Source organism: Castellaniella sp. (genome assembly GCF_049673105.1).
Classification (GTDB): Bacteria; Pseudomonadota; Gammaproteobacteria; order Burkholderiales; family Burkholderiaceae_B; genus Castellaniella.
The window spans coordinates 1-54,269 of sequence record NZ_JBATXG010000023.1 but is presented as its reverse complement, the minus strand read 5'-3'; the positions used below and the strand labels follow the sequence as shown (position 1 = coordinate 54,269).

Here is a 54,269-nt window from a genome sequence, read left to right as displayed (position 1 = left end):
GCTCCAGGAACAGCCGCTGCTGCGGGTCCATCAACTCCGCCTCGCGCGGGCTGATGCCGAATACCGCAAGAACACCTATGATGCAGCGACTGATACCGCCACGGTCTCCGATCGCCGCGCCCAGGCCATTGTGCAGACGGCTTCTTACTACGACAAACTGTTTGGCGACGACCAGTCCTTGCGTGAAAGCCGGATCAGCTTTGCCATGAAGGAAGCCACGCTGCCCACCGCGGAAGCCCGGGCCCGTTTGGCGAATTTCTTTTTCTGGACTTCCTGGGCCGCCGCCACCGAGCGGCCGGGCATGACGGCCACGTATACCAACAACTGGCCGCATGAGCCCCTGATCGACAACGTCCCGACGGCGGAAAACATCATCTGGTCGGTCGTCAGTGTGATCCTTCTGATCGCCGGTATCGGTCTGCTGGTCTGGGCCTGGGCCTTCACGCGCAAGGAAGAAGAAGAGCCCGCCGCTCCGGCGCGCGATCCGATTCTGGGCATGGCGCTGACGTCTTCGCAGCTTGCACTGGGCAAGTACCTGTTCCTGGTGGTTGCGCTGTTCGTCACTCAGATCTTCATCGGCGGCTTTACGGCGCACTACACGGTGGAAGGTCAGACTTTCTATGGCGTCAACGTATCTGAATGGCTGCCGTATTCGCTGGTGCGTACCTGGCACATCCAGGCGGCGCTGTTCTGGATTGCCACGGGTTTTCTGGCCGCCGGCCTGTTCCTGGTCCCGATCCTGAACGGCGGCAAGGATCCGAAATTCCAGAAACTGGGCGTCGACGTCCTGTTCTGGGCGCTGATCCTGGTCGTGGTGGGTTCGTTCACGGGCAACTTTGCAGCCATTGCCCACCTGATGCCCCAAAGCTGGAACTTCTGGCTGGGTCACCAAGGCTATGAATATGTCGAACTGGGCCGCCTGTGGCAAATCGGCAAATTCCTGGGGATCGTGTTCTGGCTGTTCCTGATGCTGCGCGGTATCGTGCCGGCACTGCGTCAAAAAGGCGACAAGAACCTGCTGGCCCTGTTCAGCGCCTCGGTGATCTGCATCGGCTTGTTCTACGGCGCGGGTCTGGCCTACGGTGAAAAGACCCACATCACCATCATGGAATACTGGCGCTGGTGGGTGGTTCACCTGTGGGTCGAAGGCTTCTTCGAAGTGTTCGCCACTGCGGCGCTGGCCTTCATCTTCTGCACCATGGGCCTCGTGTCCAAGAAGGGCGCGACCTCGGCCAGCCTGGCTGCCGCCGTGCTGTTCATGCTGGGTGGCACGCCGGGCACCATGCACCACCTGTACTTCTCGGGTACCACGACGCCTATCATGGCCATCGGCGCTTCTTTCAGCGCCCTGGAAGTCGTGCCCCTGGTCGTGCTGGGTTATGAGGCCTGGGAAAACTGGCGCCTGAAGTCGCGCGCGCCCTGGGTGGAAAATCTGCATTGGCCGCTGAAGTTCTTCGTCGCCGTCGCCTTCTGGAATATGTTCGGCGCGGGGGTGTTTGGCTTCATGGTCAATCCGCCGGTCGCGCTGTACTACATCCAGGGCCTGAACACGACCGCCGTGCACGCGCACGCCGCCCTGTTCGGGGTCTATGGCTTCCTGGCGCTGGGCTTCTCGCTGTTCGTGCTGCGCTACCTGCGGCCGAACATGCAGTTCAACCACAGCCTGATGAACACTTCGTTCTGGTGCATGAACATCGGTCTGGTGATGATGATCGTACTCAGCCTGTTGCCCGTCGGTCTGATGCAGTTCCATGCCAGCATCAGCGTGGGAACTTGGTGGGCTCGCAGCGAAGCCTTCATGCAGCAGGACATCCTGCAGACCTTGCGCTGGATGCGCACCTTCGGTGACGTGGTCTTCATCGTCGGCGGTCTGGGTGTCATGTGGCAGGTCGTCACGGCGCTGTTCGGCTCTAAGTCGGCCTCGACCGCCGGCGCCGATCTGGCGGCACAGCGCACCTGATCGCTTCTGTCTTGCAGTAGGGGCGCCCGACACGGGCCCCCGATCAAACCCGTCTCGAAAGAGACGGGTTTTTTTTGCCGCCGGGCCGCCCCAAGGCAAAAACACCCCCTTGGGGGGCAGCAAGCAGCCGTCAAGCTGCGCGGCGTGGGGGCATTTTTGCGGCGATGGCTTATGCTGTCGCCGTTGTCATATTTACGTAGGAGCCCTTCATGCTGATGGTTTTGTCGCCGGCGAAAAAGCTGGACTATGACTCTCCGGTCCGCACCACGCAGCACACCCTGCCGGTCTTTCCCGCCGATACGCGTGAATTGGTGGGGGTGATGCAGACCCTGTCAGCCGGCGATCTGGCTGATCTGATGAGCCTGTCCGATGCGCTGGCCCGCCTGAATGCCGACCGCTATGCCGCCTGGATCGACGCCCCGGATGTCGGGCATGCCCGGCAGGCTGCGCTGGCGTTCAATGGCGACGTCTACGAAGGCCTGCGGGCGGCGGAACTGTCCGACGCGCGCCTGGACTGGGCGCAACACCATCTGGCGATTCTCAGTGGTCTGTATGGCGTGTTGCGGCCTTTGGATCTGATCCAGCCCCATCGTCTGGAAATGGGGACCCGGCTGACCACGGCGCGGGGACGATCCCTGTACGAGTTCTGGGGCGCCCGGATCGCGCAGGAACTGAATCATCGTCTGGATGCCTTGCCGGGCGAGCGGGTGTTGCTGAACCTGGCATCGCAGGAATATTTCAAGTCCGTGGACCGGAAAGTGCTGCAGGCCAGAGTGGTGGAATGCGTCTTCGAGGACGAGAAAAACGGCGTCTGGAAGGTCATCAGCTTTCATGCGAAGCGGGCGCGGGGTCTGATGGCGCGGTACGTCATCGATCATGGCGTCAATCGGGTAGCCGGACTGCAGAAATTCGCAGTGGGCGGCTATGCGTATGCCGCCGAGGCGTCGGCGGCGGATCGACTGGTGTTCCGGCGGGCGGCCTGACGGCTTTGTCTTCCCGCCGCGCGGCGGCATCAGGGATAACCTAGTCAGGGATAACCTAGGTTGCCTGCATCTGCAGGAGTGTCTACTCTGCCCATAATTATGAATTATTAATTTCCAGAGACGACGCGGGAGACCCCGATGGCGGCGAGAATCATCCAGAAGATTCTTTACCAGGAAGTGGCGGATCGCCTCAGAGGCATGATCCAGGCAGGAGAGCTGCAGGCGGGGGCCTGGATCGACGAGGTTCATCTGACCGCCGTGCTGGGCATTTCCCGCACCCCTTTGCGAGAAGCTCTGAAAGTGCTGGTGGCCGAAGGTCTGCTGCGTCTGGAACCGCGCCGGGGATGCTTCGTCAATGAACTGTCTGCCCGCGATCTGGAGAACATCTTTCCTTTGATGGCGTTGCTGGAAGGGCGTTGCGCCTACGAGGCCGCCAGCAAGGTGACGCAGGCCGATCTGCAGCGGCTCGAACCGCTGCACCGCGACCTGCAGCACTTTGCCGAACAGGGGTCCATCGATGACTATTACGCCGCCAATGCCCGCATTCACGAGGCCATTCAGGCCCTGGCGGATAATGCCTGGCTGTCGGACCTGATCGACAATCTGCGCCAGGTGCTCAGCCTGTCGCGTCATCGCAGCCTCAGTTATCCGGGGCGTGTGCGGGAATCCTGCGCGGAACACCTGGCGATCTTCGCGGCGCTGAAGGCCCGGGACCCCGAGGGCGCGGATGCCGTCACGCGCAAGCATCTCATGCGTCAGCTCGACGCCTTGCGGGCGTTGACCCGGCAGGATCATCCGGTCGCCTCGACCACTGATGCAGTGCCTGATCCCGCTTTGTCAGGAGAATCGGCATGATGCCAGACACCGAGACGCCGTCCCGCGGGGCCGGCTTGCTGGATCGTCTCAGCCGCTGGCTGGATCGGGATCACCTGCCGGACCCGGCGGCCGTGCGCTCGCTCTACGAGGCGGCGCTCACGGACAGCGCGGCGAATCGCCTGGCGCGGCAATGGGCCGACCGTTATTTGGCAGCCGACGCAGAAGAACGCCGCTGCCTGCTGGCCGGCTTGGTGCATGCGGGCATCGGGCTGGAAGCAGAATCCGATCACAGCAGCCGGCTGTTTCGCCGTCTGTATGCCGAAAGCGATCGGCTGGTGTTGATGGTCGAATTGCGGGCGGACATGCTGCGCTGGCGCAATCAGGTGGCGGGCCTGTCGGCCCTGGAACAGGTGCTGGCGGTGCAGTTGTCGAATTGGTTTGACGTGGGCATGCTGGAACTGCGTCACATCAATTGGGATTCGCCGGCTTCTCTGCTGGAAAAGCTGATCCGCTACGAGGCCGTGCATGCCATCCGGTCCTGGGAGGACATGCGCCGCCGCGTGGCCGCCGACCGTCGCTGCTATGCGTTTTTCCATCCACGGATGAATGACGTGCCGCTGATCTTCGTCGAAGTGGCCCTGACCGAAGACATGGCCGCCGACGTGCAGGCGCTGATTGATCCAGGCCGTCCCCTGGCGGATCTGGGCAAGGCCCGTTGGGCGATCTTCTATTCCATTTCCAACACGCAAAGAGGCCTGCGCGGGATCAGTTTCGGCAATTTTCTGCTCAAGCGCGTGATTGAAGAACTCCTGTCGGAATTGCCCAAGCTGAAGTCGTTTGCGACCTTGTCGCCCATGCCGGGGTTTGCCGACTGGCTTGGCAAACGCGGTGGCGACGAGATTCAGGAATATCTCAGCGACAAGGCCGAGCGGCAGGCGGCTGCCCAGGACCCTGGGGCGGGCGCCGCCTGGGTCGATCGCTTGCGCGGCGGCGTTGCCGAACCGGGGCCGGAATCCACGCGCCGCACGGGCCTGCGCTTGGCGGCGCATTACCTGCAGCAGTTACGTGGTGCAGACCCATTGGACCCGGTCGCGCGTTTTCATTTGGGCAACGGCGCGCGGATCGAGCGTGTGAACTGGGCGGCGGACCGTTCAGCCAAGGGTGTCGAACAGTCTTGCGGCCTGATGGTGAACTATTTATACGAGCCCGATCAACTGGATGAAAACCGGGCCCGCCTGGCGGCAGGCAAACCCAGAACGTCACGGAGCGTGCAATGGCTGTAGCGGGGGATGCGCACAGGGCGGGCGGCATCCGGGTGCAGCGCGAGGCCCCTGTCGCCACCGTGTGGCTGGATCATCCTGGGCGGATGAATGCCATCACCTCGTCCATGTGGCGGGAATTGGCGCGGGTGTTCGCGGCGCTGTCGGCGGATGCCGATCTGCGCTGCGTCGTCGTCCGAGGGGCGGGCGGGCACTTTGCCGCCGGCGCCGATATTCGGGAATTTCCTCGCGTGCGCGCCGATCTGGATCAGGTGCAGGCCTATCACCGGCAAATCATCGCCCCGGCCTTGCAGGCGATCTCACAGTGCATCCATCCGGTGCTGGCCGTCATCGAAGGCGTCTGCGTCGGCGGCGGGCTGGAAATCGCCAGCGTGTGCGATCTGCGGGTGGCGACGCGCGACGCGCGATTCGGCGCGCCGATCAACCGTCTGGGGTTTCCGATGGCGCCCGATGAAATGCGGGGGCTGCTGGCGTTGGCGGGGCGGGCCGTCACCCTGGAAATCCTGCTGGAAGGACGGGTGTTCGATGCCCAGGAAGCCTTGTCCAAAGGCCTGCTGACCCGTGTCGTCGAGGTCGCCGATCTGCAGACCGAGCAGGCCGCCACCGTGGCGCGTCTGTGTGCGGGCGCCCCTCTGGCGGCGCGCGGGAACAAACGGATAGCGGCGCGCTTGAGCACCGACAGCCAGCCCCTGACGCCGGCGGAATGGCAGGCGTGTTTCAGCTATGCCTGCGGGCCTGATCATCAAGAAGGGGTGCAGGCCTTTCTGGACGGGCGCCCCCCGGTTTTCAAAGGAGAATGAACTTGGAATCCAATGCCAACCTCTATGTGATCCTGCAGTCGGGCTTTCCGGCGGACCGTCAGGCGGTGGCGCTTGAGACGCCGGAGCGCACCTACAGTTGGCAGGATATCGACGCCTTGAGCGGCCAGATGGCCAACCTGCTGCGCTCGCTGGGGGCGCCCGCCGGTTCCCGGGTGGCGGTCCAGGTGGACAAGTCGCCGGAGGCCCTGATGCTGTATCTGGCGACCTTGCGCGCCGGCCTGGTCTATCTGCCGCTCAATACCGCCTACCACGAGGCCGAAGTCGGCTATTTCCTGGAAGACGCCGAACCGGCGGTCGTCATCTGTTCGGACAGCGCCCGTGACTGGTGTGAACCCCTGGCGCGCAGCAAAGGGGCCGCCCATGTCTTTACCTTGAACGCCGATGGGCAGGGCAGCCTGACGCAGGCCGCCGTCGGCCAGGCTGCCGAATTCGAGACGACGCGCAGCGCGCCCGATGATCTGGCGGCGATCTTGTATACGTCAGGCACCACGGGACGCAGCAAGGGAGCCATGCTCACCCATGCCAATCTGGCGTCCAACGCCCTGACGCTGAAAGCGTACTGGGGCTGGCGGTCCGACGATGTGCTGTTGCACATGCTGCCGATCTTTCACGTGCATGGCCTGTTTGTCGCGTCTCACGGCGCGCTGCTGGCGGGGGCCCGCATGATCTGGTTGCCCAGGCTGGATGTCGATCAGGCCTTGCACTATCTGCCGCGCTGCACCTTGATGATGGGGGTGCCGACGTATTACGTGCGCTTGCTGGCGGATGCCCGCTTCAACCGCGATGTCTGCCGCCACATGCGTCTGTTCATTTCGGGGTCCGCGCCCTTGCTGGTCGATACGTTTTGGGAATTCCAGGTGCGCAGCGGCATGCCCATCCTGGAGCGTTACGGCATGAGCGAGACCGGCATGATCACCTCCAACCCCTACGATCCGGCGCGTGGCGAGCGTTTGCCGGGGACGGTCGGGCCGGCCTTGCCGGGGATCGCCGTGCGAGTGGTCGACGATGACGATCAGCCTCTGGGCGCAGGCGATCCGGGGCATGTCCAGGTGCGCGGTCCCAATGTATTTGCGGGCTATTGGCGCATGCCGGAAAAGACGCGCCAGGAATTTACGTCCGATGGCTGGTTCCGGACGGGCGATATCGGCGTGCTGGGCGGCGAGGGCATTCCCGACGACTATCTGAGCATCGTGGGTCGTAGCAAGGATCTGATCATCTCGGGGGGCTACAACGTCTACCCCAAGGAAATCGAGATGGTCATTGACGCCATGCCGGGCGTCCAGGAGTCCGCCGTGATCGGCGTGCCGCACCCGGATTTTGGCGAAGCCGTCGTGGCGGTCATCGTGCCCAGGGCGGGCACCCAGGTCGATACGCAAGCCATGTTGGCCGATCTGAAAATCGGGCTGGCGAATTTCAAGGTGCCCAAGCACATTCATGTCATCGATGCGCTGCCGCGCAACACGATGGGCAAGGTTCAGAAAAACGTGCTGCGGCAGCAGTACGCGAGCCTGCACTGATAAGGAGGACAAGGGGCTGCGTAGGAAGAAGCAAGCCGGATCCAGACGGGTGCGGTGAGAAGGATCACGACAATCAATAATCAGGAGACAACATGATGAAGCGACACATACTTTGCGCTGCGCTGGGGCTGGTCCTGGCCAGCGGTTCCGGAGCCGTCCTGGCCGACACCACGTTGCGTGCCTCGCACCAGTTCCCCGGAGGCCAAGGCGACCCGCGCGATGAAATGGTGCAGATCATCGCCCGAGAAGTCGAAGCCGCCAATGTGGGGCTCAAGATCCAGGTGTTCCCCGGTTCCTCGCTCTACAAGGCAACCGAGCAGTGGGGCGCGCTGACGCGCGGCCAGCTGGACATGGCCGCCTTTCCGCTGGACTATGCATCGGGCCGCGTACCGCAGTTCTCGGCCACGCTCATGCCGGGGCTGGTGCGCAACTACGATCATGCGCAACGCTTGAATCAGTCCAACTTCATGAAGGACATCAAGGCGCTGGTGGAAAAACAGGGCGCCGTGGTGATTGCCGATGCCTGGCTGGCGGGCGGGTTCGCCTCCAAGAAGAACTGCATCACCAGCCCCGACACGATCAAGGGGCAGGTGATCCGGGCGGCTGGTCCTGCCTTCGAGCAGATGCTGGCGGCGGCGGGCGCGTCGATTTCCTCCATGCCCTCGTCCGAAGTGTATTCAGCCATGCAGACGGGTGTGCTGGATGCCGCCAACACGTCCAACGACAGTTTCGTGTCGTATCGCCTGTATGAACAAGCCAAGTGCCTGACGGCGCCGGGGGAAAACGCTCTGTGGTTCATGTACGAACCCGTGCTGATGTCAAAGAAGGTCTTCGATCAGCTGGAACCCAAGCAGCGCGAGGCCATCCTGGCGGCTGCCAAAAAGGCAGAGGACTATTTCGTTGCGGAATCCCGTAGCGGCGAACAGAAGATGCGTGATGTCTATGCCAAGGCGGGCGTGGAAATCGTGACGATGTCGCCCGAGGACTATAAGGCCTGGATGAGTATCGCCAAGCATTCGTCCTATCGGCAGTTCGCTGAAAAAGTACCGGGCGGCGATGAGCTGCTGAAGAAGGCTTTGGCTGTTCAGTAAAGGGATGGGGCCGGCGTCGGCATGGACTGCGCCGGCCCCGCTTCTGACGCGATGCCGGGAGGCCGCATGAGTCGAATGTTCGTACGGTGGGTAGAGGGCTTGTCGCGCGCTTGCGGTGTAGCGTCCGTGCTGCTGCTCATCTTTGCCATGCTGGTCGTGTGCCAGATGATTTTGATGCGCTACGTCTTTCGGGCTGCCACGATCTGGCAGACCGAAGCGGTTGTGTTTGGGGCCACGGCGGCGATTTTTCTGGGCGCCCCCTATGTGTTGATGACCAAGGGCCACGTCGGTGTGGATTTCATCCACATGCTGGTGAGTCCCCGGACGCGTCGCTGGATGGACAGGCTGGGCGCCTGGCTGGGGCTGCTGTTTTGCGGCGTGATGACCGTGGCGACGGGTTTGCATTTGTTCGAAGCCCTGGAAGGCGGGTGGACGACGCCCAGCGTCGCCGCCGTGCCGCTGTGGATGCCGCTGTCTCCCGTCGTCTTCGGGTTCGGCTTGCTCTGTCTGCAGTATGTCGTAGAAATCATCAAGCTCAAGGGAGAGCCGTCATGACGCCGACGCTGGCAGGAATCAGCATTATCGTGGGCCTGTGTCTGATGCTGGCGACGGGCATGCCGATTGCGTTCGCCCTGGGGCTGGCCGCCGTCGCCAGTCTGTTCCTGGACATGGGGCCGGACGTGATCTACGTCTTGGCGGAAACCATGTTCGCGGGTATCGCCAATCTGGGCTATGTGGCGATTCCCATGTTTGTGCTGATGGGCGCGATCGTGGCGGGGACCCCCGCCGGCGGCGATCTGTACAAGGCGCTGGACCGCTGGCTGCATAAGGTTCCCGGCGGCCTGATCCTGTCCAATATCGGTGCGTGCGCCATCTTTTCCGGTATGACCGGGTCCAGTCCGGCCACCTGCGCCGCCATCGGGAAAATGGGGATTCCCGAAATGCTGGGGCGCGGCTATCCGGCCTCGGTGGCGACCGGCTCGATTGCTGCGGGGGGAACCCTGGGCATTCTGATCCCGCCGTCGGTCACGATGATCGTCTACGGCATTTCGACCCAGACCTCGATCGGGCGACTGTTCCTGGCGGGCGTCATCCCCGGTCTGCTGCTGACGGCCATGTTCATGGCCTGGGCCTTGTTCGATGCGCGCCGCAAGGGCTTTCGCTTCGGCGCGAACGCCGGGGGGTATTCCTGGCGTGACAAGCTGGAAGCCCTGCCACGGGTGCTGCCGCTGCTGCTCATCATCCTGGGCATGCTGTTCGTGCTGTACGGCGGGGTGGCCACACCGTCCGAGGCTGCCGGCGCGGGCGCCTTGCTGACCCTGATCGTAGTGGTCGTGGTGTACCGTCTGTTCAAGATCCGCACCTACACTGGCGTGTTCGGTTCGGCCATGCGTGAAAGCGTCATGATCATGATGATCATGGCCTCGGCGGAGCTGTTCGCCTTTGCGCTGTCGTCCCTGTTCATCACGCAGTCGCTGGCTGCGGCCATCGCGTCGCTGGAAATCAATCGCTGGCTGCTGATGGGGCTGATCAACGTGTTCCTGCTGGTGTCCGGCATGTTCCTGCCGCCGGTCGCCATCATCGTCATGTCGGCGCCGCTGCTGTTGCCCATCATCACCCAGGCGGGGTTCGACCCCTACTGGTTCGCCGTCATCCTGACCATCAATATGGAAATCGGCCTGATCACGCCGCCCGTAGGCCTGAACCTGTTCGTGCTCAATGCCATCGCGCCGGATGTTCCGACGCGGGACATCCTGATGGGGGCGTTGCCCTATGTGCTGGTGATGATGGCGGCGATCGTGCTGCTATGCATCTTCCCGCAGGCGGTGACCTGGCTGCCCGATCTGATCATGGGCGCGCCCATCTGAATCCCCTGTGCCGGCCTGCCGTTCCGGCGGGCCGGGCATGGGGGGGGATTCAAGCTGATCCAGCGCCTGCATATTGTCCTGGATCTGTTGCGATGCCAGGATCATCTGCCGCAACGGATAGGCTAATGCGGCATGATCGCCGTCCGTTTCGATCACCTTGGGCGGGGTCGCCGGTCGGTCGGACAGATAGTCGTCTGTCGCGGCCAGCGCCTGGTGGATGCCCTCGGGTTCCCCGTCCAGCAGGGCCAACTGAGGAATCACCGCAGCGATCTGCGAGGCCAGCGCATGGTGATGGATCATCAGGCGGTTGTAGATCGGCACGTGGCGCTGGCGGCGGGTGGGTTCGTCCATCATGCGGTAGAACGCCGCCGTGAAATTGCTGAAGGCGATGTGTACGTTCTTGCGGCACAGCTTCCACTGGGTTTCGGATTCTTGCGGTTCCGCGCCGGCGGGCTGATCGGCTTGCCGAGCCAGCCGCGTGGCGTGCACGAAATCCAGCCCGCTGCGCAGGAAGGCGAGGTTGCTGGTGCGCAGGGCGCGCGCCAAGGCATCCAGCGTGTTGCGTTCCCAGGAAGGCAGGATATAGCTGCAGCTCAGTGCCAGGACGCAGCCGATCAGCGTATCCGCCAGGCGTTCGCCCACCACCGTGTTGGACCCCGGCACCAGGAAATGAAAGACCAGCAGCACGAACAGCGTGTTGAATATCGCCGACAAGGTGTAGTGCACCTGGATCAGGCTGTAGCCCAGCACGCTGCAGGCGGCCAGGATCAGCAGATACAGGGTGGGGTCCAGGTTCAGATAGAACAGCAGCAGCGCCAGGCCGCAGCCGATCAGCGTGCCCACCAGGCGCCAGCCGTTGCGCTGGCGGGTCAGGGCAAAGCCGGGCTTCATGATGATCAACACGGTCAGGATGATCCAGTAGCTGTGGCCGACCATGCCGGGGTCCAGGGTGCGAACGACCGGTATATAGGCCAGCAGGGCGCCCACCGCCATGGACAACAGGGCGGCGATGGCAACCCTGACCGCGTAGCGAAAGTGGGCGGACTGACCGTGCAGATTGTCGGTCAGCAGCGCCAGACGCCATTTCTGCCGGGTCAGGAAACGATTCAGGGACCGGTTGGCCTTGGACAGGTCAGACTGCTGCGGCAGCGGATTGACCGAATGATCCGCCATGCGGTCGACCTGCCACGTGATATTGCGCACGCGCCGCAGCACCTGCACCAGCAGGGCGTACAGTTCGGGGTTGTTCTGCGGCAGACCTTGTTCGCGCAGCTGATGCAGCTCGAATTCCAGTGCGCGCAGTTCGGCCTTGACGCTGTTGCGCACCCTGGCATGGCGGTTGCGGGCCACGTTCAGGGCCAGGCTGGAGACATTGGCGGACAGCTTGAACATGGCGTCGCGCACGAACAACAGCGCGTCGCTATCGGGCAGCTCCTGGCGCAACGTGGCGTAGTCGGTGTGGGTGGCCACCATGCTGTCGAGCAGTCCGACCATATCCACGAACAGATTCAGCAGCCCCTGGCGCAAGCGGTCCGCCCGCGAAGTCGTGCCGCGCGGCAGTTCGCGCAGGACCATGTCGCGCGCCGCCTGGTGGGCTTCGGTCATGGCCGCCTGGTGCTTGATCAGCTGGCGATAGTTTGCGCTCAGGTCTTCGTGGATGTCGTAGAAGCGGGCGCGCGTGGCGATGTAGTCAGCCGTGGCGAACAGGGCGGCTGACAGAGCCTGCTGTTCTTCCCGGTGCCACAGAATGCGGTGCGCCAGGGCGCTGTAGATCAAATAGAACGCCCCGCCCAGGAACGACGTCAGGGTGTGCTGCAGCACGTCGGCCTGCGTCAACGGTGTGCGCAGGGTCAGCGTCATGATCAGCAGGCAGGCGAATCCCAGCAGCCCGCCCTGTTTGCCATAGACCGTCAGCATGGAAAAGACGAAGCACAGGGCGGGCACGACCAGCCAGATGATCAGTACGTTGTTGGCGGCCAGCCCGGTGATGGCGGTCGTTGCCGACCCCAGGCACAGCGCGGCGAACATGCCGTTCAGACCGTAGCGCCGGGGGCCGCCGGGCTGGTCCAGAATGGCGACGCAGGCTGCGCCCACGGCGGCGACGAAGCCGCCGGCAATCCAGCCGAAAACATTCGACAGCACCAGAGCGGGCAGCAGCACGCCGGTCGCCTGGCGCAGGCCGCCGAAGAAGTGATGACTGTAGAAAAATCGCTGCAGTTGGGGAGAGGAAAATGTCATGCGGAGCCTGAAATCCAGCGCAGGGCAGTGATCGCAGTATAGAAAGTCCTGGGGCTTCGGTGGGGTTTTGCGATACACGGCGTTGTGCGGATGGGAGGTTTCCGGCGCCGTCGCTTGCAGCCTATGTTGCAACGCGGTAAATTAGCCGTTCCGCCACCCCGCATCAGGGCTGGTTGATGTGGCGAACCCCCGGGTCACACACCCGGTTTTTTTCGTCTGCCGTTTTTATGCTCCAGGATGCGCCACAAGCGTGGTCCGGGGCGTCCATTTCCAACACACTGCGCCCGATGGCGCGAGTGTCTTGTGCCAAGGGGCGCAGGCTGGTTCCCCGATGTGTCCGGGCAAAGCGATTCCGTGAATCGTCAAGCGTCGGATCATGTTGCGGATCTCCAGTACTGGTCCTGGCTGTCGATAGGCCGCTTGGTGCATGACGCAGGTTACGAAAGGAATCCATGATGGAACTCAATGGCGCCGACATCGTCGTGCGTTGTCTGATCGAGGAAGGCGTAGACCATGTGTTTGGCTACCCAGGCGGTGCCGTCCTCTACATCTACGACGCGATCTACAAGCAAGACACATTTCAGCACGTCCTCGTGCGACACGAGCAAGCTGCCGTTCACGCAGCGGATGCTTATTCCCGATCCTCGGATAAAACTGGTGTGTGCCTGGTGACCAGCGGTCCGGGCGTGACCAATGCCGTGACCGGCATCGCCACGGCCTACATGGACTCGATCCCCATGGTCATCATCAGCGGTCAGGTGCCTACGCACGCGATTGGCGAGGATGCGTTCCAGGAATGCGACACGGTGGGCATCACACGGCCCTGCGTCAAACACAATTTCCTGGTGCGCGACGTCAAGGATCTGGCCGAAACCATGCGCCGCGCCTTTTATATCGCGCGATCCGGTCGTCCCGGCCCGGTGCTGGTGGACATTCCCAAAGACATTTCGGTGGCGACCTGCAAATACACGCCCAAGCGCGGTCCGACGCAGTTGCGCTCCTACGCGCCGGTCACCAAAGGCCATCAGGGGCAGATCAAGAAGGCCGTGCAGATGCTGCTGGCTGCCGAGCGCCCCATGATCTATGCGGGCGGCGGGGTCGTGCTGGCCGATGCCGCCGACGAATTGCGCAAATTGGTGCGCATGACCGGGGCGCCGTGCACCACCACCCTGATGGGGCTGGGGGCTTTGCCCGGCACGGATGAAAAATTCGTGGGCATGCCCGGCATGCACGGCACCTACGAAGCCAATATGTCCATGCAGAACTGCGACGTGCTGCTGGCCATCGGCGCGCGTTTCGATGACCGCGTGATCGGCAATCCCAAACATTTCGCCCAGGTCGCCCACAAGATCATCCACGTGGACATCGACCCGTCGTCGATTTCCAAGCGGGTGCGGGTGGACGTGCCCATCGTCGGCGACGTGCGCGACGTGCTGCAGGATATGCTGGGTCTGTATGCGCAGTCGCTGGCAGAGCAGGGGGCCAAGGAAGGCCGTCTGGACGCCTGGTGGCAGCAGATCGAAACCTGGCGCGGGCGCAAATGCCTGGATTACGAAAATTCCGACACGTTGATCAAGCCCCAGTACGTGGTGCAGAAACTGTGGGAAGTCACGCGTGGTCAGGCGTTCGTCACATCCGACGTGGGGCAGCACCAGATGTGGGCGGCCCAGTACTATCCCTTCCCGGAACCGCGCCGCTGGATCAATTCCGGCGGCCTGGGCACCATGGGCGTGGGTCTGCCCTACGCCATGGGGGTGCAGATGGCCAATCCGGACCGCGACGTCGCCGTCATCACCGGCGAAGGCTCGATCCAGATGAACATCCAGGAACTGTCCACCTGCAAACAGTATCACCTGACGCCCAAGGTCCTGTGCCTGAACAACCGTTACCTGGGTATGGTGCGCCAATGGCAGCAGATCGAATATGGTTCGCGTTACTCCGAATCCTATGTCGATGCCCTGCCGGATTTCGTCAAGCTGGTTGAAAGCTACGGTCACGTGGGCATGCGCATCGACAAGCCAGCCGACGTCGAACCCGCCCTGCGCGAGGCCTTCACGAAATATAAGGACCGCCTGGTATTCATGGACTTCATTACGGATCAGACCGAGAACGTCTGGCCCATGGTCAAAGCTGGCCGCGGGTTGACGGAAATGTTGCTGGGCGCCGAGGATCTGTGAGGGGATAACCATGAAACACGTGATTTCCGTTTTGCTGGAAAACGAACCCGGCGCGCTGTCCCGCGTGGTCGGCCTGTTTTCGGCGCGCGGCTACAACATCGAAACCCTGACCGTAGCCCCCACCGAAGACTCCACCTTGTCGCGCATGACCATCGTGACGGTCGGCTCCGACGAGATCATCGAGCAGATCACCAAGCACCTGAATCGTCTGGTGGACGTGGTCAAGGTCGTGGACCTGTCCGAAGGCCCGCACGTCGAACGCGAGCTGATGCTCATCAAGGTGCGCGCCGTCGGCAAGGAACGCGACGAAATGAAGCGCATGGCGGAAATTTTCCGCGGGCGCATCATCGATGTGACCGACAAGACCTACACCATCGAGCTGACCGGCGTGCAGGACAAGATCGCCGCTTTCATCGGCGCGCTGGACCGCAGCGCCATCCTGGAAACCGTCCGTACCGGCGTATCCGGGATAGGTCGCGGCGAACGCGTCCTGAAGTTGTAAGTCTCGTGCCCCGCCTCATCCCGGCTGTACCTAACCTCTCATTTCAGAATTAAAGACATTGGAGTTTCAACATGAAAGTTTTCTATGACAAAGACTGCGACCTGTCCCTGATCAAAGGCAAGCAGGTTGCCATCATCGGCTACGGTTCCCAGGGCCACGCCCATGCGCTGAACCTGCACGAATCCGGTGTGAATGTCACTGTCGGCCTGCGCAAAGGCGGCGCGTCCTGGAAAAAGGCTGAAAACGCCGGCTTGGCCGTCAAGGAAGTCGCCGACGCCGTCAAGGGCGCCGACGTGGTCATGATGCTGCTGCCCGATGAAAACATCGCCGCCGTCTACCGCAACGCCGTCGAGGCCAACCTGAAGCCGGGCGCCGCGCTGGCATTCGCCCACGGTTTCAACGTGCATTACGGTCAGGTCGTGCCGCGTGCCGATATCGACGTCATCATGATCGCCCCCAAGGCCCCCGGCCATACCGTGCGCAACACCTATACCCAGGGTGGCGGCGTGCCGCACCTGATCGCCGTGCATCAAGACGTGTCCGGCAAGGCCCGTGACCTGGCTCTGTCCTACGCCATGGGCAATGGCGGCGGTCGTGCCGGCATCATCGAAACCAACTTCCGCGAAGAAACCGAAACCGACTTGTTCGGCGAACAGGCCGTGCTGTGCGGCGGTACCGTCGAGCTGATCAAGGCCGGTTTTGAAACTCTGGTCGAAGCCGGTTACGCGCCGGAAATGGCCTACTTCGAGTGCCTGCACGAACTGAAGCTGATCGTGGATCTGATCTACGAAGGCGGCATCGCCAACATGAACTACTCGATCTCCAACAACGCGGAATACGGCGAATACGTTACCGGCCCGCGCGTGGTGACCGACGACACCCGTGCCGCGATGCGTCGGTGCCTGGCCGACATCCAGTCCGGCGTCTATGCCAAGAACTTCATCCTGGAACACGCCGCCGGCGCGCCGGAACTGACGTCCCGCCGCCGCATCAATGCGGAATCCCAGATCGAGCAGGTCGGCAGCAAGCTGCGCGCCATGATGCCTTGGATCGCGGCAAACAAGCTGGTGGACCAGTCCAAGAACTGATCCTCAGTTCCGGTTCTCAGTACGGCAGAGGCCGCCCCTTCGGGCGGCCTCTGCCGTTTTGCATGCGCGCCACCTTTTTTGGTTTGACCTTACAATCTATGTTGATATTTAAAATAAGAACTATTATCATTCTCGAACTCAAAACAATTTGAATTAATGGTTGAGCATGACACATAGAACACCGATATGCATGGGGATCTGCCTGGCGCTGTTCGTGCAGGCCGGGCTGGCGCAGACGCCGCCCAGGCAACATCCTGCGACCGAGATTCCGGTCCTGAGTCCGCTGCGAGTGGAAGGGCGCAGCGCGCCGGCCCCGCTGCAGGGAGCCGAGCTCATCGATCGGGATGCGCTTGATCAGCGCGGCATCGACAGTTGGGAAGATCTTTCCCGCCGGGGGGATCCTGGGGTCAATTTCAGCCGCGAGTCCAACAGCATCAATGTGCGCGGACAGGATGGCGATCGCGTCGTGACCCGCGTGGACGGTATTCGGGTTCCCTGGCTGACGGATGGCTCCAGGGGGGAAAAGGGGGGCTTGAACACCATTGATTTCAATAGCCTGTCCCGCATTGATCTGGTGCGGGGCACGGCTGGCAGCCGGTCCAGCGCCCTGATTGGGTATCTGAATCTGCGTACGCTGGATCCAGATGATTTGCTGTCCTCCGGGCGGGATTTCGGCGCTCTGCTCAAGGGCAGTGTGGATGGCGCCGACGACAGTCAGGGCGGGGCGCTCGCTTTGGCTGGCCGTCTGGGGCAGGGGGATACCCGGTGGCTGGTGCAGACCGCCTGGCGCCGGGGGCATGAGCTGCAGAATCAGGGCAAGGTGGGTGGATTGGGGGCCGCGCGCGAGCAGCCGGACCCCTTGGCCTACACCCAGCGCAGCGTACAGGCCAAGCTGCAGCATGACCTCACCGCCGAGCACCGCCTGGGCCTGAGCGGTGAACTATTCGAACGCGATAGCGACACGCAACGGCTGTTCGAGCAAGGGGCCGGCACCGCATTCCTGCAGGGCAGCAATCATGGCTTTGAACAGGATTCCCGCAAGCGGGCCGTGTTGTCCTACGGTTTTCATGCACAGGCGCCCAACGCCGCCATCCAGAACGGAGAGATCAAACTGTATTGGCAGCGCAGCCGCCATGAAGGCGGGATGGATGCGGTGCGTCGTCCCGATGCGCGGGGAACGAATCCCTTTGGCGCCATGTTCGGCTATCAGTATCCCTATGGACCCTATGGACGCAGCAATTCGGTCGAGGAGACGAACTACGGCCTGCTCAGCCAGTGGGACGGCACCCTGATTTCCGGGGTAGTGCAGCAGCACTGGTCGGTGGGTGTGGACTGGATCGAAAACCAGAACAGACAGTATTCCGGCGGCTATGACAATTGCCCTGCCGTTTTGCCGCCGGGGTCGCCCATGGGGCCCCGGAGCTGCGAGTTTCTGCACACCAATCAGGCCGATATGCCGGAAGTGAAAGGCCGGCAATGGGCGATCTGGGCGCAGAACGAGATTTCGTGGGCGCAGGGGCGCTATGCCCTGACGCCGTCTTTGCGCTATGACGCCTACCGGCAATCGCCGCAAAGCGGCGGTGATTATGCGAGCAATCCCAACGCGGGCGTGACCCGCCTGGAGGCCAGCAGCGGCCAGCGCGTCTCGCCGTCCCTGATGGCGACCTACCGTCCGCGCGAGGCCTTGTCCTTTTATGCGCGTTACGGCTACGGCTACAAGGCCCCGTCCGCATCCCAGCTCTACCTGAACTATGGCGCGCCGGGTTCGTATCTGCGTGTCGGCAATCCCGATCTGAAACCAGAGATCAGTCATGGCTATGAGCTGGGCGTCGAGGCGGGCGATTCGGCGCGGGGCGGGCGCCTGAGCTTTTTCGACAATCGCTATCGCGACTACATCGACGCGGTGGCGCTGTCCGCCGGCTCCGCCGGATGGAACCCCGCTTGGGACGGAGTCTATCCCCAGGGGGTGACAGGCACGGTCAACCGCGCCAGGGTGCGGATCTACGGCGTGGAGCTGTCGGGGCATTGGGATTTCGATACGCACTGGTTCACGCGCGGCGCGCTGGCCTGGACGCAGGGCCGCGATCTGGATGCCGATCAGTACTTGAATTCCGTCGCGCCGCTCAAGGCCATCGTGGCGCTGGGCTACCGGACGCCGCAATGGGGTGCGGAAGCGGTTTCCACGCTGGCGCGGCGGCGCACGCAGGTGGCCGATCCTCAGGCTGACTTTCAAGCGCCGGGCTACGGCGTCATGGATCTGAACGCCTGGTGGACGCCTGCCGCCGTCAAGGGGCTGCGGGTACAGGCCGGGGTACTCAATCTGTTCGACAAGAAATACTGGAATGCGCTGGATGTGCCGGACGATTACTGGAAATCCAGCGGCGGTCGGTCGACGGCGCGCCCCATCGATTGGTACACCCAGCCGGGCCGCAGCCTGCGGCTATCCGTGTCGTATCAGTATTGAGTGCTGCGCGGACAGCTTTCTTTTTATCATCATAGGAATCTAAGCGATGAATTTCCCCCTTGAATCCCAGGCGCAGGCCTTGCGTGATGCAGTTGAGCAAATCCGGGCTGCCGAACCCAAGGCGCGGATCCGCGCCATCGCAGACCGTCTGGACGTGCCCGAACTGGCCTTGGTGGCCGCCGGTTGCGGCGGCATCCGGGCGCGGCGGCTGAAAGAGCCTGCCCAGGACATCCTGAAAGAGCTGGGTGTTTTGGGCCGTGTGATGGCCCTGACCCGTAATCAGTGGGCGGTGCACGAGCGCCACGGTCGCTACGAGGACGTGCGCGCCGGCAAATCCATGGGTATCGCCCTGGGGCCGGATATCGACTTGCGTCTGTTCTTCAATATCTGGGGCAGCGTCTGGGCCGTGCAAGAAGGCGGGCGCGACAGCCTGCAGTTTTTCGACCGCGCCGGCGGGGCCTTGCACAAAGTCTATGTGACCGAGGAAACGGATCGCGCTGCGTATGAGGCGCTGGTCAACCGGTTCCTGGACCCTGATCCCGCCTGGCCGGAATATGGTGAACTGCCGCCGCCCGAGGCGACCCCCGTCACGGTGGCGCCCGAGGCGCTGCGGGGGGACTGGCTGGCGATGCAGGATACGCATGAATTTCATGGCTTGTTGCGCAAGCACCAGATCGATCGCCTGACCGCCTTGCGCGGTGCGGGCGAGGACCTGGCTCAACGGGTCTCCAACGATCTGGCCGAGCGCGTGATCAATGATGTCGCGGCGCAGGCGATTCCCTTTATGTGCTTTGTCGGCAATCGCGGCATCGTCCAGATTCATTCGGGGCCGATCGCCCGTATCATGCGTGCCGGTCCCTGGCTGAATATTCTGGAACCGCATTTCAATCTGCATCTGGATACGACGGCGATCGCCGAGACCTGGATCGTCAACCGGCCCACGTCCGACGGTTGGGTGACCTCGCTGGAATGTTTCACGACGACGGGCGAGATGGTCGTGCAGTTCTTTGGTGCGCGCAAGCCTGGCGTGCCGGAACTGGCCAGTTGGCGCCGTCTGCTGACGGGGTACTGCGCTCAGCCCCTGGCCGCATGATGGCGCAGCGCCAAACGCCTGCCGGCGTGGCGGCAGACCCGCAGCGCCGACGCTGGCTGGGCCTGGGCCTGGGGGTGGCGGCGTTGGCGGCGTCGCCCTGGTTCGCACGGGCGCAGACGCCGGTGCCGCAGCGCGTCGTGACGCTGGGCGGCAGTATCACCGAAATCGCTTATGCCTTGGGTCAGGGGACGCGCTTGGTGGCGGTGGACAGTTCCAGTCTGTATCCGCCCGAGGCCGACGGTTTGCCCCGGATCGGTTATTACCGGGCGGCGCCACTGGAAGGCATTCTTTCTCTCGGGCCGGATCTGGTGCTGGCATCCGAGCAGGCCGGGCCGGCGGATGTGTTGCAGCGTTTGCAGGCTTTGGGTGTGCGGCTGGAGCGTGTCTCTGACGCGCCAGAGCTTGGCTCTCTGTTTCGGCGCATCGAGCAGGTGGCGCAGGCGCTGGGTGCGCAGCAGCAGGGTCTGGCGCTGGCGCAGCGCGTGCGCGCCGAACTGGATCGGGCGCAGGCGCAGCCGGCGCCGGCGCTGCGCGCCATGGTGCTGGTCAACCGCACCGGCGCCTTGATGGCGGCGGGGGAGGCGACTGCCGCCGGCGCCACGCTTGCTCTGGCGGGTTTGCGCAATGTCATGAGCGGTCAGCGCGGTTACAAGCCTGTGTCGCCAGAAGGCATGGCGGCGCTGCAACCAGAGTTGATCGTCGTGACCAGCGCCTCGGCTGAGGCGTCGGGCGGGATAGGGGCGATCAGGCGCCGGGCAGGTGTTGCACTGACGCCGGCTGCGCGCTCGGATCGCATCGTCGCGGTGGACGATCTGTTGATATTGGGTTTGGGGCCGCGGGTGGCCGAAGCCGTCGCGATCCTGAAACAGGCTGCCGGCTGAATGCGGGAACACACCATGTCGACCGTGTCCTATCCCGTGTCGCCGCCCGTCTGTCTGCTGGCTCTGGGGGGCTGCCTGGCGCTGGCGCTGCTGGCGGCTAGCGCCAGCGGCCCCGTCCCGATTCCCTGGGACAGGCTGCCGCAGCTGTTGTGGGGCGCGTTGATGCCGGGCGACACCCTGCTGCGCCAGGTGTTGATCGACATACGTCTGCCGCGGGCCTTGTTCAGCGCGGCGGTCGGGGCCGCGCTGGCCTTGGCCGGCGCCGTCATTCAGGCCTTGTTCCGCAACCCCCTGGCCGAGCCTGGCCTGGTGGGTATTTCCTCGGGGGCGGCGCTGGGGGCTGTGCTGGCGATCGTGCTGGCGGCGGGGGGCGCGTGGTTGATCATGGCGGCAGCTTTTCTGGGCAGCCTGGCCGCCACGTTTCTGGCGTATGCCATTGGCAGGCGTCAGCCCGGCGTCGCCGGCATTCTGCTGGCGGGCATCGCCATCAATACGGCGTGCGGCAGCCTGATCGGCCTGCTGACGTATGCGGCCAACGATGCGCAATTGCGGGATTTGACGTTCTGGAGCATGGGCAGTTTGTCCGGTGCGGATTGGACGGTGCTGGCGTGGGCGGGGCCCTGGACGCTTGGCCTGCTGGTGTATCTGTGCCGTCAGTGGCGTGTGCTCAATGCCCTGCTGTTGGGCGAGCGGGAAGCAGCGCACCTGGGGTTCGAGTTGGTGTCTGTGCGTCGTCGCCTGATTGTCGCGGTGTCCTTGCTGGTGGGGCCATTGGTTGCCGTGAGCGGCGGTATCGGCTTTGTGGGGCTGGTCGTGCCGCATGTCGTGCGCATGGCGCTGGGGGCGCATCACCGCTTTCTGCTGCCGGCCTGTGTCCTGGGCGGCGCGCTGGTGCTGGTGTTGGCAGACTGGTTGTCGCGAGTGCTGTTGAGTCCTGCGGAATTGCCGATTGGTCTGGTCACCAGTTTGGTGGGCGGGCCGTTTTTCTTCTGGCTGCTGTTGCGTGGCGGGCAGGATAGATAAGAGGAAAGATTGGATGGATCGTGCCGTGCTTGCCTCAACGAGCGATATGCTGGCTGCGTCTGCGGCATCCGCCCATCGTGGCGCCCGCCCCGTGCTGGCGCAGGCTTCCCTGGGTGTGCTGCCTGGCGAGGTATTGAGCGTGCTGGGCGCCAATGGGGCGGGTAAATCCACCTTGCTGGCGCTGCTGAGCGGAGAGCTGAAGTCTGACGCCGGTTCCGCCGATATCTGCTTGAACGGCCGGGCTTTGTCGCATCTGCGCGCCGCCCAGCTGGCCCGGGCACGGGCGGTATTGCCGCAGCAGTCCGAACTGGCCTTCGATCTGGATGTGCAGCAGGTCGTTGCGATGGGCGCCTATCCCTTTCCCGAGGTGGATCCGCAGCTCGTCGAGCATCGGGTGGCCGAGGCCCTGGCCTGTGCGGATGTGGCGCATTTGGCCGGTCGGCGCTACCCTGAGCTATCGGGTGGCGAACGGCAGCGCGTGCATTTTGCGCGCGTCGTTCTGCAGATCCTGTGCGCGGGGCAGGATGGCGCGTCGGGCAGCTACCTGCTGCTGGACGAGCCGACCGCCAGCCTGGACCCCTTGCATCAGCATGGTTTGCTGCGCCAGGTCCGGCAGTTGGCGCGACGCTGGGGGCTGGGGGTGCTGCTGATTTTGCATGACGTCAATCTGGCGGCGTTGTGGAGCGATCGCATCGCCTTGCTGGCTCAGGGCAGGGTGTTGGCCTGCGGCGCGCCGGCGCAAGTGCTGACGGTCGAGGGGGTGCGGCAGGTCTATGGGATGGAGGTGTCCATAGGGGAACATCCTCTGCATCCCGGCATTCCCTTGGTGATATTTGGTTGACTGGTCGTCGCTTTGCCGAAAAGCGCGGCCATTTGGGTTATTCTTCCGCCTATTATGAAAATCCCTGCTTATCCTCACCCTGTGATCGCCCGCGAGGGCTGGGGCATCCTGATCGGCGCACTGATCGCGGCACTGCTGGTCAGCGCCTGGTCGCTGTGGGTCTCCATTCCGTTCTGGATCTTTGCGCTGTTCGCGCTGCAGTTCTTTCGCGACCCCGCGCGTGAAGCGCCCGATGGCGACGGCCTGGTGCTGTGTCCGGCAGACGGGCGCATCGTCTGCGTCGAGGATGCCGCCGATCCCTATGCCGGCGGTCGCCCCTCGGTGAAGATCAGTGTCTTCATGAATGTCTTCAACGTGCATTCGAATCGCGCACCGGTCGATGGCACGATTCAATCCATCGAATATTTTCCGGGCAAATTTTTCAATGCCGCGCTGGATAAGGCATCGCTGGAAAACGAACGCAATGCCATGGTGCTGCACACGCCGGGCGGACAGACCGTCACGGCGGTGCAGGTGGCGGGGCTGGTCGCCAAACGTATTCTGTGCCATGCCAAGGCAGGTCAGACGGTGTATGCGGGGCAGCGCTACGGCTTCATCCGCTTCGGATCCCGGGTAGACGTATACTTGCCCCCAGGGACGCGACCGCGTGTTGCCATCGGCGACAAGGTCAAGGCCACCAGCACCGTGCTGGCTGAACTGCCCGTCCCGGTCCGAGATGACGACTCTGCAGCCTGAACCCTCTATGCCTGACGAACGACAGCGCCGCCGCAGCATTTACCTGCTGCCTAACGCCTTTACCACCGCCAACCTGTTTTCCGGCTTTTATGCCGTGGTGCAGGCCATGAACCAGAATTTCGAGGTCGCCGCGATCGCGATCTTTCTGGCCATGGTGTTCGACAGCATGGATGGGCGGGTGGCCCGCCTGACCAATACCCAGTCGGCCTTCGGAGAGCAGTACGATTCCCTGGCCGACATGATTTCGTTTGGCATGGCGCCTGCGCTGGTGATGTATGAATGGTCGTTGCAGGGCCTGGGGCGCTGGGGCTGGCTGGCGGCTTTCATCTATGTGGTGGGCGCAGCCCTGCGCCTGGCGCGCTTCAATGCCAATATCGGCACGGTCGACAAACAATATTTCCAGGGCTTGCCCAGCCCGGCGGCAGCGGCGCTGGTGGCCGGTTTCGTCTGGCTGTCCGTCGATAACAAATTGTCGCTGTCCGATGGCCTGATTCCCTGGTTCGCCTTTGCCGTGACGGTGTATGCGGGCATCGCCATGGTGTCCAATGCGCCGTTTTTCAGCGGCAAATCTTTCGCCCTGGGGCGCAGTGTGCCGTTTTGGGTGATGTTGCTGGTGGTGGCGGGTTTCGTGTTCGTGTCCAGCGATCCCCCGGTGGTGCTGTTCGCACTGTTCGTGCTCTACAGCCTGTCTGGCTGGCTGATCTGGCTGTGGCGGATCCGCCGCGCCCGGCGTCTGGGCCAGCGCATGCGGGATTCAAATCCGCTATAATTTCGTCCGCGCCACGATTTTGCGTGGCGCTTTTCCATTTCACGGCAGCGCGCCTCGGTGCTGCCGCCTGTTACAGAGGTTCATAAAAACATGTCCGTTGCTGATATCGTCAAATCCGACATCGTCGCGCAATTCCAGCGCGCTTCCGGTGATACCGGTTCTCCTGAAGTCCAGGTCGCTTTGCTGACCGCCCGCATCAATGAACTGACCGGCCACTTCAAAGCCCACACGAAAGACCACCATTCCCGCCGCGGCCTGCTGCGCATGGTCAGCCGTCGTCGTAAGTTGCTGGACTACCTGAAAGGCCGTAACCCGGATTCCTATCGCGCCCTGATTGAAAAACTCGGTCTGCGCAAGTAATGCCCGGGGGCTTTGTTCCCCTTACGCAAGCCGTGCACGCTGCCGCCATGTCCGCAGTGTGCGCGGCTTTTTGTCATGGGTCGTCGATATAGTTTCCGCTCGTGGCGGAGTGCAGGCGCGTGTCTGCGGACGGCCTTTTTAATAGGATAAGAAAATGTTCAACAAAGTGAGCAAGTCATTCCAGTACGGTCAGCATACCGTCGTCCTGGAAACCGGTGAAATCGCCCGCCAGGCAGGCGGCGCCGTGCTGGTGTCGGTGGATGATACGGTCGTGCTGGCTACCGTCGTGGCCGCCCGCAAGCCCAAGCCTGGCCAGGATTTCTTTCCCCTGACCGTCGATTACGTCGAAAAGACCTATGCCGCCGGTAAGATCCCGGGCGGTTTCTTCAAGCGCGAAGGCAAGCCCTCTGAAAAAGAAACGCTGACCTCGCGCCTGATCGATCGCCCGTTGCGTCCGCTGTTCCCGGAAGGCTTCTACAACGACGTTCAGGTCATCATCCATACGCTGTCGGTGAATCCCGAAGTCGACCCCGACATCCCGGCGCTGATCGGCGCATCGGCTGCACTGGCGATTTCCGGCATCCCCTTCAATGGCCCGGTGGGCGCCGCTCGCGTTGGCTACATCGATGGCCAGTACGTGCTGAATCCCGATACCACGCAACTGCATGAGCAATCCCAGCTGGATCTGGTGGTGGCCGGTACCGAAACCGCTGTGCTGATGGTCGAATCCGAAGCCAAGCAATTGTCCGAAGAAATCATGCTGGGCGGCGTGGTGTTCGGTCACGAACAGATGCAGGCTTGCATCAACGCCATCCACGAACTGGTGGCCGAAGCCGGCAAGCCCGAATGGGACTGGCAGCCCGCCCCCCGCAACGACATGCTGGCCACCGCCGTGCGCAGCGCCGCGTTCGATGCCCTGAAGGCCGCCTACCAGGAACGTGACAAACAAGAACGCACGACACAGCTGCGTCAGGTGTACGCCGACGTCAAGGCCAAGCTGGCCGAACACGCGACGGCCCGCGGCGATGCCGCGCCGGACAGCGTCGAAGTCGAAAACATGCTGTTCGCTCTGGAATCGGAAATCGTCCGCGGCCAGATCCTGAACGGCGAACCGCGCATCGACGGGCGTGACACGCGCACCGTGCGTCCCATCAGCATCCGCCTGGGCGTGCTGCCCCGCGCCCACGGCTCGGCCCTGTTCACCCGGGGTGAAACCCAGGCGCTGGTGGTCACGACCCTGGGCACCAAACAAGACGAACAGATCATCGATTCGATCATGGGCGAATACCGTGACCGTTTCATGCTGCACTACAACATGCCCCCGTTCGCCACCGGCGAAACCGGTCGCTTCGGTGTGCCCAAGCGCCGTGAGATCGGCCACGGTCGTCTGGCCAAGCGCGCCTTGCTGCCCCTGCTGCCCAGCGCGGAAGACTTCCAGTACACGCTGCGCCTGGTGTCGGAAATCACCGAATCCAATGGTTCTTCGTCCATGGCTTCGGTTTGCGGCGGCAGCCTGTCCATGATGGACGCCGGCGTGCCGGTCAAGGATCACGTGGCCGGTGTCGCGATGGGTCTGATCAAGGAAGGCGGCAAATTCGCCGTCCTGACCGATATCCTGGGTGACGAAGATCACCTGGGCGATATGGATTTCAAGGTCACGGGTACCGTGACCGGCGTGACGGCTCTGCAGATGGACATCAAGATCCAGGGCATCACCAAGGAAATCATGCAGGTCGCGCTGGATCAGGCGCGCGAAGGCCGTCTGCACATCCTGGAAAAGATGCGCGCCGCCATCGATGGTTCGCGCACCGAACTGTCCGACTTCGCCCCGCGCATGCTGCGCATCAAGATCAACCCGGAAAAAATCCGTGACGTGATCGGCAAGGGTGGCGCCACCATCCGCGCTCTGACCGAGGAAACCGGCTGCCAGATCGACATCAGCGACGATGGCAACATCACCATCGCCAGCGCCGACCTGGACCGCGCCCACGAAGCCGAGCGCCGCATCAAGGAACTGACCGCCGACGTCGAAATCGGCCAGGAATATCAGGGTACGGTGCAGCGTCTGCTGGACTTCGGCGCCATCGTTCAGGTGCTGCCGGGTCGCGACGGCCTGCTGCACATCTCCGAGATCGCCAACTACCGCATCGCCGACATCAACGACGTGCTGAAGGTGGGTCAATCGGTGCGCGTCAAGATCCTGGAAGCCGACGACCGTGGTCGTCTGCGTCTGTCGGTCAAGGCTATTGGCGGGATCGAAGCTCAGGGCGGCCCGGCTGCTCCGGCGACGACCGAGTAATCGTCTGCCGGTCCGGGCGGCAGCGCTGCTCGGACACCGCTCGCTAAAAGGGCGCCCTGCTACGGCAGGGCGCCCTTTTTCAATGGTTGCAGGGCGATCCCCCGTTTATGACAGCGTCAGCACGATTTTCCCGATCTGCTCGCCCGCGTCCATCATGGCATGCGCCCGCGATGCCTCGGCCAGCGGGAAGGTGGCATGGACGATGGGACGGATCGTGCCGGCTTCCAGCAGCGGCCAGACCCGGTCACGCAGCGCTTGCGCGATGGCGGCCTTGAACGCCACCGGGCGGGAGCGCAGGGTGGAGCCCGTGATGGTCAGGCGTCGCGCCATGATCTGCCAGCAGTTGACCGTGCCGTGGGCGCCGCCCAATTGGGCGATCATCACCAGCCGGCCCTCGTCGGCCAGCGCCTTGAGATTACGCGGCAGGTAATCGCCCGCCACCATATCCAGAATCACGTCCACCCCGCGATTGTCCGTCAGGGCGTGAATGGCCTCGACAAAGTCCTGGGTGCGGTAGTTGATGCCGCGGGTGCAGCCCAGGGCCTCGATGGCCTGCACCCGTTCGGTGCTGCCCGCCGTGGCATAGACCGTGTGTCCGAAGGCATGTGCCAGCGCGATGGCCGTGGTGCCGATGCCGCTGGCTCCGCCGTGCACCAGCAAGGTTTCACCGGGCGACAGCCGGCCTCGGTCAAAGACGTTGCTCCAGACCGTGAAATAGGTTTCCGGCAGGGCGGCTGCCTCGATCATGGACAGGCCTTTGGGTACCGGCAGACACAGGGCGGCTGGCGCTACGCAGTACTGGGCATAGCCGCCGCCTGTCAGCAGCGCGCAGACCGAGTCGCCGATGTTCAGCCCGGCGGATTGCGGATCGCCGCCGACGATCCGCCCGGCGACTTCCAGGCCCGGCAAGTCCGACGCGCCAGCGGGCGGCGGATAGCTGCCCTGGCGCTGGAATACGTCGGGTCGGTTGATGCCGGCGGCGCCGACTTCGATCAGGACCTCGCCAGGGCCGGGGACGGGGGTCGGTCGATCCACGAGTTCCAGGACTTCCGGGCCGCCGGGTCTCGTGATTTCAATGGCTTTCATGAGGCCTCCGCTGAATGATCATCCTGAATTATGCGCTACACTTGCGATCTTCATCCCGGAAGCGTGCCAGAGTGGTTGAATGGACCGGTCTTGAAAACCGGCGATGGGGCAACCCATCCGTGAGTTCGAATCTCACCGCTTCCGCCAGTTTGACTGGCTCCCATGGCGGAATTGGTAGACGCAAGGGACTTAAAATCCCTCGCTTTCGGGCGTGCCGGTTCGACCCCGGCTGGGAGCACCATTATTCAGGCAGACATGGCGCAACGGGCGTCTTTGGTGTCTGTCTGTTCGCCAGAAAACGGGCAAACACGCTACAATCAAGAGTTCCCTGATTCAAAAACCTCGTCAAGGCATACGCATGAATCACGCTCGTACGCGCCTAGTCATGGGCAACTGGAAGATGCACGGCAGTCTGGCTGACAATGCCGCCTTGCTGGGCGGCCTGGTGGCCGGCGCCCAGCGGGCTGGTTCTGCCCAGCTGGCGGTCTGCGTGCCTTTCCCGTACCTGGCCCAGGCGCGTCAGGCCTTGTCGGGGTCGACGGTCAGCTGGGGCGCCCAGGATATCAGCGTGCATGATCGTGGCGCCTATACGGGCGAAGTGTCCGCCGCCATGTTGGCGGATTTCGAGGTCAGCTGGGTCTTGTGCGGGCATTCCGAACGGCGTGCCATGCATGGAGAATCCAGCGCGCTGGTAGCGGCCAAGGCCGCCGCCGCCCTGGGGGCCGGATTGACGCCCGTCGTGTGTGTGGGCGAAACCCTGTCTGATCGCGATGCCGGCGATGCCGAATGCGTGATCGGCGACCAACTGGAACCGGTGCTGGCTTTGGGGGCGGAATCCCTGTCCCGTCTGGTGATCGCCTATGAACCCGTCTGGGCCATCGGCACAGGCCGCACCGCCACGCCGGAACAAGCCCAGGCCGTGCATGCTTTCATCCGCGCGGCGCTGACCAGGCATGGCGCTGCCCAGACACGGATCCTGTACGGCGGTAGCGTCAAGGCCGCCAATGCGTCCGATTTGTTTGCCCAACCCGACATCGATGGCGCCCTGGTGGGTGGAGCATCGCTTGTCGCCGAAGAATTTTTGAATATCGCGGCTGCGGCCGCTTAAAGACTCCCGGAGTCCGCTTATCATGCAATGGTTTTCTTCCGCCCTGATGACGCTGCAGGTCATCTCTTCCCTGTTGATCATCGTGCTGGTGCTGTTGCAGCAGGGCAAGGGCGCCGATATGGGCGCCGCCTTCGGCAGCGGCTCAGCCGGCAGCGTATTCGGCTCGGCTGGGGCCGCCAACTTCCTGTCGCGGGCGACCAAATGGGCGGCTGTCGTGTTTTTCGTCACGACCATCGGCTTGGCCTGGGTGGCCCATCACCCGGCGGGCTCGCCCATCGAAACAGGCATCATGCAAGGCTTCACTTCTTCCGAAAAGGCGCCTGCTCCTGCCACGGGTTCCGCCGTCCCTGATGTGGGCGCTGCTGCCCCCGCCGCTGCAGACCAGGCAGGTACGGTCGTGCCGGCTGCCCCGGCTGCCAATTCAGACGCTTCGGTGCCTGTGGTGCCCGCTGCGCCGAGCAGCAAGTAGACAGCCTTCATGCTAGAATTTGCGTCTTTCCCGAAAGGGGAAGACCAAGCCGTCGTGGTGGAATTGGTAGACACGCTATCTTGAGGGGGTAGTGGCGAAAGCTGTACGAGTTCGAGTCTCGTCGACGGCACCATCGAATAGTCCGGGAATATCCGGAGAAGCCCAAAAAAACCCGTAAGAATCAATATCTTACGGGTTTTTGTTTATATGGTGTCCACCACCAGGACAGGCCAGGAAAATCCAGCGTAATCCACGCATTTTAGACACCCTGGATGGGAATCCCCCGTTAAAGCGGTGAGGTCAGAAGTAGAATTTTTCCATTGAGGAGTTCTACAGCATGAAGAGGTCACGATTCACAGACAGCCAGATCCTGGATGCGATCAAACGGATGGAAGCCGGCGTCACGGTGCCCGAGATGTGCCGTGAATTGGGCATCAGTTCAGCGACGTTCAACAAGTGGCGGGCCAAGTACGGCGGCATGGATGTGCCGATGATGTCTCGGATGAAGGAGTTGGAGGCCGAGAGCGCCCTCATAGGAAATGATTGAGAAATCTTCGGTAGTTACACCTTCTTGATGTGCTTAATTCTTGTGCTTTTGTTTTTTGGGGGTACAATTAATTATGCGCACCGTTGTTGAAACCCCTACTTTTCGGAAGCAGGCTGGCGATGTGTGGAGCGAAGATGAACGCTACGCTTTCATCGACTGGATCGCCGAGCATCCGGATTCGGGTGATGTGATCCCTGGTGCTGATGGTGCGCGCAAGGTGCGTTGGTCGCGCCCCGGCATGGGTAAGCGCGGCGGTGCGCGGGTGATCTACTTTCATCTGGTGGATGATGAAATCGTGCTGTTGGTCATGGTCTATGCCAAAGCTGAGCGCACCAATGTGAAAGCCAGGGACATCAAGCGGAGTTGACCATGAAGACCCTCAAAAAACTGGATGTGGACAAGGTGACGGCTGCCATCGAGGCCGATGCGGGTCAGGCGCTGCCTGGGCTGCGTGATGCGCTGGCCGAAGCCAAGGCGGGCCAGTTCGCCCAGACACATACGCCGGAGCAAATCGCCAAGCGTCGTGGGCGACCCGTGGGCAGCACTCAGGCAGTGACGAAAGAAGCGGTGAAGCTACGGCTGGACGCCGATGTGTTGGCGGCGTTACGCGCCAGCGGGGATGGTTGGCAGACTCGCATCAACGATACGTTGCGTGCATCATTGGCGCTGAGTGGCAAGGTCAAGGCGCATCCAGCCGGCTGATGTCGTCCAGAGCAGTTCAGGGAAACCCGCAAATCCACTAGGTTTGCGGGTTTTTTCGTCTCTACCCCATTCACGGAGGATGGGCTTTGCTCTCGCACTGGCGAATCAGCGCCAGGTGGTGGCTCCTGACTTTCAGCCATCCTCCTACCACACGTCCCGATTCCCATTGAGAACAATTCATGCGGATTTGCAGGCGCTTGATGCCCGTCAAGCAGCATGGCATTTTCCCTGGCGATGCGCCGCCTGCAGATTGACAGGGGGATGGCCCTCTGAGGAGAATTGAACCTCCGTTGAAATTCAATATTTCGATACATCTGCATGAATCTGTGCGCATCGAACCCCCTGACTGGCGAGCAAGCGTCAGGCGGCCCTGTCGCTGGGCTGGCTGACGCAGTGCGTTCGATGCGGGATCCTGCCGGGCGCAACGAGGGGCTGGCATGAGCCTGCTGCGCTGGCGTCGCTACGCCGCCTGGGTGGCGCTATTCGCCATGTGTCTCGTGGCGCTTGCGCCATCGGTGTCCAAGTGGCTGGCTGCGGAACAGGGCCTGGTATGGGTGGATGTCTGCGGTCCCTCGGGGCCAGAGCAGGTCGCCTTGTCCCTGGTGCCGGATGACGGTGAGCCTCACTCCCCGGCGCTTGAGGACCCCTATTGCGGGTACTGCGTCCTCGTTCATCATCTACCTTTTGTGCCGCCTGCTGGCGCAGCCTTTGAGCGGCCTGCTGCAGCGCCCCTTGTCGTTCGCTACCGTCATCTGGCCCAGGCGCCGGTGACGCGTCTGGCCCGCCGCGCCCATCCTCCGCGCGCGCCCCCCCTCCCTGCCTGATTGCATCGGCAGTACTGGTCCTGGCGCGCATCTGCGTCGCCACGGCATCCCTTCGTATTCAGCTGAAGCGGCTTGTTTTCCGCCGCGGCGGCTTACTGTTTATCTCGATATCATGAATCACAATTTTCATCGCGCCTTTCCGCGCTCGACGCTGGCGCTCGCCCTGATCGTGGCCTTGCCCGCCTGGGCGGAATCCCAGGACGCCTCGTCCTCTTTCGTGTCGACGCTGGATCCGGTCGTGATCACCGGTGTGGCGCCGTCGTCCCCGCTGACCATCGAATCGAATCCCAAGGTTCCGCGGCAGCCGCTGCCTGCCAGCGACGGGACGGACTATCTGAAGACGATCCCTGGCTTCTCGGCCATCCGCAATGGCGGGACCAATGGCGATCCCGTGCTGCGCGGTATGTTTGGCTCTCGTCTGAATCTGCTGACCAACGGCACATCGATGCCGGGCGCCTGCCCGTCGCGCATGGATGCGCCCAGTTCCTATATTTCGCCGGAAAATTTCGACAAACTGACGGTCATCAAAGGGCCGCAGACGGTGCTCTGGGGGCCGGGCGCGTCTGCCGGAACCGTCCGTTTCGATCGGGATGCGCCCGGCTTCACGGAATTTGGCATTCGCTTTGACGGCAGCCTGACCGCAGGCTCATTTGACCGCAATGATCAGACGGCCGACCTGACTGTGGGGAATGAAAAATTCTATGCGCGGGTGGCGGCCAATCATTCGCATTCCGGCGATTACGAGGATGGCGATGGTCAGAAGATCCCTTCTCGTTGGGATAAGTGGAATACGGATCTGACGCTGGGCTTGACGCCGGATGCCAACACTCTGATTGAATTGACGGCGGGCACGGGAGACGGCGAGGCCCGTTACGCGGGACGTGGCATGGATGGATCGCAGTTCAAGCGTGAAAGCCTGGGCTTGCGCGTCGAAAAACGCCACTTGAGCGACGTGCTGAAGAAGCTCGAGGCGCAGGTCTATTACAACTACGCCGATCACGTCATGGACAATTATTCCTTGCGCACGCCGCCGCCTGGGGCGATGGCGATGGCGTCCAATGTGGATCGCGCCACCTGGGGCGGGCGCGCGGCGGGCACACTGGATCTGGGGCAGGTCGAGGTGATAACCGGCCTCGACTGGCAGGAAAGCCGGCATCGTTTCCGCAGCGGCAACCAAATGACGCCCTACGACACCAAGCCGTGGATCGAGGATGCCCGTTTCACCAATACCGGCGTGTTTGCCGAAGCGACCTGGCATGTCACGGATTTGGACCGGGTCGTGGGCGGCGCGCGTGTGGACTGGGCCTCGGTCAAGGATGTTCGGCAGCGGGCGGGCAAGGGGATGATGTACCCCATGTCGCCGCCCAACCCCACCGCCGGGAAACGCCGCAATGACACCCTGCCCAGCGGGTTCTTGCGCTACGAGCGGGATCTGCAGGCCGTCCCGGCGACGCTGTATGCCGGGATCGGACATGTGCAGCGTTTCCCGGACTACTGGGAATTGTTCTCTCCCAATAAGGGGCCGGCGGGTTCTGTCAACGCATTCCAGGGAGTGCAGCCCGAGAAGACGACGCAGCTGGATCTGGGGGCACAGTACAAGACCGAGAGTCTGGAGGCGTGGGTCTCCGTGTATGCCGGGCATGTGCGGGACTTCATTTTGTTCGAGTACGCGGGCGCGACCTCGACGGCTCGCAATATCGATGCGTCGATTGCGGGGGGCGAGCTGGGTGTGTCGTATGCGCTGACGCCGCGCTGGAAGCTGGGCTCGACCTTGGCCTATGCCTGGGCCAAGAACCGCACGGACGGCGGCCCTTTGCCGCAGATACCGCCGCTGGAAGGCCGCTTGAGCCTATCGTATGAGAACGGCCCCTGGTCGGCTGGCGCTTTGTGGCGCTTGGTGGCGTCGCAAGACCGGATTGCTTTGAGCAAGGGTAATGTCGTCGGCAAGGACTTCGGCGCCAGCGCCGGCTTCGGCACTCTGGCGCTGAACGGATCGTATGCCTTGAACAAGACGGTCAAGCTGACGGTGGGTGTGGATAACCTGCTCGACAAGACCTACACCGAGCATTTGAATCTGGCCGGCAATGCCGGCTTCGGCTTTGCATCCAATACGCAGGTGAACGAGCCTGGTCGCATCGTCTGGGCCAGACTGGGGGTGAAGTTCTAATTGCTGAGCTGAAGGAGGTTGGCGTACCGGCGGAGGCCGCCGGTACCTTGCTGCAGGCGGATCGTTGACGCCCGGACAACCCTGTGTCAGGGGCTGGTTAAACGACTATGGACGGTATAACCGTTCAGGCCTCAATGGGCTGTGTGAAATAGGTATCGGCTTAGGTACCGGTTTAGGTATCATGAATGCCTGCCTTCCGATTTAGAGCGGGAACCCATCATGCAGAAACATCAACCGAAACACCCGGGTCAGCCTATTTCACCGGACGCCCCCCAACTGCGCCGGGACGAGGCGAAGACCGTGCAAGAGCGGGAAGATGCGCTGGACGAGGCGTTGGACGGTACTTTTCCGGCCAGCGATCCGGTGTCGACGACGCCCCAGCCGCCGGCCAGGTCGAAGAAGTCCTGACCGTCCCTGAACCAGCCTGCTATGACGCTTGATCTGTTTGGTGCGTCCGATACAGGCACGTATGACCGCATGGGGTCCGCTGCCGGCATCCTGCGCGGCTTCGCCCTGCCGGATGTAGATGCTTTGCTGCCGGCCTTGGCGGATATCCAGGCCGCGTCGCCGTTTCGCCATATGATCACGCCGGGGGGATTCACCATGTCGGTGGCCCTGAGCAACTGCGAGACGCTGGGCTGGACCAGCGACCGATTCGGATACCGTTACAGCCGGGTTGACCCTTCGCACGGGCGCCCCTGGCCCGCCATGCCGGCGGTCTTCCTTCGCCTGGCGCAACGCGCGGCTGCGGCTGCCGGCTTTGATGGCTTCGCACCGGACGCTTGTCTGATCAATCGCTATGTGCCGGGGTCGCGTCTGTCTTTGCATCAGGATAAAAACGAAGTGGATTCCAGCGCGCCCATCGTGTCGGTGTCGCTGGGCATGGCGGCGGTATTCGTCTTTGGCGGCCATGCGCGCACGGACAAGTGTTTCAGGACAAGCTTGCTGCATGGCGATGTCGCGGTCTGGGGCGGGGAAGACCGGATGCGCTATCACGGTGTGCTGCCGATGGTGGACGCGCCGCATCCGCTGCTGGGCAGCCAGCGCATCAATCTGACGTTTCGCAAGGCGGCCTGATCGGCGCTGCGGGATTGCCGCCGCGCCGCCTGCTTATTGAATGGGCGTGCCTTTCAGAATGTCCGCGATGGCGGGCAGATGCTCCAAAGCGGCTGCAGGCAGCTTGGCATCCGTCTGTGCATAGGGCCGGACGGATGCATCTGCGGTGCCGACGATGATGCGGCCCACCATGCCCGCGTGTTCGTGCGGGATGCAGAAATAATCGTAGACGCCGGGGACGTCAAACGTGATGGCGAATGACTTCCCAGGCATGATGTAGTCGGAATTCCAGCTGGAAGCCGCATCCGGAATGCGCCGGGGTTTGCCGTTCTCGGGGTGGTAGGCCGTCGTGGTATGCACATTGCCGGTGTCGCGGTTGACCCAGCGTACGGTTTGTCCCGCTCGAATCAGCAGGCCGCGCGGGCGAAACCAGACGTCGGATCCACTGGGCGTGCCTGACATGGCGATCTCGACCTCGCCGCCCGCCGCTGCCGCAGGGGGCGGCAATGCAGCGGTGAGCAAAAGGCCGCCCCCGGCGGACAATATCAGACGCCGGCGGGGGTCAAAGGCAAAGGCCCTCATTTCGCCACGCGGCTTTCCTGGCTGGCCGGGACGTTCCACAGCACGATGTGGATGTGCGGCTCCGCCACGCCGGGGTGGCCAGCGTTGTACATGATGTCCACGTGATCGACCGTGCCGGCCGGCGCCTTCAGGTCATGCAGGTTCATGTCCGCCTTCATGGCCGACAGGGGGATCATATAGGTCGTGCTGACCAGCTTGCCATCGTGATCGTAGCCCAGGAAGGGGCCGGCGGGCAGGGTAGCCGGGTCGACAAAGAGTTGACCCAGGCCGGGGATGAAATCAGGCAATTTGACCAGAGAGCTGACCGCCTTGTAAGGGGCGGCAGGCGGGGCGGTGGTGACGGTGGCTTGCGCCGCCATGACGGGGGAAGCGCCCAGGGACAGAGCCAGGGCGGCGGCGGCAGCGGTTGCGGTCAGTAATGTGCGGATCATCTTGTTCTCCAGAAAGGGGCAGCGTATTGCTGCTCTCACGGCATTCGATGCGAGTGCCTGGTTTTTCGTTTCATCCGGTGTCGTGTCCCGCGTTGACGGCTCGTCTGTGTCGGGGATGAACGGATTGCAAACACCCTTTGCCGCGGGGGGTTTCCGATAGAGCTGCGTGCTAAGGTGACAGGAAGCTAGAGTCTGGACAGGAGGGCGTCATGTCGGATACTGCAACTCAGGGCCGGTCTCAAACCGGTCGCTATCTGGTTCTTTTTCATCAGGATCGCCAGGAGGCTGGTGTCCGGCATCTGGCTGAGTTGGCCCAGCTCAGTATCCAAAGGCGGTCCGACGCGCAGCCCGCCACGCTGGATGAGTCGTGCGCCCTGGTGTTTGATCGCATCGGCGCCGCGTTCGTGCGTTGTTCGGATCCCGCCCGTCTGCGCCTTCTCGAGGCTGCGGCGGACGGCGACACCATTTTGGCCATCGAGCCGGAACGTACGGTCCGTGCCATTGGTGCGGACCGGACGAGTCCAGCAGATCGTGCCGCAGCACCTGCATCGGACGAGGCGGCGTCGTGGGGCGTGCGCGCGGTGGGCGCCGATGCGTCCGCGTTGACGGGGCGGGACATCCGTATCGCCATCCTGGATACCGGGCTGGATCTGACGCATCCAGACTTTGCCGATCGCCGGATCGAAAGCCGTTCCTTTGTGGCGGGCCAGTCCGTGCAGGACGGCAATGGTCATGGAACGCACTGCGCGGGCATTGCTGCAGGCCCCCCGATCCCTGCCGGGCGCCCCCGCTATGGCGTCGCGGGCGAGGCCCGGCTGTATATCGGCAAGGTCCTGGGAGATGAGGGCAGCGGTGGCGATGGGGGGATTCTGGAAGGGATAGACTGGGCCGTGGGACACGGATGTCACATTGTGTCCCTGTCGCTGGGCAGTCCGGTCACCCCCGGAGAAAGCTATTCCCAGGTCTTCGAGGAAGTGGCGCGGCGAGCCTTGGCCGCCGGCACCCTGATCGTGGCGGCAGCGGGCAATGAAAGCCAGAGACCGGAGCGGATTGCGCCGGTCGGGCATCCGGCCAATTGTCCTTCGATCATGGCGGTGGCCGCCGTGAGCCGCGACCTGAGCGTCGCGCCTTTTTCCTGCGGCGGCTTGCAGGGTTCCGGCGGGGAGGTCAACCTGGCAGCCCCCGGGGTCGATGTTCTATCGTCCTGGCCGACGCCCGATCTCTACCGGGAACTCAGCGGGACCAGCATGGCCACGCCCTTTGTGGCGGGTGTCGCCGCCTTGCATGCGCAGCAGGATCCCCAGGCGCGCGCCGCGCGTCTGGCGGAACGACTGCTGGACAGCGCTCAGGAACTACGTGATGCGTACAGGGATGTCGGCACCGGCCTGGTCCAGGCGCCGGATGCAGCTCAGGCGGAGCGTTGACATCATGGGACTGATCAATCTGACCTTGTTGGTGCGCGAAGATTGGCGCGACCGCTACCCTGTCGTCCTGGAACGCTGCCGGCAGGCCGGCCTGAACGTGGAGCGCGAGCTGACGACAGTGGGCGCGATTGCCGGCAACATAGAAGAAGACCGGCTGTCGGCGCTGAAGGACATCGAGGGCGTGTCAGCCATCGAGCCGGAACGCCTGAGCCGAGGGCTGGAATAGACGCCTACATCCGCGACGGCAGCCAGGTGGCCAGCCCCGGAAAGAACCACAGCACGACCAGCAGGGACATCATCAGGATGAAGTAGGGGGCGCAGACCTTGGCGATGTAGGTGATTTCCTTGCGTGTCATGCTTTGCAGCACGAACAGATTGAATCCTACCGGCGGCGTGATCTGGGCGGTTTCCACGGTGATCACCAGAAAGATCCCGAACCACAGCGGGTCGATGCCTGCCGCCTGGATGATGGGCAACACGACGCCCATCGTCAGGACGATGGTGGAAATGCCGTCCAGAAAGCAGCCCAGAATGATGTAGAACAGACCCAGGGCGATGATCAGCATGGCGGGTGACAACTGCAGGCTGCCGACGAACTCGGCCAGTTGGCGCGGCAGCCCGATATAACCCATGGACAGCGTCATGAAGGCCGCGCCCGCCAGGATCAGGGCGATCATGCAGTACAGACGCGTGGCGCCCAGCAGGGAATCCCGGAAGGACTGCCAGGTCAGGGATTTTTGCCAGGCCGATAGCAGAAACGCGCCCAGCACCCCGATCGCCGCGGATTCCGTGGCCGTGGCCACGCCGGTGTAGATGCTGGCGATGACGCCCAGGATCAACAATACGACGGGGATCAGCTGGCGGGATTCGCGTAGCTTATCCCGCAGTTTCATGTGCCCGGATGCCTCGTCGGGCACCTGGGACGGATGCAGCAGCGCCCAGCCCATCAGCCAGCCGCTAAAGAGCGCCGCCAGCAGCAGCCCCGGCAGGACACCGGCGATAAAGAGTTTGGCGATCGAGGTTTCCGCCGCGACACCGTAGACGATCAGGATGATGGACGGCGGGATCAACAGACCCAGCGTGGCGGGTCCGCCCAGCGAGCCGATGATCTGCGCATCGGGATAGCCGCGTTTGCGCAATTCCGGCAGGTTCATTTTGCCCACGGTCACGCAGGTGGCCGCTGAGGAGCCGCAGACCGAGGCGAAGATCGTGCAGCCCAGCACATTGGTGTGCAGCAGGCGTCCCGGCAGGCGGTTCACCCAGGGCGCCAGGCCGCGGAACAGGTTTTCCGACAGATTGGTGCGGTACAGGATTTCACCCATCCAGATGAAGAGCGGCAGCGCGGTCAGTGTCCAGCTGCTGGAACTGCCCCAGATCGTGAGGGCCATGGCGTCGCCTGCCGGGCGCGCGGAAAAGAATTCCATGCCGAACAGGGCCACCCCGGCCAGGGTCAGGCCGACCCAGACGCCGCCGCCCAGCAGGGCGAACAGGACGACGATCAAGGCGAGGCTGGCGGTGATCTCATTCATGGTGCAGATCCTCGGTGGATTCATGAATGCGCAGGCCGCGCCATTCCAGATAGAGCTCGTCCAGGAAGGCGATGAAGAACACCAGGGTGCCCACGGCCATGAGGATCTGAGGGATCCACATCGGGGTGGCGTCGATGCCGGTGGACATATCCTGGAAGGACCAGGATTGCCAGACCAGCCGGACCGAATAAAAGGCCAGAAAACCGGCCAGCAGGGTGGCGATCATCAGGGCGGCCAGTTCCAGCCCGCGGCGTTTGGCCCCCCGCAGCATGCCCAGCACCAGCGTGACGCGGATGTGTTCGCCTTTTTTCAAGGTGCTGGCCAGGGCCAGGAAACCGGCCCCGGCCATGGCGTACCCCGCATAGGAATCGACGCCGCCGACCGGAAAACCGATCAGGCGGCCCAGGATGGTGAAGGTGACGGCGACAAGGACCAGAATCATGCATAGCCCTGCCAGCCAGGCGCTGACATCATAGAGACCATCGAGCCATTTGCGCATCGCGTGTCCTCGTCGTGTCCGGCCTTACTTGCTGGCGCGGTAGGCGTCCAGAATCTGCTTGCCGTCGTCGCCTGCCTTGGCCGTCCATTCCTGGATGACCGTGTCGCCGACCTTGGCCAGCCCTGCGCGCAGTTCGGCGGACGGTTCGACGATCTGCATGCCGCCGGCCTTCAGTTTCGCGATGGAGTCGGTGTCTACCTGGCGAGACGTTTTCCAGCCGCGTTCTTCCGCCTGAGCGGCGGCCTTCAACACGGCGTCCTGTTGGGCCTTGGGCAGTGCGTCAAACGCCTTTTTGTTGACGACCACGGCGTTTTTCGGAATCCAGGCCTGGACGTTGGTGAAGTACTTCATGTTTTCGTAGAGCTTGTTGTCGGCGCCGGTGGCGCTGGACGTGATCAGGCCCTCGATGACGCCGGTGGCCAGCGCCTGGGTCAGTTCGGCTTCCTGGATGGTGACGGGCTGCGCGCCGACCAGTTCGCCGATTCGGGCGGTGGTCGGGCTGTAGACCCGCCATTTCATGCCTTTCAGGTCTTCCACGGACTGGATGGGTTTATTGCTGTAGATGCTTTGCGGCGGCCATGCCACGGCATACAGCAGTTTGATGCCTTGTTGGTCGAGCTTTTTTTCCAGGGCGGGGCGTTGCGCCTGGTAGAGCTTCCAGGCTTCGTCGTAGTTGCTGGCCAGGAAGGGCAGGCCGTCCAGCCCGAAGGGCTGCCACTCGTTCTGGAAGCTGACCATGAAGAATTCACCGGCCTGGGCTTGCCCGCCCTGCACGGCGCGCTTGATTTCGGGCATCTTGAATAGCGATGCGCCGGAATGCAGCGTGATCTTGAGGTCGCCGTTCGTGGCGGCTGAGACGTCCTTGGTGAACTGTTCCAGATTCTGGGAATGGAAATTGAAGGCGGGGTAGGCTGACGCCAGATCCCATTGTGTGGCGGCGTGGGCATTGAACGCCAGGCCCAGGCCGGCAGCCAGGGTAGCGGTGAAGAAAGTGCGACGTTTCATCAGGCAGTCTCCGGAAGGATCGTGATCGGGAGGCAAGGCCATGAAGACTGGCGGCGACCAGCAGGCCGGGCCTGGTCCAGGCGATGACCAGGAGAAACAGTAGCGCAGCCAGACGCTGGAAACCATCAGGGTTTTCAACAATAAGAATGATTTTGTAGGTGATGTAGCCTTTATTTGTTCAATGATCTGGCATTGATTGTTCCATCATAAAGCGATGCGGCACTAGTCGATGCGCTGGGCATACACCGACAGCACCATGCGTTCGGACTGAATCAAGTAATGTTCCAGGGTTTTCGCAGCGGTGGCCGTGTCGCCGGATTCAAACAGATTCAACAGATGGATGTTCTGGTCCACGAAAGGCGCATGCAGATATTCCGGGTCGTCCAGCAGGCCGAAGGCCAGACGCAGTTCGGCGGCGATGTCGGCGAACATCGCCGACAAGCGGGCGCTGTCGGCCAGGGCGACAATGCCGGCATGAAAAGCCATATTGGCCGATCCCACGCCCTGCCAGTCGCCGGTTTCGCGCATCTGCCGGGCGGCGTCGGTGGCCTGGCTCAGGCGCTTGTGGGCCGGGTGGCGCGGCCACGCCTGGGCCAGGGCCTGGCATTCGATCAGGCGGCGTACTCGGTAGATGTCGATGATGTCGGCGATGCTGGGCACCACGACCGACACGCCGCGATTGGGCTCGTGGTGCAGCAGGCCTTCTTTGACCAGGATGCGGAAGGCCTCGCGCAGGGTATTGCGCGAGACGTCCAGCTGTTCGCTCAGGCTGGCCTCGGACAGGCGCTGTCCCGCGTGCAATTGGCCTTGAATCAGTTGTTGGCGCAGGTTTTCGGCGACGCTATCGGCCAGGCTCAGAGAGGGGGCAGTGCTGGGATAATGCCGGGATTGCATGAGAGCCTCGGGTGTGTGGGTGGCCGGTTGATCGGCGAATTGTTTTTTAATAGGGCGGATTGCTCAACAATCCATCGCATTGTTTGGGATGATAAGGAAACATCATGGACTTGAACAGTGATCTGGGGGAAAGCTTTGGCGCCTGGCATATGGGCGACGACGCCAGCATGCTGGAGATCGTCACCAGCGCCAACGTGGCATGCGGCTTTCATGCCGGGGATCCCGCCGGTATCCTGGACACCTTGCGGGCAGCTGCCGCCAGGGGGGTGGCGGTGGGCGCGCACGTCGGCTATCCGGATCTGGTCGGCTTTGGTCGGCGCAATATGGATCCGACCAGCCGCGAACTGGTGGCCGATGTGGTCTATCAGATCGGCGCTTTGCAGGGCCTGGCGGCGGCGGCGGGCACCCGTGTGCGCTACGTCAAGCCGCATGGGGCCCTGTACAACACCATCGCCCATGATGCGCGCCAGGCCGCCGATGTGATCACGGCCATCCAAAGCCTGGATCGGGATCTGGTCCTGATGGGGCTGGCCGGATCGGCCCTGCTGGACTGGGCGCGGGAACGCGGCATGCGGGTCGTGGCGGAAGCCTTTGCCGACCGTGCCTACACGGCTGACGGTGCCTTGGTGTCGCGCCGTGAACCCGGCGCCGTGCTGCACGATCCGGATCAGGTCGCCGACCGCATGCTGGACCTGGTGCTCACGGGCGAGCTGACGGCGATTGACGGATCACGGGTGCGCCTGCAGGCGGATTCCATTTGCGTGCATGGCGACAGTCCAGGGGCCGTGGCCATGGCCCGCACCGTGCGGGCGCGGCTCGAAGCCGCCGGCATCGCCCTGACGCCCTTTGTGGATGCGCGGGCGACATGAGCGCGCCGGGCCGCCCCAAGCGCGAATTCCCCCCTGGGGGGATGGCGCGTAGCGCCAAGGGGGCGACATGAGCGCGCAGGGCCGCCCCAAGCGCGAATTTGGGTTGCGGTGTCTGCCGGCGGGCGATAGCGCCGTGCTGGCGGAGCTGGGTTCGCTGGATGAGACCCTGGCCTTGTTCCAGGCCCTGGTGGGGGCCTGGCCTGCCGGCGTAGAGGATGTGATTCCCGCCGCTCGCACACTGCTGGTGTTATTCAGCCCGACCGTCTTGAGCGCGCGGGATGTGACGGCCTGGCTGCAGCGGGTGGCTGCAACGCAGACGCAGGCCGGTCCCTCGGGGCCGCGCGGGGGGGCTGGCCAAACCGCCGCCGTTCGACGTGTGGAAATCCCCGTGCGTTATGCGGGCGAGGACCTGGAGGCGGTCGCCAGCCTGATCCGTATGACGCGCGCCGAGTTGATCGAACGCCATACAGGCAGCGACTATCTGGCTGCGTTCGCCGGTTTCGCGCCGGGTTTCGTGTACCTGGCCGGTGGCGACCCCTGTTTTCACGGCGTCCCGCGACATGCCATGCCGCGGGTGAGGGTGCCTGGGGGATCCGTGGCGGTGGCAGGTGATTTCAGTGCCGTCTATCCCTCCGACAGTCCGGGCGGCTGGCAGCTGCTGGGCGAGACGCCTTGGCGCATGTGGGACATGGAACGGGCAGAGCCCGCCCTGGTGCAACCGGGTTTCCGGGTCCGTTTCCGCGATCTGGACGCCCCTGGGGTCACGGTGAGTTTGCCTGCGGCCAAGACAAATCCCCCGGCACCGCCTGTTGCGGACGTCGCCGCGTCAGTCGCGGCAGCGGCCTGCGAGGTGCTGGATGCGGGCTTGCAGACGCTGATTCAGGACGCAGGCCGGCCTGGTCTGACCCGATTGGGGGTTTCCCGGTCCGGTGCGCTGGATCGGCAGTCCATGCATCGCGCCAATCAGTTGGTGGGCAATCCGTCTGATTCGCCGGTGTTGGAGCATGCCTTGGGCGGTTTGCGGCTGCTGTGCCGCGGGCGGGCGGTGATGGCGGTGACCGGCGCGACGGCGCCCGTGGTCGTGACGTCGGCTTCGGGCATCCGTCTGCCTGCGGCGGCTGGCCATCCCATCGTGTTGAACGAGGGCGATGAATTGCGGATCGGTCGCGTTCGCGCCGGTGTGCGCTGCTATGTAGCGGTGCAGGGCGCTTGGGCGGTGCCAGCCGTCCTGGGTAGCTGCGCTACCGATGTCCTGGCCGGTATGGGTCCCGCGCCGCTGAAGCGGGGTGATCGGGTGTTGATCGGTCCACCGATGGCGCCGGGCGCTGATTCAGCCGCGCCGGCATTCGGCGCAACTGAGGTGTCCCGCGCGGAAGACCGCGTGACTTTCGATGTGGTGCTGGGGCCGAGGGATGATTGGTTCGATGCCGACACTGTGCACCGACTGGTGTCGCAGGATTGGGTCGTGACGCCGCAGTCCAATCGGGTGGGCATGCGCTTGGCGGGGGACAAACCGCTGGTGCGCGCTCGCCAGGGGGAACTGCCCAGCGAGGGGACCGTCGCGGGGGCGCTGCAAGTGCCGCCCAGCGGGCAGCCCGTTCTGTTCCTGGCCGATCATCCGCTGACCGGCGGGTATCCGGTCATTGCCGTGGTGCTGAGTACGCAACTGGACCGACTGGCGCAGATGCCGGTCGGGGCGCGCTTGCGCTTTCGTCCCGTGACGGATCCATTGCCCTCGCCGGCGTCCGGGACAGAGTTGCAGCGGCCTTGCTTGAGTCGATCGGACTAGGATGCTGCTGCGGGGATCCCGGCCCGGGAGGCGCTATTGCGGCGCCATTCGATCACGCCGATGGTGAAGCCGCTGGCGCAGACGATGGCGATGCCCAGCCAGGACATGAGGTCGGGGAATTGCCCCCAGATCAGCCAGCCCAGCGCGGCGCCGCTGATAATCTGGAAATAGACGAAAGGCGCCAGCAGCGAGGCCGGCGCCGTGCGGTACGCATGGATCTGCAGGAAATGCCCCAGGCATCCCCAGAACCCCGTGCCCAGCAGCACCAGCCCTTCGAACGCCGACAGCCGGCCAGGCAGCGCGAGCAGGTCTTGCCAGTAAAAAGGCAGCAGCAGCGTCATGATGATGGTTCCCACGGCCCCGCTCCAGATCAGCGTCGTGTACGGATCGTCGACCGCCACGCGGCGCGATGAGATGAATTGGGAAGCCAGCGCGCAGGCCGTCAGCAGACCGAATAGCGTACCCGTAGGATCCAGCCCCGAACCTGGCCGCACCACCACCAGCACCCCCAGCAGTCCTACCCCCGCCGCGACCCAACGCGACAGAAAGGGCGGTTCTTTGAGCACCCAGGGCGCCGCCGCCAGCACGATCAGGGGCGCCAGGAAGTTGATCGCGGTGGCCTGACCCAGGGGCAGATAATGCAAGGCGGTGAAAAACAGCATGGTGGCCGCCAGCATGGACACACCGCGTGCCATTTGGGCGCGTGGTCGGCTGCTGCGCAGGGCCTTCCATCCCCGGACCGGGATGATCGTGATCATCGTCAGCACCAGATGCACCCCATAGCGCACCAGACACACGGCGAACAGCGTGACGCCGACGTCGGCGCCCATCAGGTATTTTCCGCTGGCGTCCAGCCCGGACAGCGCCCACAGAGATGTGACCAGCAACAGGACGCCGGCCAGAACCTGGCGGGTGGTGAGGCTGGCGGGGGGTAAGGACACGGATCCGTCTCCGAGGGCGCGGGAACTACACTATAGCTGTGTAGTCCAGACAAAGAAAAACCGCCTAGGTTGTTGGCCCCTAGGCGGTTTCTGACCTGTTTAAGCAACAGGGTAATTCTTGGCGCGGCTGGCAGGATTCGAACCCACGACCCCTTGGTTCGTAGCCAAGTACTCTATCCAACTGAGCTACAGCCGCTAAAGAGGCGTAAATATAACATGTTTTTTTGAAACCGTCATATCACGCGGTGCTTCCAGTTACCCCAGGCGGATCAGCGTCCCCGAATCGGGGGGCAGCAGCCATGCCTGTACTGGAAAGCGCGAAATAGTAGCACGAATCGAGGACTCCGACATCAGAGAGAAGGCAGTGGACAAGGCATCGGCGGTGGTGGCGTCGGCGGCGCGCACGCTGGCGCTGCGCCAGCGCGGCGTTGCGCTGCCCGTATGGGGGTCGAACAAGTGCGTCAATGCGCCGGATGCGTCCAGCGGCGTGCCATAGCCGCCGGAGGTCGCCAGGGCCTGGTCATGCAGGTCGATGGTGTCCAGCCAGCGGGCGCCGTCTTCCGGGTCTGCCAGACCGGCGCGCCAGGGGCGGCTGGCGTCGGGGCGCCCCAGACTGCGGGCTTCGCCCAGGTCGATCATGGCATGCTCCAGGCCGTTGGCGCGCAGCAGTTCGGTTACGCGGTCGGTGATGTAGCCTTGAGCAATCCCGTTCAGGGTGATTTCCATGCCGGGTCGATCCAGTTCGATGAGATCCGATTCGATCCGGATAGCCCGGTAATCCACATGATTCAGAATGGGCCGCAGCCTGTCTGGATCGGGCGTGGCTGAACGGGAATCGGGCTGGCGCTGGGCATACCAGTGCCATAGCGCCTGCACGGTCGGGTCGAAATAGCCTCCTGTCAGCTCGGCAAAGGCGCAGGCTTCGGAGAGCAGGCGGCACAGATCGGCGGGCGGCGCCGCCAGTCTGCCCTCGCGGTTCAGACGCACCAGGGCGCTGTCCTCGCGATACAGGCTGAAGATCTTTTCCAGTCGGTGGATTTCACCGACGGCCAGGCGGATCAGCCTTTGTGCGTGAACCGGGTCGGGATGCAATAGCTGCATCTGAGCGTCCGCGCCCAGCGCGATGCCGCGCCAGACGGCGGGCGGTGGCAGATCCGTGGGGTGTGTCATGGCGGCGCGCAGCGGCGAGGAACCCAGCAGGGTTGCACTGGCGGCGACGATGCCTAGAAAACGGCGGCGTGTGGTGGATGTCATGAGCGTGTTCCGATCATGAGGGACGTCGATGCGTCTGCATCGACGGAGGGAAGGGGTTCCAGATATCGCAGGACGTAGTCCTCGGGCATTTCCTGAAAGCCGACGATACGACCGCCGTACTGTTCCCGATAGGCCTGGGCGTCTTCGATGTGGGCGAAGGGCAGGGCGTCGGGCGCCCCCATGCCGCCGACAGCGCGGCTCTCGATCAGGAAATGGGCGCTGCGTGCGTCGATCCAGGCATCTGTCGGGGGATTGCCCTGTTTGTCCGCCTGGCCCATGTCCTGGACGTAGATGGCGACGATGGTCTTGGGTTCTTCCGGCAGCAGCGTATAGGCGAAGACTTCGCGAATGGTGGAAAACCAGACGGCGACGTCCTGGTCGCGCAGCAGGATCTGCCCTTTGGGGCCGACGTGTTCGTAAAGATTCATACCGCAATAGTGGCCAACGGCCTGTTCGTTCATCACATGGGGCGCCAGGGGCAGGCCGGACTCGGTGCTGCCTGCCCCGCAGGCGCCCAGCAGCAGGCTGATGGCGAGGCCGCCCAGCAACCTCAGGCCGCGTTGCGCGGCAGTCGGACGATAGCCGGAAGAAGGGATGTCTGCCATTAGAGCGACCTCCGCTTGAATGCCCAGGATGCCAGCGCCAGGGGAATCACGATCCATAGTGTCTGGGCCAGCAGCAGGGTCTGAGTGGATAGCGTCGCCTGGCCGCTCAGGCCCGCCATGCCCGCGAACATGGCGATGTTTTCATGGCCGGTCAGATTGAGCAGGCGGTAGACGTCGGTGGGGTTGAGCAGCAGGATGGCATGCAAAATGGGCTCGGTGATCGTGCGCCCCTGGTCGACCACCAGAACGCCCAGCACGCCCATGTCGTAGATCACCACCAGGAACAGCCAGACGCCGATGGCGATGCCGGCGGCGGTCTGCCGTTCCTGCACCAGGGCGCTGATCAGGTAGCCCAGGGACAGGAAGGCGGCGCCCAGCAGGATGCTGGCGGCGATCAACAGGGCGAACGGCCCCCAGGCGGTCGGGTCCAGGCCGCCAAAGGCCAGTTGCAGCGCCAGGCCGGCCAGACCGTAGCCCGCACCGATGGCCAGCGCCAGAATCACCAGATGACCGCAGAATTTGCCCGCCATGACCTGCGGGCGCGAGATCGGGTAGCTCAGCAGCAGGTTCATCGTGCCTCGGTCGATCTCGCCGACGATGGCGTCGTAGGACAGCAGCATGGCGATCAGCGGCACCAGGAAAATCGACAGGCTGGACAGACTGACCACCGTCACCGTCAGGGGGTCGACCTTGACGTTGCCGGTGGGGGCGCTGCCCAGGAATCCCAGCGACAGCGCCAGCATGGCCAGCAGCAGCGCGATCGCCAGCACCCAGCGGTTGCGCAGGCCGTCGCGGATTTCCTTCTGTATCAGGATCAGGGTCGGGTTCATGCGTCCTCCCGGCGTAGAAAGTGTGCATACATTTCGTCCAGCCCTGGTTGTTCCAGTTCGATGTCGCTGATGTGGGGCAGGGCCTGGGCGTCGCGCAGCCGCTGCAGTTTTTCAGCGGCAGGGCAGGTCAGTTCCAGACGGTGCGCGCTGATGCGCCGCCAGCCGTCGGGGACCTCGATCGGTTCCAGAGCCAGCGTCAGGCGGATGCGCACCGGCAAGCCGGCGTCCTGGCGCAGATCGCTCAGGCTGCCATCGGCGATTTTGCGGCCCTTTTGCATGACGATGACGCGATCGGCCTGGCCTTCCAGTTCGGCCAGGGCATGGGTGGACAACAGGATGGCGGTACCGGCGTCGCGCAGTTCGCGCACGATGTCGTAGAACAGCAGGCGCGAGGCGGGGTCCAGTCCTGTCGTCGGTTCGTCCAGCAGCAGGATGCGGGGCTTGCCCAGCAGGGCCTGCGCCAGCGCCAGGCGTTGGCGCATCCCCTTGGAATAGCCGCCGACGCGCCGCTTGGCGGCCTCGGCGATGCCCACGCGCGACAGCAGGGCTGCGTTGCCCTGGGTGGACAGGCCTTTCAGGCGCGCATAAAAAGCCAGGGTTTCGGCACCCGTCAGCGAGGGGTGCAGCGCCACGGTTTCCGGCAGATAGCCGATCAGGCGGCGGGCGCGGGCGGCTGCCGGACTGGCGGCCAGGTCGCCCAGCACGCGCACGGTGCCGGATTCCGCTCGGATCAGGCCCAGGATCAGTTTGATCAGCGTGCTTTTGCCGGCGCCGTTATGGCCGGCCAGAATGACGCATTCTCCGGGCTCCAGGAACAGGCTGACGTCGTCCACGGCGGCCAGGGCGCCATAGCGCTTGGTCACGCGGCGAAGGTCGATGGGCGGGGCGGTCACGGTCATGGCTTGGCCTCGTAGTGTTTCCAGGCGGGTGGAACAGGGGGCGCCATCAGGGGGGCGCTGTCCATGACGCCGCCGGGCAGGATGGCGGGAAACTGCGATTGGGCCCAGCGCACGATCGTGACGGCGGGGCTGTTGAGCAGCAGGCGCGCACTGGGCGCGCGCCAGATGACTTGATCGATCAGGCCGTTGGGCCGGTAGGCGGTGTCGCCGATGCCGTTGCCATCCAGGTCGAAGGCGGACAGGTCGGACCAGTAATTGCCGCGTCCGTCCAGCGACCATTCCAGATAGCGGGTGCCGACGTATTTGACCTGGTTCTGATTGTTGACGAAGGCATTGCCGTGGATGCGGTTGCCCTCGGACCCGGTGTAGTGCACGCCGGTGCCGCAATCCTGAAAGTGATTGTCGGCCATCTCGTTGAGATTGGCGTTGTAGACGAAAACGCATTTTTCCGCGCCCACGACCACATTGCCCTGGATGCGGGAATCATCCGTGGCATTGAGCATCAGGCCCTGGTGCGCGCTGTCGGCGGCGATATTGTCGCGTACCGTCAAACGGCGGGAAAACATGATGGCGTAGCCGATTTCATTGCCGCGCGAGATATTGCCGCTGACCTCGCTGTCGTTGGTATACATATAGTGCACGGCATAGCGCAGGTGATGAAAGGTATTGCCGCTAAAGACGTTTTCCCGGCTGTTATTGGAAAAAATGCCGTCGCGGCCCTCTGAAATATCGTTGCCGATCACCTTGGACCCAGGCGCGTTCCAGACGGTGACGCCGTTGCCGCGTTCATTGACGCGCAAACCGGTGTTGCCCACGATACGGTTGTCTTCCACCAGGGCGTCGCGGGAGCCCCACAGGTAGACGCCGACGGAATTGTCGAGGATGTCGTTGCCGACGATATGCGCGCGCGCAGCGGTCTTGTCCAGGAAGACGCCGGCATCCATGTCGGGCAGGCTCAGGCCGGAATGGCGGATGGTCAGGCGCTGGATCGTGACGTCGTCCGCCTGTACCCAGATGGTCCGGCCCTGGCGCTCGCCCAGGATGCGGGCGGCGCGGTCAGGGGGGCCTTCCAGCGTCAGGGGCTTGTCGATCAGCAGATTGCCCGGATAGTCGCCGGGCGCCAGGCGCAGCACGTCGCCGGGCGCGGCGGTCTCGATGATGGCCTGCAGGCGGGCGCCGGCGGGGACATCGATGACCGCCGCCTGCGCCGCCCCGCCGGCCAGGATCAGCGCAGCCGCCAGGGCCGTGCTGAAACGCGGGGCAGTGCAGTGCTTCATGGCATCAGGCCTTTTTGGGCTTGACGTACATCTGGCCCGACATTTCCATGTGCAGCGCGTGGCAGAACCACTGACAGTAGTACCAGTGCACGCCGGGCCGAGACGCCGTGAAGGTGACCGACGACGTCGCCTGAGGGCCGATTTCCATGGCGATGCCGTGACCCGTCAGCGTGAAGCCGTGGGTCAGATCCTCGATGCGCTCCATATTGGTGACGATGACCGTGACTTCGTCGCCCTGGTTCACTTCGAAGCTGGGCAGGCTGAAGACCGGGGCGATCGCCACCATGTAGACCCGGACCTTGTTGCCGTCGCGAATCACCGTGGAACCGCCTTCCAGCGTGACGCCGTCTTTTTCCGCTTGCTTGCGCGCGTCTTCCCACATGGGGTCGTCGCGATCCCAGAGGTGCTTGGGGCGGACCTTGGAGCGATGCACCAGCAGCATGTCGTGCGGCTCGGCAAAGCTGGGGCCGTCGTGGACCAGCTTCATTTCATCGCCCGAAATGTCGATCAGTTGATCGTTTTCGGGCTTCAGCGGGCCGACGTTCAGGAAGCGGTCCTTCGAGAACTTGTTCAGCGACACCAGCCATTTGCCGTCGGCTTCCTTGGTTTCACCCATGGTGGTGTGGTTGTGGCCGGGCTGGTAGTGCACGTCCAGCTTCTGGATGATCGGATCGACCTTTTCGCCCTGGTAGGCTTTCTTGGCCTTTTCGATGTTCCATTTGCACATCTGGCTGTCGATGAACAGCGTGGTGTAGGCGTTGCCGCGACCATCGAAGGCCGTGTGCAGAGGGCCCAGGCCCAGTTGCGGCTCGGCCACGACCACGTCGCGTTCCTTGATCTTGTCGTCGAACAGATCATCGAGCTTGCGCACGTCGATGACGGTGACGGTGGGCGAGAGCTTGCCGTTGAATACCACGTGGATGCCGTCGGGCGCGGCGTTGCAGCCGTGCGGCGAATTGGGCACCGGGATGTAGCGCGTGTATTTGGAACCCTTGCGACCGTCGATGACGGGCACGCCGTTCATTTCCTTGTAGTCGCCGTTCTTGACGGCCTCTTCGATGCGCTTGATGTTGAACACCACCGCCCAATCCTGTTCGTTGGCGGACATTTCCGTGACCGACAGGCCTTTCTCGGAGTTGTAGCAGGTGGCGAAGGAATACTTGCCCTGATAGTCGGCGTCGCCGTTGTCCAGGTTGCCGTCCACCAGCACTTGCCAGGCGACCTTCATGGTGTCGCCGTCCACGGCGGTGTAGATGGCCCAGAAGTTTTTCTTCGGATCGTCCATCACCGTGCCGTCGTTGGGCAGCGGGACGATATGTTCGCCGTTGCAGAAGACGTAGCCGGTGCGCGGGTAGCGTTGCGGACGCAGGCCGTGGATGCCGTCGGCGTTGGGGATCTCGATGATCTTGTCGGTCTTCATCACGTCGCAGCGGATGCGCGCCACGCGGGTGTTGGCCTTGTCGTTGATGAAGATGTAGCGCCCGTCGTAGGTGTTGTCCGTAAAGGACATGTGGGGGTGGTGCGCATCGCCGTTGGGCAGGACGCCGCCAATGGAATCGGCATAGGCCTTGGTTTCAGGCGTCAGGCCTTCGGTCAGGATCTTGCGGCTTTCATTGGTGGTGCCCCAGCCGGTGGCGCTGCACATATTGAAGACCGGGATGCGCATCAGTTCGCGCATGGACGGCAGGCCCATGATGCGGACTTCGCCCGACTGGCCGCCGGAATTGAAGGCATAGTATTCATCAAGTTCGCCGGGAGCGACTTCGACGCTCTGGTGGCCCTTTTTCTTCGGGTCGTCTTTGGCATTCGCCGTCAGATGGGTGGCGCCGACGGCAGCGGCGCCGGTGATGGCAGCCGTGCCGAGAAAACCGCGTCGGCTCAGGCCTGGCTTGTCGTTGTGTTGGTCGGACATGAAAGTCTCCCAGAGGGTTGTGCATAGCATTCCCGGCAGTCCTGCCGGGCGGGGCTATGGGTTCGATGAAACGGCTTGTGATTCGGTCGTTGCCCGGGGGCGGACGGTGGGCTTGCGGCTGACGATGGTCTCTCCCGGCAGGCCCGCGTCCGGCGGAGGCGCTTTGTGGCGCCGCAGCTTGGCGTTTTTCTGGATCAGGTGAGGGCAGCGTTTTTCGTGGTGGTACAGCATCTGGCAATTCAGACACTGGATGCATTCATTCGGATTGATGTCGCCTTCCGGGTTGATGGCCTGGACGGGGCATTCCACGGCGCACAGTTGACAGGGATTGCCGCAGGTCTTGTAGCGGCGCAGCCAGTCGAAGATGCGTAGCTTGGCGGGGATCGCCAGTGCGGCGCCCATGGGGCACAGGTAGCGGCAGTAGAAGCGTTCGATGAACAGGCCGGCCAGCAGCAGCACGACGGCGAAGATCACGAAAGGCCAGTCGCGGATGAACTTCAGGATGATGGCCGTCTTGAAGGGTTCGATTTCCGCGAATTTTTCCGCCAGCCCCAGCTCGTACAGGGAAATGCCAAACAGGATCAGGAAGATGATGTATTTCAGACCGGCCAGGCGGGTGTTGACGCCGTGGCTGACCTTGATCTGCGGCACGCGCAGACGTTTGGCCAGATTGTTGGTCAGTTCCTGCAGCGCGCCGAACGGACACAGCCAGCCGCAGAACGCCCCCCGGTTCCAGAAGATCAGGGACATGGCCGTGGCGATCCACAGGATGAACACAATGGGGTCCATCAGGAAATATTCCCAGCTGAAATCGGTGCGCAGCGCGGTGGTGAAGGTCAGGACGTTGACCACCGACAGCTGCGCCTGGGCGTACCAGCCGATCCAGAACAGGGTAAAGAGCAGGAAGACCGTGCGAAAGCGCTTGTAAAAGACCTCGTGCTTGGTCAGCAGGTCCTGGAAGAAAAACACTGCGATCAGGGTGAGCAGTGCGATCGAAATGATCACGATCTGCACGGTCTTGGCCGCCCACATCTGTTTCCACAAGGCGGGTGCCGCCTCGAGTTCGGCCTGCGCCTGTTCCAGCGCCGCCTGCTGGGCGGTGCCCGCCGCGTCCGCCTGGCTGCTGGCCGGCGCTGCGCTGACCTTGGTGTAACTGTCGGGCAGGGTGTAATTCAGGTTCAGGGTGGTGAAGGCCTTTTCTTTGACGTTCAGCACCCGCTGGACGGTGAGCTGCAGGCGCCACGGCGAGATCGGGTCGAAGACGGCGTCCGAGGGCACGGTGAACAGGGCGATTTCGCGCAAGCGCGGGGCGCCGGCGGCCATCAGATCCGCCAGACGCTGATGGTCCAGATCGGTAAAGTGAAAACTGTGTTCTTCCTGGACGACCTCGATGCGGTCGAAGACGCCGCCGCGCACGTAGCCTGATCCCTTGAAGGAATAGCGCCCGTCGCCGGCCACCAGGATCGCGGATTGCCCGGGGGCCAGGCGCTCGGTCAGGTAGCGGTATTCCACATCCCCCAGCAGGCTGCGTCCGATGGACGGGACGCTGACCAGAGCTGCGTACAGATCGATGAAGGTCTCGTCGGGTTCGCCGGATTCCGGTTTGGCGATGGCGTCGGCGCGCCCGGTTTTCTCAAAGGCCTGGTTGACGTCGGCGATGCTGACGTGCAGTTGGCTGACGGCGCCGGATGCCAGCAGGGCATCCCAGGATTCGGTATCGGCCTTGTCCATGTCGATGGCGCGCTGCTCGACGGGCGCGGCTTGCGCAGCGCCGGATCGGCCAATGCCGTAGTCGCGGGCCACCGCCATCAAGGATCGGGTGATGCTGTCGCCGATCACCATCAGCGTGACGGTTGCGCCGCTGATGATGTCCACCGGGGGCGGTGCGCCGGGGCGCGGCGGTTCCTTGATGTAGTTTTTGCCGACGTAACCCTGGATGAAGGCTTCTACCTTGGCTTCGGGGATGCCGATCAGCACGATGGGTTCGTGGTGTTCCACCAGTTTGGCGCCGACGATTTCGCCGTCCAGCGAGAGTCCGATCAAGGTATCGATGGGTTTGCTGGAATAGCCGCGCGTATTGACGATGTCGGTGGTCAGGTAGACGTAGCCCAGCAGCGTGTCTTTTGCGTAGGCGCGGGCGACGGTGGGCTTGCCTTCCGCCGGGCCGATGCGGTCGGCGCCGGGGAAAATCTGCGCGGGTTCTATTTTTTGCAAAAAGGCGCCCAGGCGGGGTCCACCGCCCAGAGCCGTGCCGCTTTGGCCGAATTGATAGGCCTGGTATTTGGCGCCGTCCTGGGACTGGGCGGTCGCGCCGATAGGCAAGGCCATCAGGCAGGCGGACAGCCAGAGCGCCAGATGAAACCGGAATGAGCAACGGGATGCAAGGGCCGAAATCTGGCTGACGAGGCGCATGACAACAAGGGCGAATGACAGTCGAGAATGGCGTCATCGTACGGGCTGGGGGAAACCCTTGTTTTGCGCCAGATCAAGCCTGCGCGCGAGCGCGGTCGCGCCTTGATCCAGATCAAATTAGCGGCGTGGGGGTTATTTCCTTTTGCCGCCGGGCCGCCCCAAGGCGAAAGAGCCCCCTTGGGGGGGCAGCAAGCGGGCGATAGCCTGCGTAGCGTGGGGGCTATTTTCTTTTGCCGCCGGGCCGCCCCAAGGCGAAAGAGCCCCCTTGGGGGGGCAGCAAGCGGGCGATAGCCTGCGTAGCGTGGGGGCTATTTTCTTTTGCCGCCGGGCCGCCCCAAGGCGAAAGAGCCCC

General features: G+C 63.4%; 49 protein-coding genes, 4 tRNA genes and 1 pseudogene. 37 read left to right on the top strand and 17 right to left on the bottom strand.

Annotated features, from left to right (window positions below):
* The 9 genes from WBF69_RS09265 to WBF69_RS09225 form a co-directional block, all read left to right on the top strand.
* Positions 1–1,960: nitric-oxide reductase large subunit (locus WBF69_RS09265; protein WP_424263446.1), on the top strand; the 1,960-nt coding region annotated here is incomplete at its 5' end.
* 209 nt (positions 1,961–2,169) lie between these two features.
* Positions 2,170–2,943 carry a peroxide stress protein YaaA gene (gene yaaA / locus WBF69_RS09260; protein ID WP_424263444.1) on the top strand — a complete coding sequence of 258 codons (774 nt, stop codon included), beginning with the start codon at positions 2,170–2,172 and terminating at the stop codon, positions 2,941–2,943.
* A gap of 138 nt (positions 2,944–3,081) precedes the next feature.
* Positions 3,082–3,798 carry a GntR family transcriptional regulator gene (locus WBF69_RS09255; RefSeq protein WP_424263442.1) on the top strand — a complete coding sequence of 239 codons (717 nt, stop codon included), beginning with the start codon at positions 3,082–3,084 and terminating at the stop codon, positions 3,796–3,798.
* Positions 3,798–5,042 carry a malonyl-CoA decarboxylase domain-containing protein gene (locus WBF69_RS09250; protein WP_424263449.1) on the top strand — a complete coding sequence of 415 codons (1,245 nt, stop codon included), beginning with the start codon at positions 3,798–3,800 and terminating at the stop codon, positions 5,040–5,042. Before WBF69_RS09255 ends, WBF69_RS09250 begins: the two co-directional genes overlap by 1 nt.
* Entirely contained in the window at positions 5,033–5,839 is an 807-nt protein-coding gene (locus WBF69_RS09245; protein ID WP_424263440.1) for an enoyl-CoA hydratase/isomerase family protein, read from the top strand. The genes WBF69_RS09250 and WBF69_RS09245 overlap by 10 nt, the downstream gene beginning before the upstream one ends.
* A gap of 2 nt (positions 5,840–5,841) precedes the next feature.
* Positions 5,842–7,377, top strand: coding sequence for a malonate--CoA ligase (locus WBF69_RS09240; protein ID WP_424263438.1), 1,536 nt, complete (start codon positions 5,842–5,844; stop codon positions 7,375–7,377).
* A 92-nt stretch (positions 7,378–7,469) separates the two neighbouring features.
* A complete protein-coding gene (dctP, locus tag WBF69_RS09235; RefSeq protein WP_424263436.1) occupies positions 7,470–8,468 on the top strand; it encodes a TRAP transporter substrate-binding protein DctP in 999 nt (332 codons plus the stop codon).
* Between the two features lie 66 nt (positions 8,469–8,534).
* Positions 8,535–9,023 carry a TRAP transporter small permease subunit gene (locus WBF69_RS09230; protein WP_424263434.1) on the top strand — a complete coding sequence of 163 codons (489 nt, stop codon included), beginning with the start codon at positions 8,535–8,537 and terminating at the stop codon, positions 9,021–9,023.
* Complete coding sequence (locus WBF69_RS09225; protein ID WP_424263432.1) at positions 9,020–10,336, top strand: TRAP transporter large permease; 1,317 nt, start codon at positions 9,020–9,022, stop codon at positions 10,334–10,336. The genes WBF69_RS09230 and WBF69_RS09225 overlap by 4 nt, the downstream gene beginning before the upstream one ends.
* On the opposite strand, the gene WBF69_RS09220 is transcribed toward WBF69_RS09225, so the two are convergent.
* Positions 10,274–12,574, bottom strand: a complete 2,301-nt coding sequence (locus tag WBF69_RS09220) for an FUSC family membrane protein (protein ID WP_424263430.1) — start codon at positions 12,572–12,574, stop codon at positions 10,274–10,276. The genes WBF69_RS09225 and WBF69_RS09220 overlap by 63 nt on opposite strands.
* A gap of 455 nt (positions 12,575–13,029) precedes the next feature.
* Here WBF69_RS09220 and WBF69_RS09215 point away from each other — a divergent pair, with 455 nt between their 5' ends.
* From WBF69_RS09215 to pnp, 12 genes are all read left to right on the top strand, one after another.
* Positions 13,030–14,751: an acetolactate synthase 3 catalytic subunit gene (locus WBF69_RS09215; protein ID WP_424263448.1), complete on the top strand. Its 1,722-nt coding sequence runs from the start codon at positions 13,030–13,032 to the stop codon at positions 14,749–14,751.
* 10 nt (positions 14,752–14,761) lie between these two features.
* Positions 14,762–15,253 carry an acetolactate synthase small subunit gene (gene ilvN, locus WBF69_RS09210; RefSeq protein ID WP_424263428.1) on the top strand — a complete coding sequence of 164 codons (492 nt, stop codon included), beginning with the start codon at positions 14,762–14,764 and terminating at the stop codon, positions 15,251–15,253.
* 71 nt (positions 15,254–15,324) lie between these two features.
* Complete coding sequence (gene ilvC, locus WBF69_RS09205; RefSeq protein WP_424263426.1) at positions 15,325–16,341, top strand: ketol-acid reductoisomerase; 1,017 nt, start codon at positions 15,325–15,327, stop codon at positions 16,339–16,341.
* 190 nt (positions 16,342–16,531) lie between these two features.
* Positions 16,532–18,805, top strand: coding sequence for a TonB-dependent hemoglobin/transferrin/lactoferrin family receptor (locus tag WBF69_RS09200; RefSeq protein ID WP_424263424.1), 2,274 nt, complete (start codon positions 16,532–16,534; stop codon positions 18,803–18,805).
* A gap of 46 nt (positions 18,806–18,851) precedes the next feature.
* A complete protein-coding gene (locus tag WBF69_RS09195) occupies positions 18,852–19,898 on the top strand; it encodes a hemin-degrading factor (protein ID WP_424263422.1) in 1,047 nt (348 codons plus the stop codon).
* The gene (locus WBF69_RS09190) at positions 19,895–20,779 is read left to right on the top strand and encodes a heme/hemin ABC transporter substrate-binding protein (protein WP_424263420.1); all 885 of its coding nucleotides are present in this window, start codon (positions 19,895–19,897) and stop codon (positions 20,777–20,779) included. Before WBF69_RS09195 ends, WBF69_RS09190 begins: the two co-directional genes overlap by 4 nt.
* Positions 20,780–20,794: 15 nt before the next feature.
* Complete coding sequence (locus tag WBF69_RS09185; protein ID WP_424263418.1) at positions 20,795–21,802, top strand: FecCD family ABC transporter permease; 1,008 nt, start codon at positions 20,795–20,797, stop codon at positions 21,800–21,802.
* Positions 21,803–21,848: 46 nt separating this feature from the next.
* Complete coding sequence (locus tag WBF69_RS09180) at positions 21,849–22,643, top strand: heme ABC transporter ATP-binding protein (RefSeq protein WP_424263416.1); 795 nt, start codon at positions 21,849–21,851, stop codon at positions 22,641–22,643.
* Between the two features lie 54 nt (positions 22,644–22,697).
* Positions 22,698–23,378 (top strand): phosphatidylserine decarboxylase, encoded by a 681-nt coding sequence (locus WBF69_RS09175; protein ID WP_424263414.1) that lies wholly within the window; start codon positions 22,698–22,700, stop codon positions 23,376–23,378.
* Positions 23,359–24,147 carry a CDP-diacylglycerol--serine O-phosphatidyltransferase gene (gene pssA, locus WBF69_RS09170; protein ID WP_424263412.1) on the top strand — a complete coding sequence of 263 codons (789 nt, stop codon included), beginning with the start codon at positions 23,359–23,361 and terminating at the stop codon, positions 24,145–24,147. The genes WBF69_RS09175 and pssA overlap by 20 nt, the downstream gene beginning before the upstream one ends.
* A 90-nt stretch (positions 24,148–24,237) precedes the next feature.
* Complete coding sequence (gene rpsO / locus WBF69_RS09165; protein WP_424263410.1) at positions 24,238–24,507, top strand: 30S ribosomal protein S15; 270 nt, start codon at positions 24,238–24,240, stop codon at positions 24,505–24,507.
* 154 nt (positions 24,508–24,661) lie between these two features.
* Entirely contained in the window at positions 24,662–26,806 is a 2,145-nt protein-coding gene (pnp, locus tag WBF69_RS09160; protein WP_424263408.1) for a polyribonucleotide nucleotidyltransferase, read from the top strand.
* Positions 26,807–26,911: 105 nt separating this feature from the next.
* On the opposite strand, the gene WBF69_RS09155 is transcribed toward pnp, so the two are convergent.
* Positions 26,912–27,892, bottom strand: a complete 981-nt coding sequence (locus tag WBF69_RS09155) for an NAD(P)H-quinone oxidoreductase (RefSeq protein WP_424263406.1) — start codon at positions 27,890–27,892, stop codon at positions 26,912–26,914.
* A 57-nt stretch (positions 27,893–27,949) separates the two neighbouring features.
* On the opposite strand from WBF69_RS09155, the gene WBF69_RS09150 reads away from it, so the two are divergent.
* The 12 genes and pseudogenes from WBF69_RS09150 (at position 27,950) to alkB (ending at position 34,786) form a co-directional block, all read left to right on the top strand.
* A tRNA-Ser gene (locus WBF69_RS09150) sits at positions 27,950–28,039 on the top strand.
* 9 nt (positions 28,040–28,048) lie between these two features.
* A tRNA-Leu gene (locus WBF69_RS09145) sits at positions 28,049–28,133 on the top strand.
* Between the two features lie 117 nt (positions 28,134–28,250).
* Complete coding sequence (tpiA, locus tag WBF69_RS09140; protein WP_424263404.1) at positions 28,251–29,000, top strand: triose-phosphate isomerase; 750 nt, start codon at positions 28,251–28,253, stop codon at positions 28,998–29,000.
* Between the two features lie 22 nt (positions 29,001–29,022).
* Entirely contained in the window at positions 29,023–29,469 is a 447-nt protein-coding gene (secG, locus tag WBF69_RS09135; protein WP_424263402.1) for a preprotein translocase subunit SecG, read from the top strand.
* A gap of 48 nt (positions 29,470–29,517) precedes the next feature.
* A tRNA-Leu gene (locus WBF69_RS09130) sits at positions 29,518–29,602 on the top strand.
* A gap of 204 nt (positions 29,603–29,806) precedes the next feature.
* A pseudogene (locus WBF69_RS09125) lies at positions 29,807–29,995 on the top strand (transposase); the annotation flags it as partial.
* A 94-nt stretch (positions 29,996–30,089) separates the two neighbouring features.
* Positions 30,090–30,383: a DNA-binding protein gene (locus WBF69_RS09120; RefSeq protein ID WP_424263400.1), complete on the top strand. Its 294-nt coding sequence runs from the start codon at positions 30,090–30,092 to the stop codon at positions 30,381–30,383.
* 2 nt (positions 30,384–30,385) lie between these two features.
* Entirely contained in the window at positions 30,386–30,718 is a 333-nt protein-coding gene (locus WBF69_RS09115) for a BrnA antitoxin family protein (protein ID WP_424263398.1), read from the top strand.
* Between the two features lie 437 nt (positions 30,719–31,155).
* Entirely contained in the window at positions 31,156–31,542 is a 387-nt protein-coding gene (locus WBF69_RS09110) for a DUF2946 domain-containing protein (RefSeq protein ID WP_424263396.1), read from the top strand.
* A gap of 112 nt (positions 31,543–31,654) precedes the next feature.
* Positions 31,655–33,709, top strand: coding sequence for a TonB-dependent copper receptor (locus tag WBF69_RS09105; protein WP_424263394.1), 2,055 nt, complete (start codon positions 31,655–31,657; stop codon positions 33,707–33,709).
* 219 nt (positions 33,710–33,928) lie between these two features.
* A complete protein-coding gene (locus WBF69_RS09100) occupies positions 33,929–34,117 on the top strand; it encodes a hypothetical protein (protein ID WP_424263392.1) in 189 nt (62 codons plus the stop codon).
* 21 nt (positions 34,118–34,138) lie between these two features.
* Positions 34,139–34,786, top strand: a complete 648-nt coding sequence (gene alkB / locus WBF69_RS09095) for a DNA oxidative demethylase AlkB (RefSeq protein WP_424263390.1) — start codon at positions 34,139–34,141, stop codon at positions 34,784–34,786.
* A 33-nt stretch (positions 34,787–34,819) separates the two neighbouring features.
* Here alkB and WBF69_RS09090 read toward each other — a convergent pair whose 3' ends face one another.
* Positions 34,820–35,287 (bottom strand): plastocyanin/azurin family copper-binding protein, encoded by a 468-nt coding sequence (locus WBF69_RS09090; RefSeq protein WP_424263388.1) that lies wholly within the window; start codon positions 35,285–35,287, stop codon positions 34,820–34,822.
* A 56-nt stretch (positions 35,288–35,343) separates the two neighbouring features.
* Positions 35,344–35,778, bottom strand: a complete 435-nt coding sequence (locus WBF69_RS09085; protein ID WP_424263386.1) for a DUF5602 domain-containing protein — start codon at positions 35,776–35,778, stop codon at positions 35,344–35,346.
* Between the two features lie 209 nt (positions 35,779–35,987).
* Between WBF69_RS09085 and WBF69_RS09080 the strand changes: the two genes are divergently transcribed.
* Both WBF69_RS09080 and WBF69_RS09075 read left to right on the top strand, forming a co-directional pair.
* The gene (locus WBF69_RS09080) at positions 35,988–37,202 is read left to right on the top strand and encodes a S8 family serine peptidase (protein WP_424263385.1); all 1,215 of its coding nucleotides are present in this window, start codon (positions 35,988–35,990) and stop codon (positions 37,200–37,202) included.
* A 4-nt stretch (positions 37,203–37,206) separates the two neighbouring features.
* Positions 37,207–37,428 (top strand): hypothetical protein, encoded by a 222-nt coding sequence (locus WBF69_RS09075; protein WP_424263383.1) that lies wholly within the window; start codon positions 37,207–37,209, stop codon positions 37,426–37,428.
* Positions 37,429–37,432: 4 nt separating this feature from the next.
* On the opposite strand, the gene WBF69_RS09070 is transcribed toward WBF69_RS09075, so the two are convergent.
* The 4 genes from WBF69_RS09070 to WBF69_RS09055 form a co-directional block, all read right to left on the bottom strand.
* Positions 37,433–38,731: a TRAP transporter large permease gene (locus WBF69_RS09070; RefSeq protein ID WP_424263381.1), complete on the bottom strand. Its 1,299-nt coding sequence runs from the start codon at positions 38,729–38,731 to the stop codon at positions 37,433–37,435.
* Positions 38,724–39,230 carry a TRAP transporter small permease gene (locus WBF69_RS09065; protein ID WP_424263379.1) on the bottom strand — a complete coding sequence of 169 codons (507 nt, stop codon included), beginning with the start codon at positions 39,228–39,230 and terminating at the stop codon, positions 38,724–38,726. The genes WBF69_RS09070 and WBF69_RS09065 overlap by 8 nt, the downstream gene beginning before the upstream one ends.
* Positions 39,231–39,254: 24 nt before the next feature.
* Positions 39,255–40,235 carry a TRAP transporter substrate-binding protein gene (locus WBF69_RS09060; RefSeq protein WP_424263378.1) on the bottom strand — a complete coding sequence of 327 codons (981 nt, stop codon included), beginning with the start codon at positions 40,233–40,235 and terminating at the stop codon, positions 39,255–39,257.
* A 222-nt stretch (positions 40,236–40,457) separates the two neighbouring features.
* Positions 40,458–41,129, bottom strand: a complete 672-nt coding sequence (locus WBF69_RS09055; RefSeq protein ID WP_424263376.1) for a GntR family transcriptional regulator — start codon at positions 41,127–41,129, stop codon at positions 40,458–40,460.
* Between the two features lie 104 nt (positions 41,130–41,233).
* Here WBF69_RS09055 and WBF69_RS09050 point away from each other — a divergent pair, with 104 nt between their 5' ends.
* Together WBF69_RS09050 and WBF69_RS09045 are read left to right on the top strand one after the other, a co-directional pair.
* The gene (locus WBF69_RS09050) at positions 41,234–41,998 is read left to right on the top strand and encodes a LamB/YcsF family protein (RefSeq protein WP_424263374.1); all 765 of its coding nucleotides are present in this window, start codon (positions 41,234–41,236) and stop codon (positions 41,996–41,998) included.
* A 67-nt stretch (positions 41,999–42,065) separates the two neighbouring features.
* Positions 42,066–43,787 carry a 5-oxoprolinase/urea amidolyase family protein gene (locus WBF69_RS09045; protein WP_424263372.1) on the top strand — a complete coding sequence of 574 codons (1,722 nt, stop codon included), beginning with the start codon at positions 42,066–42,068 and terminating at the stop codon, positions 43,785–43,787.
* On the opposite strand, the gene WBF69_RS09040 is transcribed toward WBF69_RS09045, so the two are convergent.
* The 9 genes from WBF69_RS09040 to WBF69_RS09000 form a co-directional block, all read right to left on the bottom strand.
* Positions 43,784–44,728 (bottom strand): DMT family transporter, encoded by a 945-nt coding sequence (locus WBF69_RS09040; RefSeq protein ID WP_424263370.1) that lies wholly within the window; start codon positions 44,726–44,728, stop codon positions 43,784–43,786. The two genes, WBF69_RS09045 and WBF69_RS09040, sit on opposite strands and share 4 nt — an antisense overlap.
* Before the next feature lie 119 nt (positions 44,729–44,847).
* Positions 44,848–44,924 (bottom strand) — tRNA-Arg (locus WBF69_RS09035).
* A 59-nt stretch (positions 44,925–44,983) separates the two neighbouring features.
* The gene (locus tag WBF69_RS09030; RefSeq protein WP_424263368.1) at positions 44,984–45,982 is read right to left on the bottom strand and encodes an FAD:protein FMN transferase; all 999 of its coding nucleotides are present in this window, start codon (positions 45,980–45,982) and stop codon (positions 44,984–44,986) included.
* Positions 45,979–46,587: a nitrous oxide reductase accessory protein NosL gene (locus WBF69_RS09025; RefSeq protein ID WP_424263366.1), complete on the bottom strand. Its 609-nt coding sequence runs from the start codon at positions 46,585–46,587 to the stop codon at positions 45,979–45,981. The genes WBF69_RS09030 and WBF69_RS09025 overlap by 4 nt, the downstream gene beginning before the upstream one ends.
* The gene (locus tag WBF69_RS09020) at positions 46,587–47,417 is read right to left on the bottom strand and encodes an ABC transporter permease (protein WP_424263364.1); all 831 of its coding nucleotides are present in this window, start codon (positions 47,415–47,417) and stop codon (positions 46,587–46,589) included. The genes WBF69_RS09025 and WBF69_RS09020 overlap by 1 nt, the downstream gene beginning before the upstream one ends.
* Positions 47,414–48,316 (bottom strand): ABC transporter ATP-binding protein, encoded by a 903-nt coding sequence (locus tag WBF69_RS09015; RefSeq protein ID WP_424263362.1) that lies wholly within the window; start codon positions 48,314–48,316, stop codon positions 47,414–47,416. The genes WBF69_RS09020 and WBF69_RS09015 overlap by 4 nt, the downstream gene beginning before the upstream one ends.
* Entirely contained in the window at positions 48,313–49,593 is a 1,281-nt protein-coding gene (locus tag WBF69_RS09010; protein WP_424263360.1) for a nitrous oxide reductase family maturation protein NosD, read from the bottom strand. The genes WBF69_RS09015 and WBF69_RS09010 overlap by 4 nt, the downstream gene beginning before the upstream one ends.
* 4 nt (positions 49,594–49,597) lie before the next feature.
* The gene (gene nosZ / locus WBF69_RS09005; protein WP_424263358.1) at positions 49,598–51,505 is read right to left on the bottom strand and encodes a TAT-dependent nitrous-oxide reductase; all 1,908 of its coding nucleotides are present in this window, start codon (positions 51,503–51,505) and stop codon (positions 49,598–49,600) included.
* A gap of 54 nt (positions 51,506–51,559) precedes the next feature.
* Positions 51,560–53,917: a 4Fe-4S binding protein gene (locus tag WBF69_RS09000; protein ID WP_424263356.1), complete on the bottom strand. Its 2,358-nt coding sequence runs from the start codon at positions 53,915–53,917 to the stop codon at positions 51,560–51,562.
* Positions 53,918–54,269 lie beyond the last annotated feature (352 nt).

Excerpts from the sequence above, each read along its gene's own strand:
- yaaA (WP_424263444.1), top strand. The coding sequence starts at position 2,170 with ATGCTGATGGTTTTGTCGCCGGCGAAAAAGCTGGACTATGACTCTCCG.
- WBF69_RS09255 (WP_424263442.1), top strand. The coding sequence starts at position 3,082 with ATGGCGGCGAGAATCATCCAGAAGATTCTTTACCAGGAAGTGGCGGAT.
- WBF69_RS09250 (WP_424263449.1), top strand. The coding sequence starts at position 3,798 with ATGCCAGACACCGAGACGCCGTCCCGCGGGGCCGGCTTGCTGGATCGT.
- WBF69_RS09245 (WP_424263440.1), top strand. The coding sequence starts at position 5,033 with ATGGCTGTAGCGGGGGATGCGCACAGGGCGGGCGGCATCCGGGTGCAG.
- dctP (WP_424263436.1), top strand. The coding sequence starts at position 7,470 with ATGATGAAGCGACACATACTTTGCGCTGCGCTGGGGCTGGTCCTGGCC.
- WBF69_RS09230 (WP_424263434.1), top strand. The coding sequence starts at position 8,535 with ATGAGTCGAATGTTCGTACGGTGGGTAGAGGGCTTGTCGCGCGCTTGC.
- WBF69_RS09225 (WP_424263432.1), top strand. The coding sequence starts at position 9,020 with ATGACGCCGACGCTGGCAGGAATCAGCATTATCGTGGGCCTGTGTCTG.
- WBF69_RS09220 (WP_424263430.1), bottom strand. The coding sequence starts at position 12,574 with ATGACATTTTCCTCTCCCCAACTGCAGCGATTTTTCTACAGTCATCAC.
- WBF69_RS09215 (WP_424263448.1), top strand. The coding sequence starts at position 13,030 with ATGGAACTCAATGGCGCCGACATCGTCGTGCGTTGTCTGATCGAGGAA.
- ilvN (WP_424263428.1), top strand. The coding sequence starts at position 14,762 with ATGAAACACGTGATTTCCGTTTTGCTGGAAAACGAACCCGGCGCGCTG.
- ilvC (WP_424263426.1), top strand. The coding sequence starts at position 15,325 with ATGAAAGTTTTCTATGACAAAGACTGCGACCTGTCCCTGATCAAAGGC.
- WBF69_RS09200 (WP_424263424.1), top strand. The coding sequence starts at position 16,532 with ATGGGGATCTGCCTGGCGCTGTTCGTGCAGGCCGGGCTGGCGCAGACG.
- WBF69_RS09195 (WP_424263422.1), top strand. The coding sequence starts at position 18,852 with ATGAATTTCCCCCTTGAATCCCAGGCGCAGGCCTTGCGTGATGCAGTT.
- WBF69_RS09190 (WP_424263420.1), top strand. The coding sequence starts at position 19,895 with ATGATGGCGCAGCGCCAAACGCCTGCCGGCGTGGCGGCAGACCCGCAG.
- WBF69_RS09185 (WP_424263418.1), top strand. The coding sequence starts at position 20,795 with ATGTCGACCGTGTCCTATCCCGTGTCGCCGCCCGTCTGTCTGCTGGCT.
- WBF69_RS09180 (WP_424263416.1), top strand. The coding sequence starts at position 21,849 with ATGCTGGCTGCGTCTGCGGCATCCGCCCATCGTGGCGCCCGCCCCGTG.
- WBF69_RS09175 (WP_424263414.1), top strand. The coding sequence starts at position 22,698 with ATGAAAATCCCTGCTTATCCTCACCCTGTGATCGCCCGCGAGGGCTGG.
- pssA (WP_424263412.1), top strand. The coding sequence starts at position 23,359 with ATGACGACTCTGCAGCCTGAACCCTCTATGCCTGACGAACGACAGCGC.
- rpsO (WP_424263410.1), top strand. The coding sequence starts at position 24,238 with ATGTCCGTTGCTGATATCGTCAAATCCGACATCGTCGCGCAATTCCAG.
- pnp (WP_424263408.1), top strand. The coding sequence starts at position 24,662 with ATGTTCAACAAAGTGAGCAAGTCATTCCAGTACGGTCAGCATACCGTC.
- WBF69_RS09155 (WP_424263406.1), bottom strand. The coding sequence starts at position 27,892 with ATGAAAGCCATTGAAATCACGAGACCCGGCGGCCCGGAAGTCCTGGAA.
- tpiA (WP_424263404.1), top strand. The coding sequence starts at position 28,251 with ATGAATCACGCTCGTACGCGCCTAGTCATGGGCAACTGGAAGATGCAC.
- secG (WP_424263402.1), top strand. The coding sequence starts at position 29,023 with ATGCAATGGTTTTCTTCCGCCCTGATGACGCTGCAGGTCATCTCTTCC.
- WBF69_RS09120 (WP_424263400.1), top strand. The coding sequence starts at position 30,090 with ATGCGCACCGTTGTTGAAACCCCTACTTTTCGGAAGCAGGCTGGCGAT.
- WBF69_RS09115 (WP_424263398.1), top strand. The coding sequence starts at position 30,386 with ATGAAGACCCTCAAAAAACTGGATGTGGACAAGGTGACGGCTGCCATC.
- WBF69_RS09110 (WP_424263396.1), top strand. The coding sequence starts at position 31,156 with ATGAGCCTGCTGCGCTGGCGTCGCTACGCCGCCTGGGTGGCGCTATTC.
- WBF69_RS09105 (WP_424263394.1), top strand. The coding sequence starts at position 31,655 with ATGAATCACAATTTTCATCGCGCCTTTCCGCGCTCGACGCTGGCGCTC.
- WBF69_RS09100 (WP_424263392.1), top strand. The coding sequence starts at position 33,929 with ATGCAGAAACATCAACCGAAACACCCGGGTCAGCCTATTTCACCGGAC.
- alkB (WP_424263390.1), top strand. The coding sequence starts at position 34,139 with ATGACGCTTGATCTGTTTGGTGCGTCCGATACAGGCACGTATGACCGC.
- WBF69_RS09085 (WP_424263386.1), bottom strand. The coding sequence starts at position 35,778 with ATGATCCGCACATTACTGACCGCAACCGCTGCCGCCGCCGCCCTGGCT.
- WBF69_RS09080 (WP_424263385.1), top strand. The coding sequence starts at position 35,988 with ATGTCGGATACTGCAACTCAGGGCCGGTCTCAAACCGGTCGCTATCTG.
- WBF69_RS09075 (WP_424263383.1), top strand. The coding sequence starts at position 37,207 with ATGGGACTGATCAATCTGACCTTGTTGGTGCGCGAAGATTGGCGCGAC.
- WBF69_RS09070 (WP_424263381.1), bottom strand. The coding sequence starts at position 38,731 with ATGAATGAGATCACCGCCAGCCTCGCCTTGATCGTCGTCCTGTTCGCC.
- WBF69_RS09065 (WP_424263379.1), bottom strand. The coding sequence starts at position 39,230 with ATGCGCAAATGGCTCGATGGTCTCTATGATGTCAGCGCCTGGCTGGCA.
- WBF69_RS09060 (WP_424263378.1), bottom strand. The coding sequence starts at position 40,235 with ATGAAACGTCGCACTTTCTTCACCGCTACCCTGGCTGCCGGCCTGGGC.
- WBF69_RS09055 (WP_424263376.1), bottom strand. The coding sequence starts at position 41,129 with ATGCAATCCCGGCATTATCCCAGCACTGCCCCCTCTCTGAGCCTGGCC.
- WBF69_RS09050 (WP_424263374.1), top strand. The coding sequence starts at position 41,234 with ATGGACTTGAACAGTGATCTGGGGGAAAGCTTTGGCGCCTGGCATATG.
- WBF69_RS09045 (WP_424263372.1), top strand. The coding sequence starts at position 42,066 with ATGAGCGCGCAGGGCCGCCCCAAGCGCGAATTTGGGTTGCGGTGTCTG.
- WBF69_RS09030 (WP_424263368.1), bottom strand. The coding sequence starts at position 45,982 with ATGACATCCACCACACGCCGCCGTTTTCTAGGCATCGTCGCCGCCAGT.
- WBF69_RS09025 (WP_424263366.1), bottom strand. The coding sequence starts at position 46,587 with ATGGCAGACATCCCTTCTTCCGGCTATCGTCCGACTGCCGCGCAACGC.
- WBF69_RS09020 (WP_424263364.1), bottom strand. The coding sequence starts at position 47,417 with ATGAACCCGACCCTGATCCTGATACAGAAGGAAATCCGCGACGGCCTG.
- WBF69_RS09015 (WP_424263362.1), bottom strand. The coding sequence starts at position 48,316 with ATGACCGTGACCGCCCCGCCCATCGACCTTCGCCGCGTGACCAAGCGC.
- WBF69_RS09010 (WP_424263360.1), bottom strand. The coding sequence starts at position 49,593 with ATGAAGCACTGCACTGCCCCGCGTTTCAGCACGGCCCTGGCGGCTGCG.
- nosZ (WP_424263358.1), bottom strand. The coding sequence starts at position 51,505 with ATGTCCGACCAACACAACGACAAGCCAGGCCTGAGCCGACGCGGTTTT.
- WBF69_RS09000 (WP_424263356.1), bottom strand. The coding sequence starts at position 53,917 with ATGCGCCTCGTCAGCCAGATTTCGGCCCTTGCATCCCGTTGCTCATTC.